We start from the raw sequence: 57671 nt of genomic DNA on the forward strand, positions 1-57671 counted from the left end.
GGAGCCCGCGCTTTGGTCCGCCCTGGAGGAGGGGCATAGTGAGCTGCTAGATCTCGTCGATGCTGTAGCGGCGGCCCAGGACCTGCCTGAGGTCAGCGAAGCGGTTGGGGAGGCACTGCGTTATCTCGCTCAAGGAGACAATGTATCGTCCGAAGAGGACGATTACGACTTGGCTGAGCTGGGCATCGACAGCACCGATATTCCCGTTGCCCAGGCAGAAGAAGAGGCCCCCGTCGCAAGTGTCGCAGCTAGTGACGACAGCGGCGACTGGGGGCTCGATGGACTGCTAGCGGCTGAAGCGGACCACATGCCCGCCACCGAAGATGAGCAACGGACAACGCCAGCGGCGGAAGAAAACGCTCTTGTACCGCCTGTTGCGGAAGCAGTCGAGCCTGCTGCGGTTATTACTACCGAAGAAGTGGGTGGTCTGGATACGGATGGCCGCGACGAGGCCGGCGTATTCGGTGACCTGAGCTTTGATGATTTGTTGATTGCCGATGGGCAGTCGTCTGCCCCCAGTGCAGTTGAAGGGAGTGAAACGCCCCTCGAGGAGCAGGTCACTCCGGCTGCGCCGATGGCGGAGGAACCGGCGAGTACTGTCGCCGAGGTGCGACAGCCAGTGGCAGATACGTCGCCGTCGGACGACGAACTGCAAAAGCTGCTCGCGGATATTGATCCCGACGTCGTCGAAGTGTTTTTGGAAGAAGCCGGCGACCTGGTCGATGAGCTGGAGGAACTGATCCAGGAGTGGGAGCAGGCGCCAGCTGACCAAAGCCAGGCCGAAGCGTTGAAGCGGGTACTGCACACCTTCAAGGGCGGTGCGCGTATGGCCGGTGTCATGGGACTGGGTGAAGTGGCGCACCGCTTCGAGACAGTTATTGAGGGCATGCAGGGCAAAGCAGAGCCTTCAATGGAATTCTTTGCCGATGCTCACGCCATCTATGACCGCATTGCAGCCGGTGTGGAAACCGTGCGTGCCTGGATGGGGGGTGAACAGTTGGACGCATTTGCCCAGTTGCTCAGCACTACCTGGGCCGATGCGCAAATGGCGGAGGACACGGCCCCGGCGGGTTATCAAGAGACACCCGAGGTGACCCCCGTATTGGATGAACCGAGGCAGGCCGCCGAAATAACGGATACAACCCCGGAACCGCCGGCTGAGCAGCCTCCGCAGGCCGTGCCGGCGCCCAGGGATGAACCACCGAGCAATGTGCTGCCGTTTATCCGCAAGAAAGCGGGTGTCAGCGAACGCGAATCCGGCGCTGGGGTGAGGAACCAGCCGCAAGAGATGGTGCGGGTGGCTGCGGAGCTCTTGGAGGAACTGGTTAACCTGGCGGGTGAAACCTCCATTTCGCGCAGCCGGCTGGAAGAGCAGATCAGCGAGTTTGGCCTGGCTCTGGATGAAATGGATTCCACCCTGCAACGCTTGAACGAACAGTTGCGGCGCCTGGATATGGAAACCGAGGCGCAAATCTTGTTCCGCCAGGAGCAGTTGGCTGAGCAGGACGATGATTTCGATCCGTTGGAGATGGACCGCTACTCATCCATTCAGCAACTGTCCCGCTCTCTTCTCGAATCCACATCGGACTTGATGGAGCTGCGCGCGACGCTTGGCAACAAAGCGCGAGATACCGAGACATTGTTGTTGCAGCAGTCCCGGGTGAATACGGAGCTGCAGGAGGGACTCATGCGCAGCCGCATGGTGCCCTTCTCTCGCCTGGTGCCGCGCCTGCGTCGCATTGTGCGACAAGTCAGTGCCGAGCTTGGTAAGCAGGTTGATCTGGTGTTCTCCAACGTCGAGGGTGAGCTGGACAGATCCATGCTCGAACGCATGGTGGCTCCGCTCGAGCATATGTTGCGCAACGCGGTGGATCACGGGATTGAAGCGCCGGAGGTACGCGCCGCAGCGGGCAAGCCGGAGCGCGGTCGTATCAGTGTGGCGCTGGAGCGTGAGGGCAGTGAGGTAGTGCTCTCTATCAGCGACGACGGCGCTGGTATCAATTTGATGAAAGTCCGGGAGAAGGCCATAGAGAGAGGTCTGATGCGCCCGGATGCGGAGTTGTCCAATAACGAGATCCTGCAGTTTATTCTTCAGGCGGGCTTTAGTACCGCGGACAAAGTTACGCAGATCTCCGGACGTGGCGTTGGTATGGACGTGGTGTCGGCGGAAATCAAACAGATCGGCGGCACCGTGCATATCAACTCCCAGGCGGGCCAGGGCACGGAGTTTATTGTCCGATTGCCGTTTACGGTGTCGGTGAACCGCGCCTTGATGGTCAAGATCGGCGAAGATCTTTTCGCTCTGCCGTTGAATACCATTGAAGGGATAGTGCGGCTCAGTCCCTTTGAGTTGGAACACTACTACCGCACTGAGGGTGCACACTTCGAATACGCTGGTGAGCCCTATGAGGTGAGCTATTTCGGTACTCTGCTGAAGTCAGGGGCCCGTCCGAAGCTCGACGGGCGGGACATGCAGCTGCCGGTGTTGTTGGTGCGCTCCGAGGGCCACGCCATGGCACTGCAGGTCGATGCCATCATGGGGAGTCGGGAAATCGTGGTGAAAAGCCTGGGCCCCCAATTTGCCGGTGTGCAAGGGGTTTCCGGTGCAACGGTAACCGGTGACGGTACCGTGGTGGTGATTCTCGATCCCCACGCCCTGCTTCGCCGCCAGGCGGCGCAGTTGGCGCGGCCCGATGTGGCGAAGCTGGAATCAAAACCCCAGGTGCTCCCGGAGCCGGAGGAGCGGCAGCTTAAGGTCATGGTAGTGGACGACTCCGTGACGGTGCGCAAAGTGACTTCCCGCTTCCTGGAGCGTGAAGGCTATCTGGTTACCACTGCCAAAGATGGTCAGGACGCGGTAATTCAGCTGCAGGATCAAATTCCCGACCTGATACTGCTCGATATTGAAATGCCGCGCATGGATGGCTTTGAGGTGGCGCGGCATATCCGTGGAAACCAGCGGCTGAGAGATATTCCGATCGTGATGATCACTTCCCGAACAGGCAGTAAACACCGCGACTACGCCTTGTCGTTAGGCGTAAATCATTATTTGGGTAAGCCCTATCAGGAAGAGGTCTTATTGGAAACGATCCGGGAATATACCGGCGAGGCGGCGGCCAGCGGCTGACAGCCCATCAGTAAACGGAAAAGAGATTGGCGATGAGTGAAGTGAAAGCGCTGTCGGTGGATGTGCCCCAGGAGCTGAGCAGTCTGTTGCTGCCGTTGGCGGATGGCCAGCTGCTGGTGCCTGTGGACACCTTGTCGGAAGTCATTGCCATGCAGACGCCAGTGGCAGCCTACGACGCTCCGGCTTGGTATCTGGGGGAGCTCAACTGGCGCGAGCAGCGGCTGCCACTGTTGTCCTTCGAAGTAATGCGGGGAGGGTCATTGGCGGCTGTCAGTGAAAGTGGGCGTATCGCTGTATTGAACAGCGGCAATCCCGGAGGTGACCTGCCGTTTCTTGCCCTGGTGCTCGCGGGTACGCCGCGTTTGGTGCGGGTAACTCCGGAAGAATTGGCGCGCCGCGATCAACCTTGTCACCAGGGAGAGCTGATGCATGTGGCTCTATCTGGAGAAGAAGCCGTGATTCCAGATCTGACTGGACTCGAACGGGCTTGTCTGCAGTATCGCAATAATCGTTGACCCCCCTTAACACCGTTCAATTTCGGTACCTGATTCGCGAATGCCCTCTCCACGCAGGGCACTGAGCCCGCAAAGAACTGCACGGGCGGGTCGGAGAGGTGGGTAGCTCTGCTCTCCGACTTAAAACAGCTCTTCCGGTAATGCTTTTTCCTGTTGCTCGTCGTTAGCTGCGTCCTTGTCATCACCGTTATAAATCGGCTGATAGGCGCTGTAGGTCTCGCGGCCCGGTATCCGGTCAGCGCGGAAGATCTCGAACATGCCACCGCGGGAAGTGCGCAGGCCGGTTTTCGGATTGATGCGAACAGTAACAATGTCGTCCGGCTGAGGTAGGTGCCGCTCCGGCAGCCCCTCCAGTGCGGCACTCATAAAGTCGATCCAGATGGGGAGAGCCGCCGAGCCGCCGTACTCATTTTTGCCCAGCTCGCCATTGGAGTCGAAGCCGACCCAGGTGCTAGTGACCAAGTAGGGGCTGTAGCCGGAGAACCAGGCATCGCGCGGGCCGTTGGTGGTGCCGGTTTTGCCGGCGATATCGCCCCGTTTCATCACCAATGCGCGACGACCGGTGCCCTTCTTAATGACGTCCTTCAGGATTGAATCCATGATGTAGGCCGTTTGTGGTGATATCGCTCGGGGCGCACGGGGGCGCGCCTGTTCCCTGGCTGGATCAAGTGGTGCCGTTGGCAGGGTACGCAATTCAATCGGTTCTTCGTCCGTTGACGAGACGTCGCGCTCGAGCTGTGCTTCCAACAGATCCACGGGTTCAAGCGGAAGCTGCTCGCTTCCGGGCTCGGGACAGTTGCGGCACACCGTCAGCGGCAATGCCTGGTAGGCCAGCTGCCCGTGGACGTCCAACACTTTGTCCACCAGATAGGGTTCGATACGGTAGCCGCCGTTGGCGAAGGTGGCGTAGCCTCGGGCCACCTCGAGTGGCGTCAGCGCAGAGCTACCCAGGGCGATAGTCAGATTGCGGGCCAGCTTGCTGCGTTCGAACCCAAAGCGCTCGACAAAGCCCAGTGCATAATCGATACCCAGGGCCTGTAACAGGCGGATGGATACCAAGTTGCGCGATCGGTACAGCGCTTCGCGCAAGCGGATGGGGCCAAGAAAGCGACCGCTGTCGTTTTCGGGGCGCCACACGTCTTGCAGATTGGTTTCTTCGAAGATAATGGGCGCGTCGTTGATAATGCTGGCGGCGGTATAGCCTTTCTCGATTGCAGAAGCGTAGATAAACGGCTTGAAGTTGGAGCCGGGCTGGCGCGCCGCCTGGGTAACGCGGTTGAAATGGCTTTGATGGAAATCGTAGCCTCCAACCAGGGCGCGGATGGCGCCGTCCTCAGGATCTAAAGAAACCAGCGCGCCCTGTGCTTCCGGCACTTGTGCCAAGAGCCATTCCTCGCGCGGCTGAGCGGTTTCCTGCTCTGCAGAGGCGGGCTCATCACCGACTTCAAAGGGGTCTTCTGCGCCCGCTTCATTCCCAGCTTTCGCCGTTTCGGAGTTCGGCTCGGGTTTTATCTCCACACGGCGCAGGCGCACTACATCTCCAGGGGCGAACATTTCCTCGGCTGAGCGCAGGCGTGGCCCTCGGGCGTTTTCGGAAAGGTAAGGGCGGATGCTGTCCAGGCCGTTTTCCCAGGGTATTTCAACGACACGGCGATCCCGCAGCTGCACCTGCAGCCGCTGTGGCTCAACAGCGGTAACCACTGCAGGTTCAAGTCCTCCAAGTACTGGGATTTCATTGAGCAGATCAACCAGGAGGTCACTATCTTCCAATAATGCCGCATCCAGGCGCTGTTCCGGGCCGCGGTAGCCGTGACGGGTGTCGTATGCTTCCAGACCGCGTTGCAGCGCCTTGCGAGCCGTGTCCTGCAGGCGGCTGTCGACGGTGGTGATTATTTGATAGCCATCGGTATAGGCGTTATCGCCGAAGAGTTCTACCGCTTTCTTGCGCGCCATTTCGGCAACGTAGGGGGCGTCGAGGTCGAGGTCGCGGCCGTGATAGCTAGCGGTAACAGGAGCTGTAATGGAATTCTTGTAGTCATCCTGATCGATGTATCCCAGCTCCAGCATCCGTTTCAGAATCCAGTTGCGGCGCACCAGGGCCCGGGTGGGGTTGGCAATGGGATTATAGGTGGACGGGGCTTTGGGCAGCCCCGCCATCATGGCCCACTGGGCGAGATTGAGTTCATTGATATCACGCCCGTAATACACATGGGCCGCAGCCTGAAAACCGTAGGCGCGGTTGCCGAGAAAAATTTTATTGATGTAGAGCTCGAGAATTTCGTCTTTACTGAGTTCCTGCTCAATCTGCAACGACAGTAGTATTTCATTGAACTTGCGCAGGAACCGCTGTTCGCGGCTGAGGAAGAAGTTTCTTGCCACCTGCATGGTCAGCGTGCTGCCGCCGGACTGGATGGAGCCCGTTTGCAATAATTGTGATGCAGCTCTCACTAAACCTTTAATAGAGACGCCGTTATGGGAGTAAAATCCTGAGTCCTCGGCGGCGAGTACGGCTTTGATAAACAATTCAGGTGTTTGCTCGATCGTGATCGGGTTGCGCCGTTTCTCGCCGAATTCCCCAATCAGCTTCATGTCCTGTGAGTAGATTCGCAACGGTGTCTGCAGGCGGATATCGCGCAGGCTCTCCACCGATGGCAATCCCGGCTTGAGGTAGAGATAGATACTGGCAAAGGCCATGGCTGTTGCTGCAGCGCCTGCCAAACAGAGCCAGAGTAGGGACAGCAGGCGATTGCGGGCTTTTTCGGTCATGGAAACGCTTCTGTTGTGGGATCTGCCCCGCGGGCGGCTGCACGGGCGGGGCTCTTCTGAACTTTTTCGGATAATACAATGTTGATTATACGAATATTGTGCGCTGTTACCTATGCAATTGATGGTTGCGGCGGTAATTTAAAGTGCTATAACATCAAATTCTCATAACCCACGGAAAAGATAAGAAAAATGGGGATGCTCCCTTTCCTCAACAAAGGCCCCAAGGCCATGCTGGGACTCGATATCAGCTCCACCGCGGTCAAGCTGCTGGAGCTCAGTCGCAACGGCGACCGGTATCGGGTCGAGTGTTATGCCGTGGAGCCTCTGCCGCCCAATGCGGTGGTGGACAAAAATATCAACGACGTGGGCGCGACCGCGGAGGCTATCCGCAAGGTAGTGCGCCGTTCCAAGACCCGTCTGCGCCAGGCGGCAGTGGCTGTATCCGGCTCCGCGGTGATTACCAAAACTCTGGAAATGCCAGCGGATCTCTCCGATGATGATCTGGAGGCCCGGATAGCGCTGGAAGCAGAACAATACATTCCTTTTTCGCTCGACGAAGTAAACCTGGATTTTGAGGTGCAGGGGCCATCGGCCAAAGGCGAGGACCAAGTGGAAGTTCTGCTGGCCGCTTGTCGCAGCGAGACGGTCGAGCAGCGGGTTTCCACTCTGACCGAAGCTGAACTCCAGGCGGGGGTGGTGGATGTGGAAGCCTACGCGATTGAACGGGCTTACACACTGATGGAGCGCCAGTTCCCGCCCCAGGAGCAACTGGTGGTTGCGGTGATTGATATTGGCGCGACGATGACCGCGCTTTCGGTGCTGGTGGACGGCAAGACCGTCTACACTCGCGAACAGTTGTTTGGCGGCCGCCAGCTAACCGATGAAATCCAGCGCCGTTACGGTCTGTCTTCGGAAGAGGCCGGTTTAGCCAAGCGCCAGGGCGGTAGCGGCTTGCCGGACGATTACTATCCGGAGGTGCTGGAGCCTTTCCTCGATGCCGTGGTGCAACAAGTCACGCGCTCTCTACAATTTTTCTACTCGTCCTCTTCCTACAGCGACGTCGACTACATACTGCTTGGCGGCGGTGTAGCGGCGATGGATGGACTGGCCGATATGGTCGGTCAGAAACTCAACAAGCCGACATTGGTGGCCAATCCTTTCCTCGATATGGCGGTGGCCTCTCGGGTCAACAGCCAGGCGCTGGCCAGCGAAGCTCCGTCGCTGATGATTGCCGCCGGCCTGGCGATGCGGGAGAAGGAGTACTGAGATGGCGAAGATCAACCTACTCCCCTGGCGTCAGGAATATCGGGCGCAAAAACAGAAAGAGTTCCAACAGGTAGCCGTGTTGGTGGTAATGGCAGCCGGCTTTTCCCTGTTTCTGTGGATGAAGACCGTCGACGGTCAAATTGCCAATCAAAATGAGCGCAATCAGATACTGCAAACGGAAATCAATACGCTGAACAAGCAGGTGCGCGAAATCAAGGAGTTGAAGAAGCGCCGGCAGGAGTTGATTGATCGCATGCGCGTGATCCAAGAGTTGCAGGGCAACCGGCCGCTGGCCGTGCGCTATTTCGATGAGATGGTCCGGGCGGCACCGGAAGGGCTTTGGCTGACCAGCCTGGCGCGCAAAGGTAATGCGGTGCAAATCGCCGGGGTGGCGGAATCCAACAACCGGGTTTCCTCCTTTATGCGCAATCTGGATCAGTCCGACTGGTATGAAAACCCCAACCTCACGGGAGTGACCGCCAGGCCTGAATTCGGCGAACAGGCCAGCGCTTTCCAGATGACTGTCAATGTCAGCGGGCGCAAAAAAGACGAAGAACAAGCTGACGCGGGAAATTAAAGGGGCCCGACCATGGCATTGGAGGATACGCTCAAAAAACTTAACGAGCTCGATATCAACGATATCGATTTCTCGCGCGTGGGAGTCTGGCCTCTGGCCGGGCGCGTGGCATTGCTGATCGTAATCGCTGCCGTATTGATTGCCGGAGGTTATTACGTCTTGATCAGCGATCGCTATCAACAGCTGGAGCTGGCCGCCAACAAGGAACAGGAACTGTTTACACAGTTCGAGCGCAAGTCGTTCGAGGCGGCCAACCTGGATGCCTATCGCGAACAGCTGGCGGAAATGGAAGATATCTTTGGCGCTCTGTTGAAACAGCTTCCCAAGGACACAGAGGTACCGGGGCTGCTGGAGGATATCGACGAGTATGGCCGCGGCAGTGGGCTCACTATTAAAAAGGTGCAGCTGGAGAATGAGCAGGTCGGCGAATTTTATGTTGAGCTGCCCATCCGCATCGAGGTGGAAGGCGGTTATCACGAATTTGGGGCTTTCGTCAGCGGTATCGCAGGTATGCCGCGCATCGTCACCCTGCATGATTTTGATATCAAGACAAGTAAAGACAGCGGTGCATTGCTGAGTATGGTCATCAATGCCAAGACCTATCGCTACAAGGATCAGGGGGAAGAGGGATGATGAAACGCATTGCCCTTGTCTCGGTCCTGCTGACTCTGGCCGGCTGCGCGCTCGACGGCGACCACAGTGACCTGCGGCAGAAAATGGCCGCGGTTAAACACAAGCCGAAGGGGCAGATAGAACCGATACCTACCTTCACGCCATACAGCCCCTATGTCTACAGTGCGGCCGCTCAGCGCAGTCCGTTCAGCCGTCCGGTGCTGGAGTCTGAACAGCGGTTGGTGGGGCGCAAGCTCGATGTGGCACCAGACTTAAACCGCCAGCGGGAACTGCTAGAACGCTTCAATTTTGATGCCTTGTCCATGGTGGGAACCCTGTCCAGGGGCGGCCAGCTCTGGGCGCTGATCGACGACGGCGAGGGTGGTATTCACCGAATCACCGTCGGCAATTATCTGGGCAAGAACCACGGGCGGGTGGTCAACGCCTCAGAAACCCAGATTGATGTTTTGGAAATCGTACCGGATGGCACCGGTGGCTGGATCGAAAGGCCGCGGGCGCTGACTTTGGAAGAGAAGGACAACTGATAATGATCAACACGCAACTCGCCAGGTTAATGGCTCTCTTTCGGGTTCTGTTGCTCAGTTTGGCGCTGATCCCAGCGGTTTCGTCGGCTCAGGTCAACCAGCTAAACGACATCCAGTTTTCCGAGCTGCCCGGAGGCCGTGTACAGTTGCGGCTCACGTTCAGTGATCTGCCGCCGGAACCCACCGGATACACTATTGAGCAGCCGGCCCGCATAGTGATGGATTTTGCCGGTGTGGAGAGCGCGCTGCCAGAGAAAAAGTATTCTTTGGGTATCGGCAGTGCGCGCAGCGCCGTGGTGGTCTCCAGTGAAGACCGCACTCGCCTGATCGTCAATCTGGATCAACTGCCGGTCTATACCAGCGAACGCAAAGGTAACCAAGTTATCATGGAGATAGGTGCGGACTCCGCGACAACGGCTTCCGTGGCCGCAGCTCCGGTAACGCCAAGCCATGATCAGGGCTTGAATCTCGGTGGACAGAAGCAGTTCCGGGCCGCGGGGGATGTGGCCATCCGCAATGTGGATTTCCGCCGCGGTGAAGCGGGTGAAGGCAAGCTGATAGTGAGTCTTACGGACCCGGCGGTGAATATCGATGTCGAGCGTACCCGCGGCAAGATTATGCTGACTTTTCTCGGCGCGGATTTGCCGGAGTCTCTGCGCCAGCGTCTGGATGTCACCGATTTTGCGACTCCGGTCAAAACCATCACCGTCGATTATGACGGCCGCAACTCTGTGATTTCGGTGGAGCCCTCAGGCAGCGATTACGATTACCTGGCCTATCAGGCGGACGGTGAGTATGTGCTGAGCGTCAAACCGCTCACGGTGGCGGAAATACGCGAGAAACAGAAAGAGTTCCAGTTCACTGGCGAGAAGCTGTCGCTGAACTTCCAAGATATTGAAGTGCGTTCCGTACTGCAGCTGATCGCGGACTTCACTGACCTCAACTTGGTGGCCAGCGATACAGTCAGTGGCCGAATCACCCTGCGTCTCGACGGTGTACCCTGGGATCAGGCGCTGGATCTGATCCTGAAAGCCAAGGGGCTGGACAAACGTCAGGAGGGCAATGTGATTATGGTGGCGCCGGCGGCGGAAATTGCTGAGCGCGAGCGCCAGGAGCTGGAAACTCGCAAGCAGCTTGAAGAGCTGGCTCCGCTGCATACCGAGTATATCCACGTGCGTTACGCCGACGCGCGCGAACTGTTTACGCTCTTCTCTGGTCAACAGCAGGGTGGTGGATTTAATCAGGGCAATTTTGCCGGTGGTCGGCAGGACGATGACCAGCGCAGCATCCTCTCGTCCCGTGGTAGTGCCATTGTCGACGAGCGCACCAACACAATTATTTTGACAGACACTGAAGAGAAGATTGCCCAGTTCCGCGAACTGATCGAAGCCATTGATATTCCCATCCGCCAAGTCATGATCGAGGCGCGCATCGTCAACGCCAACTCGGATTTCCAGCGGGACTTTGGAGTGCAGTGGAACTACGTCGAAAGCCACAATATTGATGACGACAAGATAGGTATTGGTTCTGGAACCCAGGATTCTGGCACTGTTACTGGTAATGGTTCGGGGCCAAGCGTCTCTTCGCCAGTCAGTACGCACGGCGCGCCCTTGGTGGACTTAGGATTGACGGAGTCGGCTGGCAGCATTGCCTATGCGATCTTGAAAGACAACTTCTATCTGGGCCTGGAATTGTCGGCGTTGGAGGATGTGGGTAAGGCGGAGATTGTCTCCCAGCCCAAGGTGATGACTGGCGACAAGCAAGAGGCCACTATCCAGTCTGGTGTGGAAATCCCCTATCTGGAGGCCACCTCCTCCGGGGCTGCATCGGTGACTTTCCGCGAGGCGGTGCTGCAGCTGAGTGTGACGCCGCAGATTACGCCGGACAACAACATCATCATGGACCTGCAGATCGACCAGAATAGCGTCGGCGAACTGTATACCGACTTGGCAACCGGTAGCGAGATCCCGGCTATTAACGTCAATACCCTCTCGACCAAGGTGCTGGTCAGCAACGGGGAGACGTTGGTACTCGGTGGTATTTTTGAAAGCCAGGTAATCGAAGGTGAGACCAAGGTGCCGCTACTGGGGGACATCCCCTATTTGGGCCACTTGTTTAAGAGGAGCACCCGCCAGAATGACAAGCGCGAGCTGCTGATCTTTATCACGCCGCGGATAATGGAAGACGAGTTCTTCTTCTCCAAGTAGTGATTGCCACGACGGTAGGGATACCAGGTCGTCAGGCACAAGGATGTGCAGCCCCTTCACCTATTACACTCAAAATAGGTGCAATGCCGAGAAGACCCGCCGGCTGAGAGCGGGAACCGAGCTAGTCCCACACGAGCTTTCCCAAACACTTAGAGTCAAGCATGCCCAACAGCGAGGCTGCTTATTCTTGCCGCCTAGTGTATCGTAGAAAAAACGCTCCAAATTAAGACACTACGTGATCGAACACTCTATCTTTCTCGTCGGCCCCATGGGGGCTGGCAAGTCCACTATCGGAAAACTGCTGGCGCTTCAGTTGGGTCTGCCTTTCGCGGATACCGACAAGGTGCTGGAAGATCGCACCGGTGCCGATATCCCCTGGATTTTCGATGTCGAGGGTGAGGCGGGCTTCCGGCGCCGTGAGAGCGAAGTGCTCGAGGATCTATGCCGGGGGCCCGTGCAGGTGATCGCTACCGGCGGAGGTATAGTGCTCGCAGAGCAAAACCGCCGGCAGCTGAAAAAACACGGATTGGTCGTCTATCTGCAGGCGAGCGCGGACCAATTGCTCGAGCGTACCGCCAAGAATTCCAATCGCCCTTTGCTGCGGGTGGCCGATCCCCGCGCGCGTATTATCGAATTGCTGGAGCAGAGGGATCCGCTTTACCGGGAAGTGGCGGACCTTATTTGCGATACCGACGATTGCACACCGAAACAAGCCGCCCTTATGGTGGCTGAGCGGCTGGTAAGTGATTAGCCCGGTTCCACGCCTGTGCTAAAGTGCCCTCCTGCCCGCGGTGCGGCCGCCCGTGGGTTTGCACCGGAAATGTTGGAATGTCATTAGGAGGGCGCAGTGCACAGTCTGAATGTGGAACTGGGAGATCGCAGCTATCCCATCGTGATCGGATCGCAGTTGTTGGGTGATCCGCAATATCTCCTCCCCTATATCCGCGGCAGGCAGGTCTGCGTGGTGACCAATGAGACTGTTGCGCCCCTGTACCTGGAGCGGCTGCTCGAGGGCTTGTCGGATTTCGACAAGGTGGACACCATCGAATTGCCTGACGGTGAGACCTTCAAAACCCTGGATACGCTCAACCGGATCTTCGACCTGCTACTCGAGCGGCGCCACAACCGCACGACCACTCTGATCGCACTCGGTGGCGGCGTAATCGGCGATATGACCGGTTTTGCCGCCGCCTGCTACCAGCGGGGTGTTGATTTTGTGCAAGTGCCGACAACGCTGTTGGCGCAGGTGGATTCCTCCGTTGGCGGCAAGACTGGAGTCAACCACCCCCTGGGCAAGAACATGATCGGCGCTTTCTACCAGCCCCGCATGGTGCTGGCCGATATGGATACATTGAGCACCCTGCCAAAAAGGGAGCTGGCGGCAGGGATCGCTGAAGTCATCAAATACGGCCTTATCTGTGACGCCCCTTTCTTTGAATGGCTGGAAGGCAATATGCCGCGTCTTCTGGCGTGTGAACCCGAGGCACTGGCCTATGCGGTGGATCGCTGTTGCCGAGACAAGGCCGCAGTGGTGGCGGAGGATGAGCGGGAGTCCGGGCGCCGCGCCATACTGAATTTTGGGCACACCTTCGGTCATGCGATCGAAGCGGTACAAGGGTATGGCAGTTGGCTGCACGGCGAGGCGGTGGCTGCCGGCATGGTGATGGCGGCGGAGTTGTCCAGTCTGCGCGGCGATATCGATGCCGGCTTGGTAGGGCGTATCCGCGCTCTGCTGGCTGCCGCGGAACTTCCCCTGGCAGCCCCGGAAGGTATGGCAGTGCAACAGTTCCTCGACGCCATGGCGGTGGACAAGAAAGTCTTGGACGGTCGCCTTCGTTTGGTACTGCTGCGCGCGTTGGGAACGGCGCAAATCGTCGACGACACCCCGCGGGAGTTGCTGGTAGAAGCGCTTCGGAATTGCGGTGCCGTATGACAAATAGCCTGCAAACTTTGCAATGCTGAGGATTTTTTGACGGATTTTTATAGAGAAAGAAGATAAATCTGTTTTTTATGTAGCAGGCAGGAGAAAAATCTGGCAATTCTTGCAATTGCAGTTGCCCGCCAGTAATATTGCGCGCCCCCTCCGAAAAACCGGGGGCAGCAAAATGCCAACAAGAAACAAGGAAAAGCCCCGCTAGTGGGCTTTTTTTGTCTGGGGTGACAGCAACCGCGGCACGCGGACCTGGGGCTCCGGAGATCCCGCAACGATAAAGATGAGGAATTCTATGGGTAGCGGTCTGTATCGGTTGGATGAGTTCAAGGACAACTGCGGTTTTGGTCTGATCGCACACTTGAAGGGCGAGGCCAGTCACAAGCTGGTGCAGACCGCCATCGAGTCCCTGACCTGCATGACACACCGCGGCGGTATTGCCGCCGATGGGAAGACCGGTGACGGCTGTGGCCTCCTGCTGCAGAAACCCGATGCGTTTCTGCGCGCCGAGGCGCGCGATGTCTGTGGCGCGGAGCTGACCGATACCTACGCCGTCGGCGCCATTATGCTGCCCCTGGATGAGGCCGCTGCGCAGAGCGCGCGGGAAACCCTCGCGCGTGAACTGGAAGCCCAGGGCCTGCGTGTGGCTGGATGGCGCCCCGTACCCACCAACCCGGACTGCCTGGGCCCCATAGCGCGGGAGTCTCTGCCGCGTTTTGAACACCTGTTGGTCAACGACGCCGAAGAACCGCTGGGTGAGCAAAAATTCACCGCGCGACTCTATGTCGCCCGGCGCAAAGCGGAGCAGCAGCTCGGTGAAGGCGTTTATATCGCCAGTTTGTCTACCGGGGTTTTGTCTTATAAAGGCTTGATGATCCCGGCGGATTTGCCGAAATTCTTTCCCGAACTGGCGGACCCGCGGCTGGAAAGCGCCATCTGTGTATTCCATCAGCGCTTTTCCACCAACACCATGCCGCGCTGGCCGCTGGCACAGCCGTTCCGCCTGCTGGCGCACAACGGTGAGATCAACACTATCACTGGCAACCGGAACTGGTCAGTGGCGCGTACGCCCAAGTTCTGTACGCCTCTCATCCCGGAGCTCACGGAACTGGCGCCGCTGGTTAACCGCGAGGGCTCCGACTCCTCCAGTCTCGACAATATGCTGGAGATGCTGCTCGCCGGGGGTATAGAGCTGCACCGGGCGGTGCGTATGCTGGTGCCGCCGGCCTGGCAGAATGTCGAGGACATGGACCCGGATCTGCGCGCCTTCTACGAATACAACTCCATGCACATGGAACCCTGGGACGGCCCTGCCGGCCTGGTGATGACCGATGGCCGCTATGCCGTTTGCACCCTGGACCGCAATGGTTTGCGCCCCTCCCGCTGGGTGATCACCAAGGATGACCTGATTACCGTTGCGAGTGAAATCGGTGTCTACGACTATGCGCCGGAAGACGTTGTCGCTAAGGGGCGGCTGGGCCCGGGACAGATGCTGTCGGTGGATACCCGCGAGGGCAAGTTGTTGCACACTGCCGATATCGACAACATGCTCAAGCGTTCCCAGCCCTATAAACGCTGGTTGAAGGAGAAGGCCAAGCGCATCCGCTCCACGCTGGTCACTGCGCCAGTGGACAACAACTTTTCCTTTGCGCAGTTTAAGGTCTACCAGAAATTGTTCAGCTCCTCCCTGGAAGAGCGCAACAATGTGGTCCGCCCCATGGCCGAGGCCGGTCAGGAAGCGGTGGGTTCCATGGGGGACGATACGCCCATGGCGGTACTGTCGCGCCACAACCGCTCCCTGTACGACTATTTCCGTCAGCAGTTCGCTCAGGTTACCAACCCGCCGATAGATCCGCTGCGGGAAACCATAGTGATGTCCCTGGAGACCTGCCTGGGGCGGGAGAAGTCTGTCTTCGAGGAAACGCCGGAACACGCCGACCGGGTTATTCTGGCCTCGCCGGTGTTGTCGCACATCAAATTCACCGCGCTGTTGAATCTGGATCGGCCCGGCTTTGAGGCCAAGATCTTTGACCTGAATTACGACCCGCAGCAGCTGGACCTAAAGGGGGCCATTCAAAAGCTTTGCTCTGATGTGGAGGCTGCAGTGCGCGCCGGCACCGTGATTGTGGTGCTGTCCGACCGGGAAATCCGCGAGGACCGGCTGCCGATTGATGCCCTGTTGGCCACCGGTGCCGTGCACCACCACTTGGTGCACGCCGGTCTGCGTTGCGACTCCAATGTCGTGTTGGATACCGCCAGTGCCCGCGATGCCCACCAGGTTGCATGCCTGATTGGTGTCGGCGCCACAGCGGTGCACCCCTATTTCTCCTACAGCATCATCAATCACCTGATTGAAACCGGTGAATTGTTGCTGGACGCGGCCGAGGCGCAGAAGAACTACCGTAAAGGCATCGTCAAAGGACTGCTGAAGATACTGTCCAAGATGGGGATATCCACCGTGGCCTCCTATAGGGGCGCCCTGTTGTTCGAGTTGGTGGGACTCGACAGGGAAGTGGTGGATCTTTGCTTCCCGGGCGCGCCCAGCCGTATCCAGGGGGCGGGTTTTGCCGAGCTGCAGGCGGATATGGCCGCGCGCGCGAAGCTGGCATGGAAGGCCCGCAAGCCGGTTTCTCCGGGCGGATTGCACAAATTTGTCTGGGGCCAGGAGTATCACACCTTCAACCCGGATGTGGTCAGCACGCTGCGGCGCGCCGCGCGCACAGGCGACTATGCCGCCTACCGCGAATACGCTGAACTGGTCAACAAGCGCCCGGTGGCGACCTTGCGCGATCTTCTGGCGTTTAAAGAGGAGGTAGAGCCGCTTCCCCTGGACCAGGTGGAGCCGGTGGAGAATATTCTGCGCCGCTTCGATTCCGCCGCCATGTCCCTCGGAGCCCTGTCGCCGGAGGCCCACGAATCCCTCGCGCAGGCGATGAACCGGCTCGGCGGCCGCTCCAACAGCGGTGAGGGCGGTGAGGACCCGGCGCGTTTTGGTACCGATAAGGTTTCCAAGATCAAGCAGGTAGCATCCGGCCGTTTCGGCGTCACCCCACACTATCTGGTCAACGCAGAGGTGCTGCAGATCAAGATCGCCCAGGGCGCCAAGCCCGGCGAGGGCGGCCAGCTGCCCGGCGGCAAAGTGAATGAATTGATCGCGCGGCTGCGCTATTCCGTGCCCGGCGTGACACTTATCTCGCCGCCGCCGCACCACGACATCTATTCAATCGAAGACCTGGCCCAGCTGATCTTTGACCTCAAGCAGGTCAATCCGGATGCACTGGTGTCCGTGAAATTGGTGTCGCGCCCCGGTGTCGGCACTATCGCCGCGGGGGTGGCCAAGGCCTACGCCGACCTGATCACCATCTCCGGCTACGACGGCGGCACTGCCGCCAGCCCCATTACCTCTATTCGCTACGCCGGCTCGCCCTGGGAGCTGGGCCTGGCGGAAACTCACCAGACGCTGCGCGCCAACGACCTGCGCGACAAGGTGCGGTTGCAGACCGATGGCGGCCTCAAAACAGGTTTGGATGTGGTCAAGGCGGCGATACTCGGCGCTGAAAGTTTCGGCTTTGGGACCGCGCCCATGGTGGCGCTGGGTTGTAAATACCTGCGCATCTGTCACCTGAACAACTGTGCTACCGGTGTCGCCACCCAGAACAAGGACCTGCGCGATGAGCACTACATCGGCACCGCGGAAATGGCTATGAACTTCTTCCGCTTTGTGGCCGAGGAGACCCGCGAGTGGATGGCGCGCCTGGGTGTTCGCACGATCGATGAGCTGGTCGGCCGTGTCGACCTTCTGCGTGTGCTCGATGGTGAGACGGACAAGCAGCGGAAACTGGATTTGTCGCCGCTGTTGCACTCCGACCCACTGCTCGACAGCAAGCCACAAATCTGCCGCCTGCCGAAAAACGCGCCGTGGGACAAGGGCGAGCTGGCGGAGCGAATGGTGGCGGAGATACTGCCGGCGATCGAGGGCCTGTCTGGTGGCGAGTACAGCTACAAAATCACTAATTGCGACCGGTCAATAGGAGCGCGCCTATCCGGTGAGATCGCCAAGCGCCATGGCAACCAGGGAATGGTAGACGCACCGATCAAAGTGCATCTGCAAGGGGTTGCCGGTCAATCCTTTGGTGTCTGGAATGCCGGTGGTCTGGAGATGTATCTGGAAGGGGATGCCAACGACTATGTGGGCAAAGGTATGGCCGGCGGCAAGCTGGTGATCCGCCCGCCGGCGGGCAGCGCCTTTGCCAGCCGTGAAACCAGCATTGTCGGCAATACCTGCCTCTACGGCGCCACCGGCGGCAAACTGTTCGCCGCCGGGCGTGCTGGCGAGCGTTTCGGCGTGCGCAATTCCGGCGCCTTCGCGGTGGTGGAAGGTGCCGGCGACCACTGCTGTGAATATATGACTGGCGGTATGGTCGCTGTGTTGGGAGACACCGGGGTGAACTTCGGTGCCGGGATGACCGGAGGCTTTGCTTACGTACTGGATCTGAAGCGCAATTTCTTCGACAAGTGCAACCACGAGTTGATTGAACTGCGGCGTATCAGCAGCGAAACACTGGAGCCCTATCAGAGCCACTTGCGCGAAGTGATCGAGGAGTATGCCGCGGAGACCGGCAGTGAATGGGGCGCGGAGTTGCTGGATAACTTCGACGATTACCTGAGCAAGTTCTGGCTGGTTAAACCCAAGGCCGCGAGCCTCGCCGGCCTGTTGGCCGATGTGCAAAAACGCGGTGAATAAGGGGGGTGATGGATCTATGAAAGAAAGACTGAGTAACGATTTCCAGTTTGTCGATGTGAGTCGTGCCGACCCACCGAAAAAAGACATCATCACCCGTACTAACGAGTTCGTTGAAATTTATCAGCCGTTCAGTGAACGGCAGGTAGCCAATCAGGCACACCGCTGTCTGGATTGCGGTAACCCCTACTGTGAAACCGGCTGTCCGGTGCACAATTACATCCCCAACTGGCTGAAACTCGTCACGGAGGGGAATGTGATGGAGGCGGCCGAACTCAGCCACCAGACCAACTCCCTGCCCGAGGTGTGTGGCCGGGTCTGCCCCCAGGACCGCCTGTGTGAAGGGGCCTGTACCCTGGGTGACGGATTCGGTGCCGTCACTATCGGTTCCGCGGAAAAGTACATTACCGATACCGCCTTTGCTCTCGGCTGGCGCCCGGACCTTTCCCATGTGCAGAAGACCGGCAAGCGCGTCGCCGTGATCGGCGCTGGCCCTGCCGGGCTCGCCTGTGCCGACGTATTGGTGCGCAACGGCGTGCAGCCGGTGGTATTCGACCGATATCCCGAGATCGGCGGCCTGATTACCTTTGGCATTCCGGAATTCAAGCTGGAAAAGTCCGTTATGCAACGGCGCCGCCAGGTTTTCACCGACATGGGCATCGAGTTTTGCCTCAACACTGAGGTCGGCAAGGATATCGCTTTCGATGCATTGCTGCGGGATTACGATGCCGTGTTTATGGGGATGGGCACATACAATTACATGAAGGGCGGTTTTCCCGGCGAGGACCTGCCGGGCGTCTATGACGCTCTGCCGTTCTTGATCGGCAACGTAAACCGCAACATGGGCTGGGAGAAAAATCCCGAAGAGTTTATTTCCGTCGAAGGCAAGCGGGTTGTTGTACTCGGCGGCGGGGACACCGCCATGGATTGCAACCGCAGCTCCATCCGCCAGGGGGCCAAGAGCGTGACCTGCGCCTACCGCCGGGACGAAGAGAATATGCCGGGTTCCCGCCGCGAAGTGGCCAATGCCAAAGAGGAAGGGGTGCGCTTCCTGTTTAACCGGCAGCCGGTGGAAATTGTTGGAGGTGGCACCGGCGGCGGCGTCACTGGTGTCAAAGTAGTGACCACCGAGCTGGGCGAAGCGGATGAAAATGGCCGCCGCCGCCCGCAGGTGGTGCCGGGCTCGGAGGAGATTATTCCGGCGGATGTTGTTCTGGTTGCCTTCGGCTTCCGTCCCAGCCCGCCGGACTGGCTGGCGGAGCACGGAATCCAGGTGGCCGAGTGGGGCGGCGTGCTGGCGCCCGCAGAGCAGCGTTTCAAGTACCAGACCAGTAACGAAAAAGTCTTTGCCGGTGGCGATATGGTGCGCGGCTCGGACTTGGTGGTTACCGCCATTTGGGAGGGCCGCCAGGCCGCAGAGGGTATTCTCGACTATCTGGACGTTTAAACCGGCCGATGTTGCAGGGCGCTGAGCCCCGGCTCCGCGCCCTGCAAACGCCATACGTGTTTTTCCCTGTCGCCGTCAGCCCACCGGTGTGCTGCCCCCCCCTGTTTCCGCCCCTCGCACCTCTGTACAATAGCCGTCCTTTTTAACCCGCCCTCGCCGAGAATATGGTGCAGTCCATGTCTGATTCCCCCTTCTCCACACTGAAAAACGACCGCTTTCTGCGCGCTTTGCTGCGCCAGCCGGTGGACCGCACGCCGGTTTGGATGATGCGTCAGGCGGGTCGCTATCTGCCCGAGTACCGCGCTAGCCGTGCCCGTGCGGGGAGCTTTATGGACTTGTGCCGCAATGCGGACTTGGCTTGCGAAGTGACCCTCCAGCCATTGGAACGCTATCCGCTGGATGCTGCCATTCTCTTTTCGGATATCCTCACGGTGCCCGATGCGATGGGCCTGGGGCTTTACTTTGAAGAAGGCGAGGGGCCGAAATTCCGCAAACCGCTGCGCTCCGCTGCTGATATAGAGGCACTGGAGGTCGTCGACAGCGAGCGGGACCTCGACTATGTGATGCGTGCGGTCTCCACCATTCGCCGGGAGCTGAACGGGCGTGTGCCGCTGATCGGATTTTCCGGCAGCCCCTGGACCCTGGCCACTTATATGATCGAGGGGGGCTCCAGCCGCGATTTCGCCCGCAGTAAGGAGATGCTCTACAACCGACCCGAACTGATGCATCAGTTACTCTCCGTACTTGCGGACTCGGTGACGGATTATCTCAACGCACAGATCCGCGCCGGCGCCCAGGCTGTACAGATTTTCGATACTTGGGGCGGGGTTCTGGGACACGCGGCTTACCGGGAATTTTCCCTGCAATATATGGCCCGTATCATCCGAGGTTTGACCAAGGAGGCGGAAGGCCGCCCAGTGCCGACGATTCTGTTTACCAAGGGCGGTGGCCAGTGGCTGGAAGCCATGGCGGAAAGTGGTGCGAGTGCCTTAGGGCTGGATTGGACCACGGATCTGCGCCAGGCCCGTGCCAGCGTCGGAGACCGGGTAGCCTTGCAGGGGAACCTGGATCCGGCGGTACTCTATGCCAGCCCCAAGCGGATTCGTGCGGAGGTGGCGGCGCTACTGGAATCCTACGGCCCCGGTCCGGGCCATGTTTTCAACCTGGGCCACGGTATTACCCCGAAGGTGGACCCTGAGCACGCAGGGGCGATGATAAAAGCGGTGCAGGAGCTGTCGCCCGCCTACCACGGTTAATCATCGCCGGGCGCCTGTCCCGAGATAAGAAAAGAAATCTCTGTGACTGCTGTCACAGGGGCGGGGCTGCGGGCTGCCGCAATGCCGTGGTATAAAGATCTCCGTCTATGTGGCTTGCCCGCTCACGGGGCTGGGGAACCTCTGATTAATTCGGGTGAGCACCGTAGTTGGCTTCGGTACGCTGAAGTAAGTGGGGGATTGTTCGACAACACTTGAGTACTTCTCTGTAGCTCCCGTCCTGAATCCGAGGGCTTCGGAATAGCCATTCCGTCACCTGAGCTTTTCACCTGGCATCGAAGTCTCTTTTCTGCCAGGCAGTGAATTAGTCAGCGGTTCCTAAGAACTCAAAACCCGGCGACAGTACATCCAGTGGCGATTGAACAGGTAAAAATTTCTGTAGAAGACCTGCAGCGCGGCATGTTTGTGTCTAGGTTAGACCGGCCCTGGACACAAACGCCTTTTGCGCTGCAGGGGTTCTATATTCGCGACCTGGAAGAAATTCGCCAGCTCAAAAAATATTGCCGTTACGTCTATGTAGACGTAACCAGGAGTGTTGGTGACGCCGGCATCAGACTGCGCCACATGGCCAGTGCCGCCACCCGCAATGCACCCTCCGCGGCCCGCCGTCGCAATGGCCGCGTGCCACTGGCCATCCCCTGCCGCCCGGTACAGGTCCACCACAAGGCTTATCCACCCCCCGCGCCAGCGCGCGGTGAAGCGGGCAGGGCGCGCAAACTGCAGCGGCGCCTGATGGCCAGCATGCGCGAGGTAATGGTGCAGATCCACACGGACCGCCCTCTGCCAGTCCAGCAGCTCAACAAGGTGGTCGAAGATTTAGTCGACAGCGTCTTGTGTAGCCCCGATGCCCTCAGCTGGTTGGCCCGCGTGCGAGACAAGGACGAACACACATACAGCCACTCCATTCGCGCCAGCATTTGGGCGGCGGTTTTCGGCCGTCATATCGGCCTGCGCCGCCATGAATTGGTACAGCTGGGTACAGCCGCGCTGCTCAAGGACGTGGGCAAGCTGATGATTGCCGATGAAGTACTGCAGATGTGCAATAGAGACCCGCGCAGCGAACTGGAATACCGCAAGTTTGTCGAACACAGCGTAAAGCTGTTGTCCGCGGAAGCGGCGCTCGATCCGCAAGTGATCAATATTATCCGCTGTCACCGCGAGCGCCACGACGGCAGCGGCTACCCCCAGGGATTGCGTGGAGACAAAATTCCAGTGCTGGCGCGCATGTGCGGTATTGTGACCTTCTATGACGAGGCCACCAATCCCCGCGATGTCAGTGTGCCGGTAGCACCCTCCCAGGCGGTGACACAACTCTACGACCTGCGCGATATTGCGTTCCAGGAGCAGCTGGTGGTCGAGTTTATCCAGTCCATTGGCCTGTACCCGACCGGAACCCAAGTGGAACTGTCCACCGGCGAAGTGGGGGTGGTAGTGGAGCAGACCTATCGGCAGCGCTTGAATCCCAAAGTAATGGTGGTGCTGGATAGCAGCAAGCGGCCACTGGAAAAGATGCGCCTGTTCGATATGGCTGCGGAGAACGGACGCAAGCAAAAATTAATCGAGCGGGGTAAACTCAGCGTTTGCGACAAGGTCACCATCGTCAAGGATGTGGAGCCGGGCACCTATCCACAGGTGGATGTCAACGCAGTGTGTGAGTCTTACTTGTTCAGCCGGCAGAAGCTGCCGGCATTTCTGTCCCGTCTTGTTAAGCGTTAGGCACGCATCCCTGTCGTTTCCGGCCTGTACCCGGCCAGCGCGCAATTTCCATTCCATTGTTTGAGTGCCCCTGACCATACGCAGCGTTTGGGTGAATTAGTCAGCGTTCTCCCGGTGCTCTGCGGGCTGAATATCGCCAAAATGCTGTCCCATTTTCACCGGGCTTTCGGCATCGAGGGATTCCAGCCAGCGCACCCTGTCTGCGCCGAAGAGCATGATCACCGTGGAGCCCAGTTTGAAGCGGCCCATCTCCGCGCCTTTTTCCAATTGGATGGGCGTGTTATCGCCGTAACTAGTACTGCGCACCCGGCGTTTGTGCGGTGTTACCAGGCCGGCCCATACCGTTTCAATACTGGCGACGATCATGGCCCCAACCAGGATCATTGCCATGGGGCCAGCGGCGGTATCGAAGACGCAGACAACCCGTTCGTTGCGGGCGAAGAGCCGCGGCACTGTTTCGGTGGTGACATCATTGACCGAAAACAGTTGTCCCGGCACGTGGATCATGCGGCGCAGCGTACCGCTCACTGGCATGTGCACTCTGTGGTAGTCCCGCGGTGACAGATAAATCGTGGCGAAGCTGCCGCCAGTGAACTGTGCCGCCAGCCCTGGATCCCCGCCCACCAGCTCCAGCAGACTGTAGTCGTGCCCCTTGGCCTGAAAAATACGGCCGTTGTGGATTTCCCCCTGCTGGCTGACGGCGCCATCGGCGGGACAGGCGAGGGTGGAATCCCCCTCTACCAGCGGGCGCACACCGGGTTTCAGCGCGCGGGTAAAGAAATCGTTGAAGGTGTCGTAGGCGGTGCAATCGCTCTGCTCGGCCTCACTCATATCCACATCGTATTTATCCACGAACCAGCGGGTGAAGGGGTCTTTGACCCATTTGATACGTGTTTCCGCGAGCCAGCCGGCGGCTCGGGACAGTGCGTGTTGGGGCGTCAGATATTGCAGAGCAGCGAATAGTTTGGGATGCATAATGTGATTTTTAATACCTGCAAAAAGAGTGTTGCCGGATCTATCCGGCGGGAGAGGCAGCAATTTTTCCGAGTGGTGGCTAGCTTTCCACCGGTGTGTCCGGCAGGTTACCCCACTCACTCCAGGAGCCGGGATAGGCGCGGATATCGAAGCCCAGGGACTTGCCCACCAGCCAAGTGAATCCAGAGCGGTGGTGGCTCTGGCAGTGGGTGACGATTTGTTTGTTGCCGTCGATGCCGAGCCCGGCGAGAAAATCCCGCGCGTCCGCGCGGATACGCAGGTCCCGCTGAGGATCCATCAGCTGTGTCCACTCGCAGTTGACGGCGCCGGGAATGTGCCCGGCTTTCATCGCCAGGGCCCGCGCGCCACTGTACTCTTCGGGCGAGCGGGCGTCCCAGATAATGAAGTTTTCCTCGCCCAGGCGGCGTTGAATTTCCTCCGCATCCATTGTGGGGGCGGGATCAATGCTGATTTCGATGTTGCTGGCAGTAGGCGCTACCGGCTCTGTGGACAGGGGCAGCCCGGCAGTGCGCCAGGCGTGCATGCCGCCGTTTAGGTAGCTGTAGGTTTTGTGGCCAATCACCTCTAGGGTCCACAGGAAACGCCCGGCCCAGCCGCCCCCTTCGTCGTCGCAGGCCACCACCTGTAACCCGGGACGGAGGCCAATTGCGCGAAATACCTGGGTTAATCGCTCGGCGCTGGGCAGTTTGCCGGGGGCCGGAGGGGTGCCGGCCATCAGCGTCTGGAAGGGCAGGTGCAGGGCGCCGGGAATATGGCCGCTTTGATAATTTTGTGCGGAACTCAGGTCCACAACCAATAAGTCTTCTTTTGCGAGCTGGTCTGCCAGTTCTTGCGGTTCAATAATCAGGTTCAACGTTCAGACTCCAGGCTGGTGCGGAGGTGCAGAAAACTGTTCATGCGCCTTTCGCTGATATCGCCGCGCGCCTTGGCCTCCAGAATGGCGCAGCCGGGCTCGCCCTGGTGGCGGCAGTCGCGGAAGCGGCAGTGGCCGATAAACGGGCGAAATTCCACAAAACCCTCCAGCAGCGATTGTTCATCCATATGCCAGAGGCCGAATTCGCGAATGCCGGGAGAGTCTATCAGATCACCGCCGCCGGGCAGGTGAAAGAGTTCTGCTGCAGTGGTGGTGTGGGTACCTTTCATGGTGGCTTCAGACAGAGCCCCGGTGCGCGCTCCGGCGCCGGGGAGCAGGGCATTGACCAGCGAGGACTTGCCCACGCCGGACTGGCCGACGAAGACACTGGTGCCTTTGGCCAGGGTTTGCAGAAGTTCCGGCAATCCTTCCCCGCTTTTGGTGGACAGGCGCAGTACCTGGTAGCCGAGGTCGGGATAGGGGGCCAGCAGCTCCTCCAGTGGTTCGCGGTTACCGTCGTCGATCAGGTCAATCTTGTTCAGCAATAGAATCGGCTGGATACCGGTGGCTTCCGCGGCCACCAGATAACGGTCAATCGCATTGGCAAAGGGCTCTGGGTAAGGTGCTATGACGACGACAATTCGGTCTATATTGGCGGCGATGGTTTTCAGTTCGCCGTAGCGGTCCGGCCGCTGCAGCTCGGAGCGCCGCGGCAGGCGCGCACCGACCACGCCGCAGTCGGCGCTGTGTTCGCCGTGGGCGGGACACCAAGCCACGCGGTCACCGGTAACCAGGGTGTCGATATTGGCGCGCAGGTGGCAGCGCTGGCGCAGCTTGGGCTCCGCCTCACTCTCCACCAGCACCTGGGTGCCGTAGTTGGCGATGACCAGCCCTGTTTGTTCCGGCCCCAGGTGGCCCTCTTTGAGCGCCTGCTCGGCGCTGTCCGCGCGCCGACGCGCACGCTCCTCGCGCTCCTTCTGGATTTTGGCGATGCGCCACTGCTGGCGCCGGCTCAGTTTGCGTTTGCTCATTCGGGGTTTGCCTGGAAACTCGCGGCGGATTATAGCTTGCAACGCCCGCCCAATGCGGTAACTTGCCTCCAAAGCTAAAGGAGACCCGCAGTGGACAAGAACAATCTGATCTGGATTGACTTGGAAATGACCGGCCTGGACCCGGAAAAAGAACGCATTATCGAAATCGCCACCATCGTAACCGACGCGCAACTAAATATTCTCGCGGAAGGGCCCAATCTGGCAGTGCACCAGAGCGATGCCCTGTTGGATGCGATGGATGAATGGAACACCACGCAGCACGGCGGATCGGGGCTGGTGAAGCGGGTGCGGGAGTCGACCATCTCCGAAGGGGATGCGGAGCGGGAGACCATCGCTTTCCTGCGCCAGTGGGTGCCCGAGGGTGCCTCGCCCATGTGCGGAAACTCCATCGGCCAGGATCGTCGCTTTCTGGTCAAATACATGCCGCAACTGGAAGCCTATTTCCATTATCGGAATCTGGATGTCAGCTCTATTAAGGAACTGGCGCGGCGCTGGCGCCCCGATGTTCTGGAGGGGGTAAAAAAACAGAGCAATCACCTGGCCCTGGACGATATCCGCGATTCTATCGAGGAGCTGAAGCACTACCGCGAGCACTTCTTCCGTCTGTGAGCGGTCACAGCGCCCCGAAAGCTGCGGCAGGGCTCATACGAATTTATCAGCGCTCCCTCAGGCCGGTGATTTGGGGCGCTTGATCTTGCGCTTGCGCCTGTGGCCACTGCGCAGGCGAGCCAGTGCCCAGTCGATGTGCTCTGCCACCAGGGGCGTTGCGTCGGGCCGCGCCGCCTCCAGCGCGGCGACAATTTCCCCACATGCCTCTGCGTTGCCCAGCGCCACCGCGAGATTTCGCCGCCAGCGTTCGTAGCCGATGCGCCGGATCGCGGACCCCTCGGTATTGCGCAGAAACTCCTCCTCACCCCACTTAAACAGTGTCAGCAAATCGCCATCGTCCAGGCCGTGGCGCGGGTGAAAGTCCCTCTCCCCGGTGGGTTTGGCAAATTTGTTCCAGGGGCAGATGATCTGGCAGTCATCACAGCCGAACACCCGGTTGCCCATCGGTTCGCGGAACACCTCCGGGATAGGGCCCTTGTTCTCGATGGTCAGGTACGAGATACAGCGGCGCGCGTCCAACTGATAAGGGGCGATAAATGCGTCCGTGGGGCAAACCTTGAGACAGGCGGAACACTCCCCGCACTGATTGGGCTGCGTACTTTTATCCACTGGTAGCGCCAGGTTGGTGTATATCTCGCCGAGAAAAAACCAGGAGCCCGCGCTGGAATTGATCGCCATGCAGTTCTTGCCGATCCAGCCGAGTCCCGCTTTCTCCGCCAGTGCCCGCTCCATCACCGGCGCACTGTCGGTAAAGGCGCGGCCGGCGGAATCAAAGCCCCGTTCTGCGCACCAGGCGTCTATCTTTTGTGCCAGATGCGCCAGTCGCTTGCGGATCAGTTTGTGGTAGTCGCGCCCGGTCGCATAGCGGGAGATGTACGCTTTGCGGGCATCTTTCAGTACCCGCACTGGCTGCGTATCCGGCGGCAGATAGTCCAGGCGCGCGCTGATTACCCGCACTGTGCCCGGCTGCAGCAGCTCCGGGCGCCAGCGTTTTTCCCCGTGAGCGCCCATCCATTCCATATCGCCGTGGTAGCCGGCCTCCAGCCAGGCGCGCAGCCTTTCGCCATGTGCTTCGAGGTGGCAGTCGGCGATGCCCAATTGTTGGAAGCCCAGCTCGCGGCCCCAGGTTTTGATCAGAGCCGCCAGTTCGACAAGTAAAGGTTCATTCATAGTATTGAACGCAACGGGCGCCAACAGGGCGTCCGGTAGGTATAATTCCTGCTATTTTGCCACAGTTTAAATTTTGATCTCAGGAGCCCCATGGACAGGCCCCAACCCCTTTACGGTGCAGAGGCGCTGCGCGCGCTCGATCGCCGCACCATAGACGCGCTGAAGATCCCCTCAATCGCGCTGATGAAACGCGCCGGACGCGCCGCTTTCGCGCGGTTGCTGGAACGCTGGCCGGACGCTGGCAGTGTCCAGGTATTCTGCGGCGGCGGCAACAACGGTGGCGATGGCTATGTAATTGCCGCTCTGGCGGCACAAAAACAGATTCCCGTGACCGTCTATGCCTGCGTGGCCCCGGAAGCCCTCAAGGGCGATGCCCTGAGGGCCTGCGACTACGCCCGCAGCGAAGGTGTTCGTATCGTGACTTCCCTGGAGGATCTCGATAACACGGGCGAAGACACGGTGATCGTGGATGCGTTGCTCGGTACCGGTTTCAGCGGCGAGCTGCGGGGGGCGGTGGCCCCGGCCGTGGAACATATTAACGCCAGTCCCGGGCCGGTACTGGCGGTGGATATTCCATCCGGCTTGAGTGCCGATACCGGAAGTGCCGGTCAAGCGGTGTGTGCGGACGTCACGGTGACTTTTATCGGCCGTAAATTGGGGCTCTATTGCGGTCGCGGCCCGGCTCTGAGCGGCGAGATTCTTTTCGAAAGTCTCGGCGCGCCGGAGCAGGTGTACACAGAAGTCGCGCCCTTGGCACAGCGCTTCGATGGCGCCAGTATCCAACGTCTGCCCGCGCGCGCCGCAGATGCTTATAAAAACCAGTTCGGCCATGTGTTGGTGGTCGGCGGTGACAGCGGCACTGGTGGTGCCGCTCTCATGGCTGCCGAGTCCGCGGCCCGCGCCGGTGCGGGTCTGGTGTCGCTGGCCACGCATCCCCAGCACCTGGTGGCTTCTCTGACTCGCCGCCCGGAAGTAATGGCACACCCGGTGATTTCAGGTCAGGAGTTGGAACCGCTGCTGGAGATGCCGGATGTGATCGCCGTGGGGCCTGGCTTGGGCCGCGCTCCCTGGGGCGAGCAACTGCTGGCCCGCGCCGGTCGCGCCGACGTGCCGCTGGTACTGGATGCGGATGCTCTGAATATCCTCGCCGGCGGTCGCGTGCTGGCTGGTGTCCGGCGGCATGATTGGGTGCTGACACCGCATGTCGGTGAGGCGGCGCGGCTGCTCGGTTGCGGTACGGGGGATGTGCTTGCCGATCCGCGCGCGGCGGCCATCGCGATTCAGAAAAAATTCAGTGGTGTGGTGGTATTAAAGGGGGCGGGTACGCTGATTGCCCATCCGAGCGGTGTGGATCTGATCAAGGGCGGCAACCCGGGCATGGCCTCCGGCGGCATGGGCGATCTGCTCACCGGCGTGATCGCAGCCCTGATCGGCCAGCATATGACGCCGCTGGAAGCCGCGCGGCTAGCGGTATGGCTGCACGGGGAGGCGGGCGACCGAGCCGCTGCCGACGGGCAGCGCGGCCTGTTGGCCACAGACCTGTTGCCACATATCCGCAAGCTGGTGGACTGATGGTATTGCAACTGACACTGGCCGATGAAACTGCCACTGTCGCCGCGGGCGAAGCGCTCGGCCGCGCCTGCCGGGCCGAGGGGCTGCATGAGGGGCTGACACTATTCCTGCACGGCCAGCTCGGTGCCGGCAAGACTACGTTATGCCGAGGTGTGCTTTCCGCTTTTGGCCACCAGGGCTCGGTAAAGAGCCCCACCTACACTCTGGTGGAACCCTATGAGTTGGGTTCGCAGCGGGTCTTCCACTTCGATCTGTACCGGCTGGGGAACCCGGAAGAGCTGGAATTTATGGGGGTGAGGGATTATTTCACTCCCGGTAGTTTGAGCCTGGTGGAGTGGCCTGAGCGGGGTGCTGGTGTGCTGCCAGCCCCGGATCTGGAGGTGGAATTGGTTCTGCCGGACAGCGGTCGCAAGTTGCGTCTGAGCGGGCGCTCACCGCGGGGCGAGGCCGTGCTGAAAAGATTGCAGGAGCTGCTGGGCAACCTCTGAGACAGCGTTCATACGTGTTGGGCGGAGGTTCCCTGTAAAAAAAATCCGTGCAGGTCGCGGGGACGGAGGGCAGGGAATTATCGACAGGGCAGAAAAATGAAAACAGTTTGGCAGCGATTACTCGTCCTGGTGATCTTGGGGAAGCTGATTTTGCCTGCGCAGGCGGCGGAAGTGGAGGGTGTGCGCCTGTGGCGCGCGCCGGATCACACGCGGCTGGTGTTTGATCTCAGCGGCCCGGCGGAACACAAGTTGTTTACCCTGACTGGCCCTCACCGGGTGGTGGTCGATGTGACCGACACACGCCTGGCGGCGCAGCTCGACCACCTGGAACTGGGTAATACCCCCATAGAACGCCTGCGTCACGGTCGCCACGACAAGAAAAATCTGCGCGTAGTACTGGACCTGAAACAGCAGGTAAAGCCCAAAAGTTTCGCCTTGAAGCGCCATGGCGGACTGCCGGACCGCCTGGTGATCGACCTGTACGACAGGGTGGAAAACGAAGAGAAGACTCTGCAGCAGGTCAGCCGTGAACGAGATATCCTTGTCGCGATCGACGCTGGCCACGGCGGCGAAGATCCAGGTGCGCTGGGGCCCGGAGGCTTGCGCGAAAAAGACGTGGTGCTGGCCATCGCCAAGAAGTTACACAGTGTTATCAATGCAAAGCCCGGGTTTTCCGCTCGTCTGGTGCGCAGTGGCGACTACTATATTCCGCTGCGCGAACGGGTGAAGAAAGGCCGCGGTATGCGCGCCGACCTGTTTGTGTCAATCCACGCCGATGCATTTACTCGCAAGGATGCCCGCGGTGCCGGGGTGTATGCCGTATCCTCCCGTGGCGCCACCAGTGAGACGGCGCGCTTTCTGGCCCAGCGGGAAAACGAATCCGACCTGATCGGCGGTGCCGGAAGCCTGAGCCTGGATGACAAGGACGATACCTTGGCGGGCGTGTTGTTGGATCTGTCCATGACCGCAACCATGAATGCCAGCCTGGATGTTGGGGCCAGTGTGTTGAATTCCCTCGGCAGTGTGACCCACTTGCACAAGAAGAAGGTGGAACAGGCCAACTTCGCTGTGTTGCGGTCACCGGATGTGCCATCGATTCTCGTGGAGACCGGCTTTATCACCAATCCACAAGAGGCGCGGCGTCTGCGAGACCCGTCCTTTCAACGCAAACTGGCGGAAAAGCTCAGCGAAGGTATAGTGGCGCACTTTACCAGCCGCCCGCCAGCGGGCACCTGGCTGGCCGCCAACCGAGACAGGGTCGATCGGCGTCACACTATCGCCCGCGGCGATACCTTGTCCAGTATCGCGGCGCGTTACAATGTGTCCGTTTCTGAACTGAAGAAAGTCAATGGTATCGACAGCTCAGTGATTCGGGTCGGCCAGACGCTGACCATTCCCTCCGGTTGATCAGATGCGCAGCCGCCGCGTGGTAGGTCGCGCCCAAAACGAAGAAACTGACAGGTGCCTGTCCGCAGGCGAGATTCAATATGTCCGACAGAATCCAGCTGTTGTCCCCCCGCCTCGCGAACCAGATCGCCGCCGGCGAAGTGGTGGAGCGCCCGGCTTCAGTGATCAAAGAGCTGCTGGAAAACAGTCTCGACGCCGGTGCGACCCGCCTGGAGGTGGAAATCGACAACGGAGGTATCAAGCGCATCAAGGTGCGTGACAATGGTGGCGGCATCGATAAAGACGATCTGCCACTGGCGCTGGCCCGCCACGCCACTTCCAAGATCCATGCACTGGAAGACCTGGAAGCGGTGGCCACCCTCGGGTTTCGCGGTGAGGCCCTTGCCAGTATCTCATCGGTGGCACGCCTGACTTTGACCAGCAGCCGCGACGACAGCGGCCAGGGCTGGCAGGTCGCAGTATCCGGCCGCGACATGCAGGCGGCGCTGGCCCCGGCGGCGCATCCGCGGGGCACCACCGTGGACGTGCGCGACCTCTTCTTCAACACCCCGGCGCGGCGCAAGTTTCTGCGCACGGAGAAGACTGAGTTCAACCGGGTTGACGAGACCATCAAGCGTCTGGCCCTTTCTCGCTTCGATGTCTCCATCAGCCTGCGCCATAACGGCAAGGGTGTGCACAATCTCCGCGCCGGGCTCGGCCGGGTAGAGATGGAGCGGCGCGTGGCGCAGGTCTGCGGGCCGGCGTTTATGCAAAATGCGCTGCATATCGATGTGGAACGCAGCGGCCTGCGCCTCTGGGGGTGGGTGGCCGAGCCTGCCTTTTCCCGCTCCCAGGCGGACCTGCAGTTTTTCTACGTCAACGGTCGCGCTATCCGCGACAAGGTTGTGAGCCACGCGGTGCGCCGCGCCTTTGCCGATGTCCTCTATCACGGCCGCCATCCGGCCTTTGTACTCTACTTGGAACTGGATCCCGCCGCGGTGGATGTAAACGTGCACCCCACCAAGCACGAAGTGCGCTTCCGGGACAGCCGCCTTGTGCACGATTTTCTGTTCGGTAGCCTGCACCGGGCACTGGCGGATGTCAGGCCGGGGCAGAGAGAGGAGCGGGAACAGGTGCCGGAGGAAACCGTCAGTGGTATCCGCGCCGGCGAGTTCGCCGGCCAGCAAAAGATGCCTCTCAGCACGCGGCCATCGCCGGTGGATTTGCAGCAGCAAATGCAGAATTACGCCGCGCTGCACCAGCCATATCAATCGGAATCCAGTGTGGCCGAAGCGACGCCCCCAGTAGCGCCTGCTCGGCCGGCGCCCGCCTTGCAGGTTTCCGAAAGTGATACAACCGAAGCGCCGCCACTGGGCTACGCGCTGGCGCAGTTGCACGGCATCTATATCCTGGCTCAGAACGAGCAGGGCTTGATTGTCGTCGATATGCACGCGGCGCACGAGCGCATTGTCTACGAACAAATGAAAGCCGCCTACGCCGCCGGCGGGATACAGGCGCAGCCACTGCTGGTGCCGGTGAGTCTGGCGGTCAGTCAGCGGGAGGCGGACTGTTATGAGGAACGCAGCGAGGTCTTCACCGCGCTCGGCTTCGCATTGCAGCGGGCCGGCCCCGAGACGCTGCTGGTGCGCCAGGTGCCGGCGATGTTGCACGGTGCCGAGGTGGAACAGTTAGTGCGCGACGTACTGGCGGACCTGTTGGCACAGGGGGGCAGTAGTCGTATCGGGGAGCGCATCAACGAGATACTTGCCACCATGGCCTGCCACGGTTCGGTGCGCGCCAACCGCAAGCTCACCGTGCCGGAAATGAACGCCCTGCTCAGGGATATGGAGCGCACTGAGCGCAGCGGCCAGTGCAATCACGGCCGTCCAACCTGGACACAAGTGAAATTGGCGGATATGGACAAGTGGTTTTTGCGTGGCCAGTGAACTGAAAGGGCAAACCGGCGCTGCACAAGCGGGAGAAAAGCCCCGGGCGATTTTCCTGATGGGGCCGACGGCATCGGGCAAGACAGACTTGGCGATGGCGCTGTCCGATCGCTTGCCCGTTGAGCTGGTCAGCGTCGATTCGGCACTGGTTTATCGCGGTCTGGATATCGGTTCTGCAAAACCCAGCCCCGAGGAGCTGGCCCGCTATCCCCACCGCTTGATCGATATCTGTGATGCCGCTGAGTCTTATTCCGCTGGCCGTTTTCGCGAGGAGGCCCTGCTGGCGATGGCTGAAATCACCGCTGCCGGCAAAATTCCGCTGTTAGTTGGCGGAACCATGTTGTATTTTCGCGCTCTACTGGAGGGCATGGCGCAGTTACCCGAGGCGGACCCGGCCCTCCGGGCGGAACTGGAGGCGCGCGCCGCGCGGGAGGGGTGGCCGTCGCTGCACGCGGAATTGAGCAGGGTGGACCCGGAGCTGGCTTCCCAGTTGCACCCCAACCACTCGGTGCGCATTGAGCGGGGGCTGGAGGTTTATTACCTGACCGGCCGCCCCCTGTCAGCGCTCCGCCGCGAGCGGGCGCAGGACTCGCTTACCGAGCGGTACGAGCTGCGGCAGATGGCGTTGTTGCCGCGAGACAGGGCACTGCTGCACGAGCGCATCGCCATTCGTTTTCAGCGAATGCTGGACGCGGGTTTTGTCGACGAGGTGCGGCAATTGCGTGCGCGGGGAGACCTGCACGAGGATCTGCCGGCGATTCGCGCGGTGGGATACCGCCAGGTATGGCAATACCTGGAGGGGCGCTTAAATTACGACGAAATGGTGGCTGCGGGTATCGCCGCCACCCGTCAACTGGCCAAACGTCAGCTTACCTGGCTGCGGCGCTGGCCGGACCTCACGCCGGTCTACGCACAGGATGCCGATGGTCGGGTGCGCAAAAATGACGAAATATTGGCGGAGGTCTTGAAATTTCTTGGCTGAGCATCCATAACGTGACTTCAGTCAGTTTGTTCATTGAGTCTGGCTGCTTCCGGCTCTTTTTATTTACACGCGTTTCAACCTCAGTCGTCTCTTAGTCCACGGCTTTCGTGGGCGCGATTGCGGCCTGCATTCGCATCCAGCTTTTGACAAGGAGAAAAAAGATGTCAAAAGGGCATAGCTTACAAGACCCTTACCTCAACGTATTGCGCAAAGAGCGTATCCCGGTTTCCATCTATTTGGTTAACGGCATCAAACTTCAGGGGCAAATAGAATCTTTCGATCAGTTTGTGGTACTGCTGAAAAACACTGTCAGCCAGATGGTGTACAAGCACGCTATCTCCACTGTGGTTCCGTCCCGTGCGGTGCGCGTGCCACTGCTGAACCCCCAGGCTCAGCAGGGCGGCGAGGGTGCCGGTGGCGAGGGCGGCGGAGAAACTTTCGGCTGACTCTGACCATCCCCCGGATTGAACTGCGCCTCGGCTTGCCGGGGCGCCTGTGGTTTGGCGCCATGACTTTTGGGCTTGCGGCCCCCCACAAGAGACTTCCCATTGTTTTTTGAACGACCGGAATCCGGTGAGCTGGCGGTACTGGTTCACCTGGAGCTCTCCGCCATCGACAGCCCCGACGACCCGCGTGAATTCGAAGAGCTGGCGCTCTCCGCCGGCGCGGACCCTGTGGCTTTTATCTTTGGTCAGCGCGCCGCGCCGGACCCCAAAACCTTTGTCGGACGCGGCAAATTAGAGGATATACGCCAGGCGGTAGTGGATCACGGCGCGGAATTGGTGATCTTTGACCACGCCCTGTCTCCCAGTCAGGAACGCAATATCGAGCGCGAACTCAAGTGTCGGGTGCTGGACCGCACCGGATTGATTCTGGATATTTTTGCCCAGCGGGCCCGCACCCATGAAGGCAAGTTGCAGGTGGAATTGGCGCAGCTGCGACACATGGCGACACGCCTGGTACGCGGCTGGACACACCTTGAGCGGCAGAAAGGCGGTATCGGTCTGCGCGGCCCGGGCGAGACACAGCTGGAAACGGACCGCCGCCTGTTGCGGGCGCGCATCGATTCGATCGAGAAAAAGCTGGAAAAGGTGCGCCGCCAGCGGGAGCAGGGGCGCCGCGCTCGCTCGCGCGCTGAAGTCGCCACTGTATCCCTGGTGGGTTATACAAATGCCGGCAAATCGACCCTGTTCAACCGCCTGACCGATGCCGGTGTCTATGTGCGCGATCAGTTGTTCGCGACTCTGGACCCGACCATGCGCCGGGTAGAGTTGCCCAGTGTTGGCGCCATGATACTGGCGGACACGGTCGGCTTCGTATCCCACCTGCCGCACAAACTGGTAGAAGCTTTCCGCGCCACCCTGGAGGAGGCGGGCAATGCGACCCTGTTGCTGCATGTGGTGGATGCCGCGGCGGAGGATCGGCTGCACTTGATGGAAGAGGTGCAGAATGTGCTGGAAGAGATAGGCGCGGCCGAGCTTCCACAGTTGTTTGTCTTCAACAAGATAGATCTGCTCGCTGACAGTGAACCCAGAATTGAGCGGGATGACCAGGGTCAGCCGCGCGCCGTGTGGCTATCTGCCGCCAGCGGTGCCGGCTGCGACATGCTGGTGGATGCCATTGCCGAGCGGCTCGGCGAGCAGATGGTCTCCGGCCTGCTGTTGATCCCGCCGCAGCACTCGCGCCTGCGCGCACAGTTGTATGCCATCAATGCAGTGCAGAGCGAACGCTATCGCGACAATGGTGACTGTGAATTGCAGTTACTGTTGCCGAGGGGCGAATTGCAGCGGCTGCTGGCCCCCTATAGAGACGGTGACCAGGCGCCCCAATGGCAGCCGCGGGAAGCAGTTGGCGACCACTGTTGAAGGCCGTCCGAAAATGCCGCCGCCGGCACCGGGCCTGGCTGCAGATAAGGCGCCGCGGTGGCAGAGCGCAATAATTCACTGGCGAAGAATGCTAGAATCCGCCGATGCGTAACGTTAAATGATCAGAGTTGGAGTGTTTTGATGGCCTGGAACGAACCGGGTGGTAACAACAAGGATCCCTGGGGTGGTGGAAACCGCAACGATGGCCCGCCGGATCTCGATGAGCTGCTGCGTAAACTGCAGCAGAAGTTAAACAACCTTTTTGGTGGCGGCTCCGCTTCCGGTACCGGCGGACAGGCCAAATTCCCCTGGGCGCTGGTGCTCATCGTATTGGCGGTGCTTTATGGTGTGTGGGGCTTTTATCAGGTCAACGCCAACGAGGCCGCCGTGGTTTTGCGGCTGGGTAAATACCACTCCACACAGTCGGCGGGTCTGCACTGGAATCCGCCGCTGATCGACACCGTTACCAAGGTGAATATGACTGAGGTGCGTACAGAGCGCACCACCGGGCAGATGCTGACCAAGGACGCCAGCATCGTCGATGTGGTGCTGCAGGTACAGTGGCATATCGACGACGCCGAAGCCTATGTACTGCGCGTGCGCGACCCGCTCAAGAGTCTGCAGGAAGCCACCGACAGCGCGCTGCGCCATGTGGTTGGTTCCTCCAGTCTCAACGGCGTAATCTCACAAAACCGCACCAAAGTGTCCGCGGAGACACAGAAGCGTCTGCAGCGTTATTTGGACCTCTACCAGACCGGCATCCGTGTCGACGTGGTCAACCTTACTGACGCCAAGGCGCCTCGGGAAGTGCAGGATGCCTTCGACGACGTGGTCCGTGCCCGCGAAGACGAGGTGCGGCTGCAGAACGAGGCCCAGGCCTACGCCAACCAGGTGATTCCGGTCGCGCGCGGTCAGGCCCAGCGCATGATTGAGGAAGCGGAAGCCTACAAGGCGCGGGTGGTGGAAAATGCGCGTGGTGAGGCTGTGCGTTTCGAGAAGCTGTTGGCCGAGTACGAGCGGGCTCCGGAAGTCACCCGCGAGCGCCTCTACCTAGACGCCGTGCAGGAAGTGATGGCCAGTGCCTCCAAAGTGATGGTGGATATAGAGGGCGGCAATAACATGATGTATCTGCCCCTGGATAAACTGGCGGAGCAGAGCGGTACCCAGGCACTGCAGCGCAGAGACGTTTCTCCACAGGTGGTGGACGAGATCTATCAGCGCATCGTCGACCGCCTGCGCACCGAGGCTGCCAACAGCCGCCGCAGCCAGAATGTACGATAAGGGGGTGACGCAATGAACAACAGAACACTGCTTATCATCGCTGCCCTGGCGATTGGCCTGCTCGTGGTTTCTTCCAGCGCCTTTGTGGTCAAGGAAACGGAAAAGGCTGTGTTGCTGCGCTTCGGAGAAGTGATCCGCACGGATTACGAGCCGGGGCTCTACTTCAAGGTTCCGCTGATGCACGAAGTGCGCAAGTTCGATGCCCGCATCCAGACGGTAGACTCCAGTCCGGTGCGTATGCTGAACGCGGAAAACAAATTTATGATGGTGGACTCCTACGCCAAATACCGCATCTTTGACGTGGGCCGCTTCTATATCGCCACTCGCGGCGATGAACGCAACGCGGTGCGCCTGCTGGCGGAGCAGATCAACGACCGTCTGCGCAACCAGTTTGGCGTGCGCGACTTGCACGAAGTGGTGAGCGGCCAGCGGGATGAGCTGATGGCGGAAATCACCAAAAACCTCAATCAAAAGGCGCGCGGGGATCTGGGGGTGGAAATCGTCGATGTGCGGGTAAAACGCATCGATTTGCCGCCGGAAGTATCGGAATCGGTGTTCCAGCGCATGCGCGCCGGCCGTGAACTGGAGGCCCGCGACCACCGCGCCAAGGGCCAGGAGGCCAGTGAGCGCATCCGCGCCAACGCCGACCGCCAGAAGGTGGTAATTGAGGCCGAGGCCTACCGCAAGGCCGAGGAGCTGCGCGGTGCTGGCGATGCAGAGGCCGCCGCGATTTACGCTGCCGCATACAGCAAGAACCCCGAGTTCTATCGCTTTACCCGCAGTCTGCAGGCCTACAAGGAGTCCTTCAAAAGCCGCTCAGACCTGCTGCTGGTGGATCCTGACAGCGATTTCTTCCGCTATTTGAAGGATGCGGACGGCAAGCAGTAACTGTGCCGGACAATGGCCGATAAAGCCCCTACCTTCCCGCAGGGACTTGATGGTAAAATCACACAAACCGGGCAGTGCCCGGTTTTTTTGTGGGGGTGCAAGCGCCCCGCCATACCGCTGACAAAGCTTTTTCACCATGACCCAAGCCGATCGCTGGATGCTGCCGGACGGTATCGCGGAAATCCTGCCCGCGGACGCCCTGCAGATTGAAACGCTGCGCCGCCGTCTGCTGGACCTCTACCACAGCTGGGGCTACGAGCTGGTAATGCCGCCTATGCTCGAGTTTACCGAATCCCTACTGGTCGGTATGGGGCGCGACCTGGAACTTAGTACCTTTAAGGTGACCGACCAGCTCTCGGGGCGCACCCTGGGCATACGCGCGGATATCACGCCGCAGACGGCGCGTATAGATGCCCACAGCTTCCCCCGCGCAGGCGTCAACCGCCTCTGCTACGCCGGCCATGTGCTGCACACCCGCCCGCGCACTGCCATGGGGTCGCGCGCACCCATTCAGATCGGTGCCGAGCTGTACGGTGTCGAAAGCCTGCACGCGGATATCGAAGTCATCTCGTTGATGCTCGAAAGCCTGCAGACAGCAGGGATAGAGCAGATTCACCTGGACCTCGGGCACGTGGCGATCTATCGCAGTCTGGCCAGAGCCGCGGGCCTGGACGAAGAGGCGCAGCGCGAGCTGTTTGCCCTGTTGCAGAGCAAGGCCAGCGCGGATGTGCAGCAGTGGGTCGAAACCAATGTCTCCGAATCCCGGGCCGCCGGGTGGCTGCGGGCTCTGCCGGGTCTCGCCGGCGGCAGTGATTGTCTGGCGAAGGCGAGAGATCTGTTTGCCGGGGCGCCAGCGGAACTGGCCGCGGCGCTGGCCGACCTGCAGACAGTGGCCGACTCCCTCGCCCAACGTTACCCATCGGTGGAGCTCTTTTTCGATCTTTCTGAGGTGCGCGGCTACGACTACGAGACCGGACTGGTTTTTGCCGCCTATACGCCGGGTTACGGCCAGGCGCTGGCCAACGGCGGTCGCTACAACGGTATCGGCAAGGTTTTCGGCCGCGACAGACCCGCCACCGGATTCAGCAGCGACCTAGTTTCACTTAATACCCTGGGCCGCACCCCGGCATCGTCCGGCACCGCTATACTGGCGCCGCTGGCCGAGGGCGCCGAAGGCGAGACCCTGTGGCGCGCGGTGGAGTGTCTGCGCAGTGAAGGCGAGGTCGTTATATTCGCGCTGCCGGACGGAGCCGAGGACGAAGTCCTGTCCCGCTGCGACCGTACATTGTGCCTGGAGCAGGGCAGTTGGGTGGTGAAACCACGCGACTGATTTTGGCCGAATGCATTGATTTGGCCCGGTATCCGGGCATGCTCGCGGGATGGGCTGCGCCCATCGGAGCCGGTTGATGGGCACGGTTCCCGCATCCCATGGCCCATCCCACAGATGAACTGACGATTTGAGATTTACGCAAATGGGCAAAAACGTAGTAGTGCTGGGCACCCAGTGGGGCGATGAAGGCAAAGGCAAGATCGTCGACCTGCTGACGGAAAAGGTTTCGCTTGTGGTGCGTTTCCAGGGCGGTCACAACGCGGGCCACACACTGGTTATCGACGGCGAGAAGACGGTTCTGCACCTAATTCCCTCCGGCATTCTGCGCGACGGTGTCACCTGCCTGATCGGCAACGGCGTGGTGTTGTCGCCGGATGCGCTGTTAAAGGAAATGGCGGATCTGGAGGCAAAAAATGTCCCTGTGCGCGATCGCCTGCGTTTGTCACCGGCCTGTCCGCTGATATTGCCGGTACACGTGGCTCTGGACCAGGCGCGGGAAAGAGCGCGCGGTGATAAGGCTATCGGTACCACCGGCCGCGGTATCGGTCCGGCCTATGAGGACAAAGTCGCGCGCCGCGGTCTGCGCCTCGGCGACCTGTGCAATTGGGACAGTTTCTGCGCCCAACTGAAGGGGTTGCTGGATTACCACAATTTTGCGCTCACCCAGTACTACAAAACTGAGCCGGTCAATTACGAAGATATCCTGGAGCGGGCGAAAGTCTGGCGCGACCAACTGGTGCCGATGATTACCGATGTCGCCGACCGGCTGCATTGTGCCCGCGAAGGCGGCGAGCACATCCTCTTTGAAGGCGCCCAGGGTTCGCTGCTGGATATCGATCACGGCACCTATCCTTACGTGACTTCCTCCAATACGACCGCTGGCGGCACCGCCACCGGTTCCGGCTTCGGGCCTCTTTACCTGGACTATGTATTGGGCATTACCAAAGCTTATACGACCCGTGTCGGCGGCGGACCCTTCCCTACGGAGCTGGAATGCGATGTAGGACGCCATCTGGGCGAGAAGGGCCATGAGTTCGGCGCCACCACCGGGCGGGCCCGGCGCACCGGCTGGTTTGACGCCGTGGCAGTGCGTCACGCCATCCGTATCAACAGTATCTCTGGTCTGTGTCTCACCAAGTTGGATGTGCTCGACGGCCTGAAGGAAGTGAAGATCTGCGTTGGCTACCGCGACAGCGAAGGGCGGGACGTGCCAGTGCCTTTCGATGCCGCGGGCTGGGAAGGCGTGGAGCCTGTCTACGAAACCTTGCCCGGCTGGGATGAGACTACCTTCGGAATCCGGCGCGAAGCGGAGCTGCCGGCCAATGCGCGCGCTTACATTGCGCGAATCGAAGAGTTGGTCGGCGCACCCATTGACATTATCTCCACTGGCCCCGATCGCAGTGAAACGATTGTGCGCGCCTCTTCGGCGCTGTGTGAAATGGGTATTCACAACCCGAGTGTCTGATTGACTTGTCTTATTCTGCGGCGTTGATCGTTGGGCTACATCTGGTCATAAATTTCTGCCAGACTCAGAGTCGAAGACTTCGACAGGGAGTGTGATATGTCCTCAACCATCGCCAAGCGCTACAGTCTTGCGGAAGAAATCGCGAACAGTGTCACCCACGGTTTGGGGGCGCTGTTGGCGATTGCCGGCCTCGGTGTACTTTGCGCTTTTGCCGCCCTGCGCGGCGATGCTTGGCATATTGTCAGCTGTGCCGTATATGCCGCTACCTTGATTCTCTGTTTTGGCGCGTCCACTCTCTATCATGCGATCAGTCACGAGCGCGCCAAAGCAGTGCTGCGCACCCTGGACCACTCGGCCATTTTCCTGTTGATAGCAGGCACTTACACACCTTTCACCCTGGTGACTCTGCGGGGACCCTGGGGTTGGTGGTTGTTTGGCATTATCTGGGGCCTGGCATTGGCAGGGCTGGTGATTCAGCTTACGCCACTGAAAAAGATTCGGGCCCTGTCGATCACGCTGAGCGCGCTGATGGGTTGGGTGGTAATTGCGGCCGTTGAGCCGCTGGTGGAGCGTCTGGCGCCGGGCGGTCTTTGGCTGCTGGTACTGGGTGGCCTCTGCTACACCGGCGGCATCGTCTTCTACCTGTGGCGCAGCCTGCGTTTCCACCACGCCATCTGGCACCTCTTTGTGCTGGCTGGCGGTGTTTTGCACTTTTTTGCCGTGCTTTTCTATGTGATTCCCTAAGCCAACTTGACTTGTGTCACGGCGGAGGAAATCCGCCTTTCGGCGCGGCTTCTCCCGTTCTACCCTTGAGCGAGCAACCTGTTGGCAGAAGGAATCGCTATGGCCCCCAGTCGTCCGCTGTATCAATTTCCACTGTATGCCGCACTGATTGTCGCCTGGCTGTGGGCATTGCCCTTGGCCGCCATGGAAAGCGCGGATCCGGCATTTCAGAAGTGGGTAAAGGATTTTCGCAAGACCGCGATCGCGAACGGGATTTCCGGCCCGGTGTACGACCGCGCATTTGCGGGTGTCAACGCACCGGATCAATGGGTGCTGGACAAAGCCGCCTACCAGCCGGAATTCAAGGCACCCGTGTGGCAGTATTTTGACAACCGGGTACAGAAGCGCGCGGTGGCACGGGGGCGAGCGGAAAAGGAGAAGCTGCAGCCCTGGCTCGACAAAATCGAACAGCGGTATGGCGTTGATCCGAATATCCTTTTGGCGATTTGGTCGGTAGAGTCCAGCTTTGGCGCGATTCTCGATAATCAGACGGTCATGCGCAATGTGATCCGCTCTCTGGCCACTCTGGCTTACGCCGACCCACAGCGTAAGAAGTTTGGGCGCCAACAGCTGCTGGCGGCACTAAAAATTTTGCAAAGTGGCGACATCGACGAGGGCCATCTAACCGGCTCCTGGGCCGGCGCCATGGGGCATACCCAGTTTATCCCCACCAGTTACCAGGCCTATGCGGTGGATTTGGATGGCGATGGCAAGCGCGATATCTGGAACTCTGTGCCCGATGCCCTGGCTACCGCTGCTAATCTGCTCTCGAGTAACGGCTGGCGCCGCGGCGAAACCTGGGGCTATGAAGTGACAATCCCCAAGCGCAAACTGCCCGCAGGTAAGCTGACGATCGCCGAGTGGGAAAAGCTGGGTGTCAGGCGTGCGAATGGCGAACCCTTTCCCCGTAAACAGGACAAAGCGGAACTCAAATTGCTAGATGGCCGCCAGGGTCCGGCATTCTTGATGCTGAAGAACTTCTTTGTGATCAAGCGTTATAACAATTCCGATCGCTACGCGACAGCCGTAGGCCTGCTCGCTGACCAGATAGGCGGGGCTCCCGGGCTGGTGCGCGATTGGAACAGGCCGTTCACGCCGATTGACAGCAACCAGGTGGAGGAGTTGCAGCGGTTGCTGAAACAGCGCGGGTTCTACAAGGGAGAAATTGACGGCAAGGCGGGTGCCGGTACGCGTGCGGCGATCCGCAACTTTGAGAAGAGCGCGGGTGTGGAGGTGCTGGGCTATCCCAGCCGGGAAGTGCTGGAGCTACTACGGGAGTAATGCGTGGCTGCGGTTAATACAATGCCCCGGTGAATCAGTCACAGACAACTCACGGCTTTTCAGTAAAGGCTTCACCCGCAAGGGTATCCTGCAATTCATCCAGGCGTTTCACCACCTCGTGGGGTTTGCGGAAGCTGGCTATGTGATACATGGCATCGCCTTCGTGAACCAGTGGCAGGTTGGTGCGGCCTATCACTATGCCGTCGTCATTGCTTGACACTATGTCCAGCTCATGGCCGTAAGGGTCGAGAATGGTGGCCAGCAGCTCTCCTTTTTGCACCCACTCGCCGAGCTTGCGCTCGAAGCGCACGATTCCGCTGCCACCAGCGCGTACCCAGCTGCTTTCATAGGAAATAAACGGACGCATAACCTTGCGTCCCCTGCGCAGTGGCAGCATTTTCAATTGGCGCATCACATTGAGGATGCCTCGGACACCGGAGCGGATGCATAGGTCGTCGAAGCGCAGTGCTTCACCGGCCTCGTAGAGCAGGGTTTTTACGTGTAAGTCGGTGGCTGCCTCGCGCAGGGAGCCGTCGCGCAGGTTGGCGTGTAACATTACCGGCGCTCCAAAGGCGCGGCCCAGTTCGCGGATTTCCGGGTCATCTAGATTGCCACGGATCTGTGGCAGATTACTGCGGTGTAGGGCGCCGGTGTGCAGATCTATCCCGTACTGGCATTTGGCGACTACCTCTTGCATGAATACATAGGCCATGCGCGAGGCGAGCGACCCTTTGCTGGTGCCGGGAAAGCAGCGGTTGAGATCACGCCCGTCCGGCAGGTAGCGGGATCTGTGTAGCATGCCGTAGACATTCACCACAGGTACTGCGATGAGGGTACCGCGCAGCGACTTGAGCGCGCGGCTGTTGATCAGACGGCTGATGACTTTGACACCATTCAGTTCATCGCCATGAATGGCCGCGCATACGAACAAACTGGGGCCGGAACGCTTTCCACGCTGCACGTAGACGGGGATTGCCATTTCCGTATCCGTATACAGGCGTACCACCGGCAGGTCGATACGCTTGGTTTCCCCTTGTCGCACGGGGATACCGCCAATCACGAATTCCTCTGCCATATCCGGCTCCCTGGCCGCCGTCGTCTTTTTTGTAGGGCGTTCCTACGGGCTAGTGCACCTCAATCGTGGATTGTGTTGATCCAGATTTTCAGCAGCGGATGCCAATATCCCCGCAAGGTGTAGTAGAGGCCGGTTTCGCTATCGCCAATCCTGCCGCGGCCGCGCCATGGCCCGGGGCTGGTGTTATGTTCGGTGTGCTCCCCTTTCACCCAAAGTCTTTTGCCTTCGTGATCGAACAGGGCCAATGGTTGTCCCTCGGGGCTGGTTAGGTAGTGCTCTATGGCGTCCTCCCGCCAACGGCAGAGGAGGGTCTGGTCCAACGGGTGGTGAATATAGTGGATCGCTGGTTCTGCCCGGTTATTCAGTACATGGATTTCACTCCAAAGCCCCATGCTGTACCAGCGGGTATCGACACGGCGTTGACGGGTGGATTTGCGATGGGTACTGAGTTTACTGAGGCGCCGTCCGAAGGGGTCATACCGAAACCAGGTTTTGAAATCGCCGCACTCGGCACTGGCGAGCAGACCCCAGCCATCGTACTGGTACAAGTACTCGCGCTGATTATCGGCGCGGAGCTCGCGGATAACGCTTCCGCGTTTGTCGCGGAGAATCGCTGTTTCTTTGGTTTCCGGCACAGCTTGTTCCGGGGCCGACAGGTGAAGGGGCTCTTCCGTGGGGAATTGCCAGCTAAGACCCGGCCCTGCCGACAGTTCCGTCATTTGCCCATACTCGTAACTGCGGCGGCTGCGCAATTCTCCCTGCACCCAAGCGATAGCTGACGCTTCCGTTTCACAGCGCAGAATTACTTCGCCGTTGGCGTCCACACCGTAAAGGTCACTGCTCGGCGCCAGAGTGTAGGTCAGTGCCAGGCAATCGGAACTGGTACTCTTCAGCCAGCCGCGTGTGTCGTAATCGTGTCTGAGGGTCAGGCTGTCCGCGTCCTTGCTGTCGTGGTGCTCGGCAATTAGCCGGTCTCGATGGTCGTATTGGAATCGCACGAAGGCGTGGGTGTTGTCCGCCTGTATTATCCTGCCGTGTCGGTCGCTGCGAAAATCGCAGTGCTGTCCGCTGTTATTGCGAATCTGCGCCAGTGTGCCGTCGTCGGCGTAGCGGAAATACCAGCGCAAGTCGCTGTCGCGGTATTCGCGCAGTCTGCCATCGGGGTAGTAGTGCCACTGGCGGAGGCGGCCGTTCGCATCTTCTCTGGCAGTGACGCGTCCGAAGCCGTCGTAGTTCCAAATCGTGTTACCCGCTGGGGTTTCCAGCTGGTGTAATTGTCCGTGGGTGTCGTAGTGTAATTGCCAAATTTGCCCGCCGGGGAATTGGATTTTTCGGCACCGGCCGGCGGCGTCGGACTGCCAGCACAGGATTTGATCCCTATTGTCCCGAAGGGCGTTGGGCTGGCCGTCTTCGGTGTATTCCAGCTGGAAACTTCGGTCGCCGATCGTCGCTTCGAGCAGTTGTCCGGCTTGCCCATAGCGCCAGCTGCGCAGGGTATTTCCATCCTCGATGAGCGCGGTCAGTCGGTGCCAGTGATCGTATTCAAATCCCCAGTTGCGGTCACTGCGCTGAACCGTCTGCAGTTGCGCCTGGCTGTCCCAGTTGAAGTGCACCGAGCCACCTTCCGGGTCTTTGAGCTGTATCAGTTGCCCCCGATCACTGTATTGGCATTGCCAGACATGGTTTTCAGGGTCGGTGATTTTGTCTGGACAACCGCGCTCATTGTACTGGAAGCGCCACAGTTGCTCGTCACGGCGAAGGATGGCGGTAAGAAAACCCCGCTGGTCATACAGATAGCGGTCGCTGACTTGATTGCGGGTGCGGCGCGTCAACCGTCCAAGTTCATCGTAGCGGTAAATGCACCGCTGGTCGTCCGCTGTTATTTCCTCGCAGAGATTGCCGTAGTGATCGTAAAGCCAGCGCCGGTGCATGTTGTGCTGCCGCTCGTCGACCAAATGTCCGGAGTGGTTGAATTTCCATTCGATCGGGTGGCATTCGTTGATGCGCAGGGTGCAGCGCCGCTCAGACCTGCGCCAGCTGAGTTTGTGCAGACGTTCATTGTGCTGTAGTTCACAGCAGCGCCCGTGATTGTCGTAATTAAACAGCAGTTGGCCTCTCCGGTTGCACTCTATGGTGGCAAGCTGTTGATCCCGGTAGGCGTAGTTCTCCCGTGCTTGCCCAGTGGTGGCGTCTGTGAGTATCTGAGATTCATATTCGTAGCGGCACAGCTCGCTCTGATTGTCGGGCGCCTGAGTATTTATCAGTTTTTCAATGCGCCCTTCGCGGCTGTGGATTTCCACTACCCGCCCCCAGGAGCTGACAATCTTGGATGGCAGCCCGTTGCGGTAATCGATGGAGAGGGCATTGCCGAATTGATCTCGAATTTCCACCAGCGGCAGTGCGCTGTTGACCCCGTCTGCGCGGAAAATACGCAGGGGCTGATCGAAGCCGATGATGCGGTAACTGTGCAGGCTTTGGCGGTGCAGCAGCAAGCGCTCGTAGCGGTTGTAGCAACCGTGTCCTATAGCTGGAATTTTAAAATGAATCCGCCGCCCCTCGGCGGTGTGAAGTTCCGCCCCGTCTTCCCGTATATGGAGCTGCTCGCTCAGGCTGTGCCGCCAGCCAGGTCCCAGCCCTGAGTCCTCACGATTACTCTGCCGGTAGAATCGCCGCCAATGAAACTCAAACGGCCCGGGAATAGTTGCATCGATGCGCTCAAATGCCACTTCGCCGTTGGAAGCAATGATGTGACCGCAGACACTCTTACTCAGTCCCAGTGCCGGCAGTTGTTGGCCGTCGGCGTTGACGCCCGGGATATTGATCAGTTGAACCGGTCCGCTGTCGAATACTGGCAATAGGGCGGGGAGCTTTGCTGTTGCCAAGCTGTAGCTGTTCGGAATTATCTGCGGCAGCCGGGGCCAAAGAGTGCCGAGAGGAGAGGCCGGGGTGCGGCTTTCGATCCCGTTACTGAGACTGTCGAGCAGGCGACAGGCCGCTATCGGATCTCCCGGTGCAAGATCGATAGAAACAGGACTGAGTGTCTTAAGCAGCCGAGGAATAAAAAAAACCGGATCTTCCGCTGCGTCCATGGCTGATTTCATCAGTGAAATCTCCCAATTAGCGCTGCTCCTTGCGCACGGTAACGTCTTCCTTTGCGGGTCGCATTGTGATGCTGTTCGCACTTTCCACAGCGACTACTTCGGGCTGAATGGAAAACTCAAGGATGCCTGCACTGATGTTGTCGCGGCCGCCCATTCGATTGGCATCGTCGATGAATTTGTACACGCATTCCAGTGCCGGCCGGTGTGTCGCCAGAATCCGTTCTATTGCGTGATCGTCAAGATATTCGGTGACTCCGTCACTGCACAGCATCAACAGCGCATTCTCGGTCAATTTCCAGCTGCTGATATTGGGGGCTGCGCGGCTGGAAACCCCCAGTGCCCTGGTAATGTGATTGCGGATATTGGACTCCTGGGCCTGCTCGGGGGTGAGCTGGCCGCTGTCGATCATTTCCTGGACCAAACTGTGGTCCCGGGTGAGGCGCTGCAGTCCGTAATGATTCCAGAGATACGCGCGGGAATCGCCCAGGTGTGCGACGACCAGAAAACTCTGCCAGACAACAGCGACCACCAGGGTTGTTCCCATTTGTGAAAATTGGGGGTGGGTGCTCTTGGTGAGCAATATTTGCTCGTTGGCGGCATCAATGGCTTCTATCAGTGCCGCGCGCAGTATCAGCTGCTGTTGCTCCGGACTGCACGATAGAAAGGTGTGCTCCAACAGGTTGTCGAGGCGATTTTGCAGTGTCTCGGTGGCGATTCTGCTGGCCGTGGCTCCCCCGCTATATCCCCCCATGCCATCGGCAATAATTACATAGGCAAAGGGGTGCTCGGGGTCTGCGTGCCAGTGGATACTGTCTTCATTCTCTTCTCGTACCTGTCCAATGTCCGTGCGTCCGTTGACCGCAATCCTGATGGACTCCATGCCTGTAAAGACTCCTTTCAGTGGCAACATGTTGCCAATAGTAAAATTTTTTTCATTATTTATTTTGTTAACGCCGTTCCATAATTTTAACTTGATGGGGCTGGGTGTTTGAAATTTTTTTCTTTGTTTTGCGATAATGCCAAACTGTGAACTACGGAAAGGCTAGGAGCCGTTATATCTGGCAAAGCGCGGCAGACTGGCCCTCATTGCCGGGCACTGGAGTGTACTAGTGGTACATGAAGATGCCGAGCGCCGCCAGGACTCGCGCAATAATGATGAACAGCTTCTAGGTAGTACGCCTGTGCAGCAAAGGAATTGTTGGCAAAATGCCCCGTCTTCCCAGACTCAACCTGATTGATATACCCCAGCACATCGTTCAGGTGGGCCACAACAACCTGCCGTGTTTTTTCGATGACGAGGATTACCAGTTTTATCTGATCTGCCTGAAAAACGCGGCGGACCAGTATCGTGTCGATGTGCATGCTTATGTGCTGCTGCCAAATATGGTGCAGATTATCGCCATGCCCAGGGTGCCGGACGGTGTGCCCTCGATGATGCAGTCCCTGGGGCGCCGTTATGTGCAGTATGTGAATCATCGCTATAAGCGGTCGGGAACTTTGTGGCGAGGGCGTTACAAATCCAGTTTGATAGATTCTGATGCCTATCTTCTCACTTGTTATCGCTATGTGGAATTGCGGCCGCTGTATCTAGGCCTGGCGGACTCGCTGAGTGACTACCGGTGGTCCAGTTTCCATCACCATGTCAACACCGAAGAGAACGAGGTGATTACGGATCATCGTCTCTACATGGCACTGGGTGAAACGCCAAGGGCAAGGGCGCAGGAATACAGGAAACTGTTCCGCTACAGTTTCGACCGCCACCTACTCGAATATATTGCCGAAACGATCAAGCTCGGTCATGTACTGGGTGGCGATGCCTTCAAAGACAAAATTGAGCAGATCGCCAACCAGAGGGTGAGGCCGTTAAAGCGCGGCAGACCGAGAAAGTCGAAAAAAGTCGACCAGAAGTCAGGCGAGACTTCATCAAATAAAGCTGAAAAAGCCCCTGACAAAACGCTGCGGGTCAATAATAACAGCGCCAATCTGGCGACAATGGAAAGCTGATTGTGAACAGAACCACGATAAATTCCGGTGAAATTGTATTCGGTGATGGGCGGGCTAAGGGTATCCGGGGCAGCGGTGATGAACTTCTCAAGGTAGTGATACTGGGGGACTTCAGCGGGCGTGCCAGTCGCCGTCAATGCGACCCGGAAACCCTTGCCCAGCGCGAGGCGCACCGCTTGGATAAAGATAGCTTTGAGAGTTTGTTTGAACGGCTCAGCGTGCGCCTGCAACTGCCGACAATGGAGCAGCCTCTATCGCTGTTGGAATTTGATGATCTGCATCCGGATTATCTGTACAGCCGTTTACCGTTGTTTCGGCGCTTTATTGATCTTGAGAGGCGCTTGCTGAATCCCCGTGAGTTTGAGAGTGCCGCCGCCGAACTACGCCAGTGGCAACCGCAGCTGCAAGTGCCCGAGCCGCAGGAGAAAACGCAATCTTTCTGGGATGCACTGTTGTCGGGGGCGGAGCGCCGGAACGCAGAAGGGGAAAGCGGTACGCTCCAAGTCGACCGCTTGATCAAGGAAATTGTTGCCCCCTATGTGCAGGCGAAGCCGGATCAGCGCCAGGAAAGTTATTTGCAGGCTCTGAGAGAGGCGGTTTCCGGGGCGATGCGCAACATCATGCACCACAGCGATTTCCGCCAACTGGAAGCCAGCTGGCGGAGTCTGCACTTGCTCTTGCGGCGTATCGACGGGCATCCTGGCCTGAGTCTGCATCTGATCGATGTCAGCAAGGAAGAGCTCTTGGCGGACTTTGCCAAGGCGGAAAATGATCTGGAAAAGTCCCAGATTTTTAAGTGTCTGGTTGAACGTGAGACGGCAGCAGGGAGCCGCCCTTACAACCTGATTGTCGGAGATTTCTATATCGCCGACGACGAGCGCGATCTGCACATGCTGATTGACCTTGCCACCATCGCAGAGGCTGCAGGCAGTGCGCTGTTGTTGGGGGGCGATATCCGCCTCGCGGGCTGTCCCGGACTTGCGGGTGCCTCTGACCCCGATGACTGGCAGTATCCACTGTCGCAGACTTTTTTACAGAACTGGCAAGCGATACGTGAGTATTCTGCCAGCGCGCATGTGGCGTTGGCCGGACCCAGATTTATGCTGAGGCTTCCCTACGGTGCGGATTCTGCGACCACGGAGTGTTTTGATTTCGAAGAATTGACGGCCGGTCACGGCCATAACTATTACCTGTGGGGGAACAGCGTCTATCTATTGGCGCTCGCTATCTGCCAGCAGTTTTCGCAAAGCGGAAAGCTGGCCTCGCCTCGCCCGGCAGAGTTTGACAACTTGCCATTACATGTGCGGCGGCTGCCACAAGGGCAGTGGTTGACCCCCTGCGCTGAAGCTTTGCTGAGCGATAGGGCGGCGGCGCGGTTTGAAACCGCTGGGATAAGCACACTGCGCTCGGTTCAGGGGCGAGATCAGATTCTCCTGCCGAAAGTACAGTCGCTCTCCGGGGGGGAGCTTCGGGGGCCCTGGTGCCGATAGGGGGATGCCTTGCGGGTATAAGTACTATGCCGGTTTGGCGGTTTTTTTCTGTTAATTGCAAAGTGCGGGTCGGAGCGAAATGGACTTGATTCTTTCCGTGTTGGCGGACCCTAGCGGGACCAACATGCTCAAGCACACCAAACTTTTTACTCCCGCGGGTGGAAGCCTCGGCCGCGCGGACAGCAATGATTGGGTACTGCCGGATCCCGAGCGGGTGGTTTCCTCGCGGCACGCACTGATCACCTTCAGTGACAATCAATATTATCTGGTGGACGAGAGCACCAACGGAACCTACCACAATCAAGCGGAAAACCCGGTTGGCAAAGGCAACCGGGTCCCGTTGAATGATGGCGACATACTGGGAATCGGTGACTATCAGTTAAAGGTCACCCTGCGCAAGCCAAAAGTCGACAGCGGTTTGCCGAAAGGGCTCGGCGAAGCGGACTTTCTCGACAGCGCCGACCGTACTACTTTTAGTCCCGCAGCTGCCGCCAAGATGCAGAAGCAGGCCAAAGCTCAGCAGCTGGACAGCTGGCTGGAGCCCGGCGCGAGCAGTGCTCAGTCCGGGGAGTGGGGATATGTCAGTAGCTCCTCTCCGCTATCCAACGAAGGGCTGGCGGATCCGGGGTCGGAAGTGGTGGATCCCCTGGCCGCACTGGGCCAAACTTCCGGAGCGACAGGTGGGGAGCCATTGAGTGGTTTTGGTGGTACTAGCGGCTGGGAAGATGACGACTGGTGGAAGGAGGGTAGTGAGCAGGATCACGCCCCAGCGGACCGTCACGCAATGCACTTCACCACACAACAGGCACCGGCACCGGAAGTGCCTCCGCTAACGGAAACGCCTCCGGCGCCGTTCGCACAGTCCGCGCCCCCGGCGACGAATTTCGCTCAACCTCCGCAGCAGGTTCAGCCGCCTCCAGCACCACCGCAGCAGCCTGCAGTTGAAGCGGATAATCCGTTTGCAGAATCATTTGCGGTCATGCAGGGGCAGCAGGTCGATGGAGCACCGGGTTTCGACAGCAGTCCGGCGGGCGGCTTTTCCGCTGCGTCACAGCCCTTTTCCCAGTTACAACAGCCTTCGGCCGCGGAGCCACCACTGCAGCAAGTGCCTGCGCAGAATTCTGTCCAGACAGAACAGGCGCCCATGCAACAGGTGCCTCCTCAAGCACCCGCTCAGCCGGTGCCACCTCCTCAGCAGGTACCCGTTCAACAAGAGGTTGCGCATACAAGCGGGCGTTCCGGTGCCAGCGCTCTAGCCCAAGCACTCGGATTGAATCTGCGCCCCGAGCAACAGCCGCAATTGGAGCAACAGGCTGCGGAGATAGTGCAGGAAACTGTCACCCGTTTGATCGATCTGCTGCGGGCGAGGAGCAGTATCAAAAATGAATTGCGGGTACAGCGCACTGTCATTCAGACAGAGGCGAACAACCCTTTGAAGTTCAGTGCCACCGCGACAGACGCTTTATCGGCCATGTTCGCGGGTAACGGCGCATTCATGGACCCGCGCACAGCGGTGGCCGACAGCTTCGATGATCTCTCTGATCACCAGGTAGCAGTGCTGGCGGGAATGCGCGCGGGCTACGAGGCGATGTTGAAATTTTTCAACCCTGAAAATATCGAGCGCCGCCTCAACAGCTCGGGCAGCGTATTTGCGAGCAAGAATGCGAAAAATTGGGAAGGTTTTGTGCAGATGTACAGGGAGCTGGCCGGAGATCCGGAAAGTTGTTACCGGCGCCTGTTTGGGGATGAGTTTGCCAGTACCTATGAACATCAGTTGTCTGAGCTAAAAAACGCCAGAAATCTTAAGCGTTAACTGAGAATCACCGTACATAAAAGGAGTTCTCCGTGTCCATTTCATCACTTCCGCGGCTTTTAGTGGTCTGCCTTCTGGTACTGACTGTTGCGGCTTGTCAGGCGACCCGCCGTACTCTGAATTTTGATACCAGTCTGGAACTGACTGTCCGGGCTGACAGGGATGTTAATCCGGATAACGACGGCCGCGCATCACCTGTCGTGGTGCGCGTATTTATGCTCGCTGACGATCGGCAGTTCGCGCGCGAGGATTTTCTGAATCTCTATGAGAATGCGGAATCAAGGCTGGGTCGGGACTTGATTGGAACTGTGGTGCTCAAGGAGTTTGCTCCCGGCGAAGAGAGAGTCGAGAAGCTCGAATTGACCCCAGATGTCAGGTACATCGGCCTGCTTGCTGAATTTGTGCAGTATCAGCGGGCGGACGCTCTGATGCTGCTACCGATAACCGATCACAGCAACAATGAATATCAGGTGGCTTTGGCGGATACCCGTATCGATTTTCCAGAGGCGATTGCCAAGGGGCGTCGCACAAAAACGTCCACACTCTCGAGAAGAGAAGCTTCCAGGAAGCGGGGTGACACGGTAACTATTTCCAGTGAGGAGTATGAGCGCATGCAGCAGCGGCTCCAACAGATGGAAAAGGTAGAAAAATCCACCAACGTCATCGATAAATAATCCAAACAGCTGACTTCAGCAGGGAATTCACATGTCGGCAAATAACAAGGTGATCTGGAGTGAGGGCATGTTTTTGCGCCCTCAACACTTTCAGCAGCAAGACCGCTATCTGGAAAATTTGCTGGAAGCGCGCACCGAGTCTCTCGGTCCCTATACCTGGGGTATTATCGAGCTGGCCATTGATAGCGAGCCGCTGTCCCTGGGCAAAATTTCTCTATCCAGGGTGAAAGCTATTTTTCCCGATGGCACACCGATGCTCGCTCCGGAAAATGAACTTTTGCCGGATGTGCTGGATGTTCCAGTGAACACACGGGACGAAATCGTTTTCCTGTGCATTCCCTTGAAAAGACCGGGCAGCCAGGAATCTGTGCGGGATCAGGAGGACTTCCCCCAGGCCCGTTATCAGGCCAGCAACTTTGATGCGCGCAACAGCGCTTCATCCTCTGGAGAGTCCGCGCGTATTCAGGTCGGCAAACTGCGCGTTTGTCTGAAACTCGAAAGTGATGACAGAAGCGGCTACGCATCTATCGGCATAGCCCGCATTCGAGAGCGGCAGCCGGAAAAGCCGGTCGAACTGGACTCCGACTATATACCGCCGTTGCTGAATGCCGAGGCGTCAGCGGTGATTAAAGCCTATATTGAGGAAATTAAAGGCCTGCTGGATCACCGCGGGTCTGCGTTGGGGCACCGTCTGAGTGACAGCGGTAGAAGCGGCTCGGCGGAAATCGCCGATTATCTGCTGCTGCAGGTGATCAACCGATTTGAGCCATTATTGCGGCAATTGACCGCACAGCCCAGGCTTCATCCCCACAGCCTGTTTCTGGAGCTTCTGCAGCTGGCCGGAGAACTTGCCACTTTCACATCACCTAACAAGCGGCCACCGGAGATTCCGGCCTATATCCACGAAAACCTGCAGCAGAGTTATGCGGGCCTTTTTTCCGCGCTGCGCCAATCGTTGTCCACCGTGCTAGAGCAGACCGCAATTGCCCTGGAGTTGGTGCAGAGGAAATTCGGTATCTACGTGGCTCCAGTCACCGATCCGTCGCTGCTTTCAACGGCGAGTTTTGTAATGGCCGCAAAAGCCGATATGCCCGGCGACTTGTTGCGCAGCCGCTTCCCCGGACAGGCAAAGGTTGCGCCTGTAGAGGCCATACGCGAACTTATTTCAGCACAACTGCCCGGCCTGTCGCTGCGCCCGTTGCCGGTGGCACCGCGACAGATACCCTACCACGCCGGCTTTGCTTATTTTGAGCTGGAACGTACCGGTGATCTGTGGCGGGCAATGCAGAAATCTGGTGGCTTTGCGGTGCATCTGGGTGCGGAGTTCCCCGGTTTGGTCATGGAGCTCTGGGCAATAAGGAATAACTAAAGATGAGCAACGATCCCTTTACACCACCGCGCGGGCCCAGTGCGGGCGATCGCACAGTCATTGTGCCGACGCCGGGAGGGGGCGCCAGCGCTGCGCCACAAGCCCGCAGTCAGGCAATCTCGGACGGCGAACCACTGCAAGATATCCGGGTGCGGAACAGTTTAAACCCGCTTGTAGCCGCCGCATCAAAACTACTCGGTGCGGTCATCAAGCTGCGCGCAACGGCAAATCACGACAATGTACCGGATCTGCACAAGCGTCTGACCCGGGAAATTCAGAATTTTGAACGTGAAGCCAGGCAATTGTCCCTCTCCCCGGAGACGGTCCTGACTGCGCGCTATCTGATCTGCACTGTCGTGGATGAAGTGGTGTTGAGTACGCCATGGGGCAGTGCCAGTGGCTGGAGCCAGCACTCCCTGCTAAGCCTCTTTCACAAAGAGACCTTCGGCGGTGAGAAGTGTTTTGCGATATTGCAGCGGATGCTTGAAGTTCCGGGCAATCATCTGGAGTTGCTGGAGCTTTTCTACCTTTGCCTGAGCCTGGGTTTTCAGGGTAAGTACCGCTTGGTTCAGCGCGGCCACGAGCAGCTGGAACAGATCCGGGACACGCTCTATCAAACGATAGAGCGACACCGGCCGCCGATGGAACGGGATCTGTCCCCGCATTGGCGCGGCTGTGTCGAGCGCAAGACACGATTGATTCATTACATTCCCCTGTGGGTGATCGCCAGCGTGGCGTTTGGAATGATGTTGCTCACCTACAGTGGTTACCGCTGGTGGCTCTATGAGAGCGCCACACCAGTGGCGGAACGCATCGCCGCCGCGGCTGCGGAAAACAACGAAAACACAACGGAAACCCGGTAAGCCCCGGACTGTGATTGCCCTGCACTTTGGTGTGGGAGATGGAGCTTTGCATGAAACGCCTGCGCGATTTTTTTGCCAATAAATGGGTGTTGGGATTGATCGGCCTTGTGGCTTTATCACTCCTGATCTGGTTTGGTGCCGACTACATCAAATTTGGCAGTGATAACACCACCCTGAGCCGCGGTGTCCGTCTGACGATCATTCTGTTTATCGCCGCAATCTGGCTAGTGTGGAATCTGAGCCAGTGGCTGGTGGAACGGCGTCAGAATCAGGCGCTGATCAAGGAGATCGAAGAGTCCCAGGAAGAGGAGGTGGACCCGGATGAGGAGCGCAGCCGCGAGGAATTAAATGCTCTTTCCACTCGCTTCCGCGAGGCCATGGAAGTGCTGCGCAAGGCCAGGTTCAAGTCAGACAGAGGCAGTGTCTCCCTTTACCAGTTGCCCTGGTACATCATCATCGGTCCTCCCGGCTCCGGCAAGACGACGGCGCTGGTCAACTCTGGTCTTGAATTTCCGCTGGCCAAGAGCCATGGTCGGGAAGCGCTTGGCGGCGTTGGCGGCACCCGGAATTGCGATTGGTGGTTTACCAACGACGCGGTTCTGATCGACACCGCCGGTCGATACACCACACAAGACAGCCACCGCGTCTACGATAACAACGCATGGCGGGCGTTTCTTGGCCTGTTAAAACGCTACCGCCGGCGCCGGCCGATCAACGGTGCCCTGGTTGCTGTCAGCCTTCAGGACCTGATGGTGCAAACAGCGGAACAGCGAGTGCACCAGGCAAAAACCATCCGCCAGCGTATCAGCGAGCTGCAAGAGCAGCTCGGTGTTCGCTTCCCGATCTATCTGACCTTTACCAAATGCGATCTGGTGGCGGGTTTTAGTGAATTCTTTGACAACTTGTCCCAAGCGGAGCGGGAGCAGGTTTGGGGCATTAGCTTCCCTGCCGAGAGCGGCCCGGTACTGGGTGCGCCGCTGGATACCTTCTCCGCGGAGTTCCGGGGGTTGATAGAACGCCTCAATCAGCGCGTGCTGTGGAGAGTGCACCAGGAGCGGCATATTGAAAAGCGCGCGATGCTGCAAGGGTTCCCGGCGCGGATGGAGAGCCTCACTGAAATCCTCGACGACTTCGTCAAACAGACTTTCAGTCCGAACCGCTATGAAACCGTACCGATGGTCAGGGGCGTGTACTTCACCAGTGGCACCCAGGAAGGCAGCCCCATCGACCGTATGATGGCGTCGGTGAGTGCCGATTTTGGACTCGAGCGAGATGTCGCGCATAAATTTCAGGGCGCTGGCAAGAGCTACTTCCTGCACCGCCTTTTGAAGGACGTGATCTTTCCAGAAGCGGAACTGGTAGGGGTCAACCGCAGAATAGAAGCTGCCACACAATGGCTGCGTCGGGGCGTTTATGTCGCCCTGGCAGGTATTTTTGTCGGAGCGCTGTTCCTCTGGAGTGGCAGCTTGGCCCAAAACAAGATTTATATGGGAGAGGTACGGGATCTTGTTGCGGAATACGAACATGAAAAACAAGAACTGAGCCAGGCGCGCTTGACTCCGGTTACCAGCCTTCGGCTGTTGGAACCGCTGCGCAGTGCAGCTGGCGTCTACCAGCGCGAGGATCACCCCTGGCTGGCCAATATGGGCCTCTACGATGACAGAGTCGACAGGGCGGCAGATCAACTGTACCGCAATCAGCTACAAAACCTCTTTTTGCCTGCATTGATCCGCGATATTGAGAGTGATCTCAACCGCATGGGCAGCGATGACCCTGCGCTAGCGGATACCTTGAAAACCTACTTGATGTTTTTTAACGCCGACAAGCGTGACCCTCAAGTATTGCAAGACTACTACCGGGCCCGCTGGGAGCGGCAACTGTCCGGTGAGGCGCAGAAGCAGGAACAACTGGCCACTCACCTGGAACAGTTGTTTGAGCAGCCCCTGTCGGAAAATCTGCAAGCCAACGAGCGGGTGGTTGCGCGGGCGCGTCAGCAGCTGCGCCGTATACCTGTTCCGCAGCGTCTATATGCCCAATTGCGCAACAGCGAGCTGGGCTTGACGCCGGTAGACCTTTACGGAGATATCGGTGGTGACACGGAGCAGCTGTTTGGTGTGTCGGCCACAGACTCCCGGTTCAGTATGCCTTACCTGTACACCAAGGCGGGATATAAAGAGCTGAATTTCGGCGCGGATTCACCATTGATGAGCCGGCTGGCGGATGAGCGCTGGATTTACGGTGGCGACATCAGCGGTGAAGATTTTAGCGAGGCGGATAGAGAAAGGCTTGGTGAAGAAGTCAAGCGGATATACCTCGGGGAATACCAACAGCGTTGGCAGCAATTTATCGGCGGCTTCTCCATCCAGCGTTTTCGCACGACCACTCAGGCACTGGATGCGCTGTCGAAGTTTTCCGACCCCGTTTACTCACCGCTACTGGCCATTGCTGAAATTACGGCCGATAACACACGGCTGACAATACGCCCGGAACTACCCACGGACGCTTCTGGTGTCGCACTGCCGGTATCGAGCCGGGAGCGCAAGCTCGGAGCAGCGGCGGTCGGCGGTGTGGCAGGTGCTCTTCAGGATAAATTCAAACCTACGATCGTGGAT

The 57671-nt window shown here is 59.0% G+C and carries 42 protein-coding genes (2 of these 42 running past the window's edge); 34 read left to right on the forward strand and 8 right to left on the reverse strand.

Going from position 1 to position 57671, the window contains the following annotated elements:
• Together BM155_RS07575 and BM155_RS07580 are read left to right on the forward strand one after the other, a co-directional pair.
• On the forward strand, nt 1-3127 hold the 3' portion of the coding sequence (locus BM155_RS07575) for a hybrid sensor histidine kinase/response regulator (RefSeq protein ID WP_074902178.1). 3125 nt of this gene lie to the left of the window's left edge; 3127 of the gene's 6252 nt are visible here — the last part of the coding sequence; its start codon lies beyond the left edge, outside the window; its stop codon occupies nt 3125-3127.
• A 32-nt stretch (nt 3128-3159) separates the two neighbouring features.
• Nucleotides 3160-3642, forward strand: coding sequence for a chemotaxis protein CheW (locus BM155_RS07580; RefSeq protein WP_074902180.1), 483 nt, complete (start codon nt 3160-3162; stop codon nt 3640-3642).
• Nucleotides 3643-3762: 120 nt separating this feature from the next.
• Here the strand turns inward: BM155_RS07580 and BM155_RS07585 are convergent, their stop codons facing one another.
• A complete protein-coding gene (locus BM155_RS07585) occupies nt 3763-6408 on the reverse strand; it encodes a penicillin-binding protein 1A (RefSeq protein WP_074902183.1) in 2646 nt (881 codons plus the stop codon).
• 189 nt (nt 6409-6597) lie between these two features.
• On the opposite strand from BM155_RS07585, the gene BM155_RS07590 reads away from it, so the two are divergent.
• From BM155_RS07590 to BM155_RS07640, 11 genes are all read left to right on the forward strand, one after another.
• Nucleotides 6598-7674 (forward strand): pilus assembly protein PilM, encoded by a 1077-nt coding sequence (locus BM155_RS07590; RefSeq protein ID WP_074902186.1) that lies wholly within the window; start codon nt 6598-6600, stop codon nt 7672-7674.
• Between the two features lies 1 nt (nt 7675).
• Nucleotides 7676-8251 (forward strand): PilN domain-containing protein, encoded by a 576-nt coding sequence (locus tag BM155_RS07595; RefSeq protein ID WP_067150330.1) that lies wholly within the window; start codon nt 7676-7678, stop codon nt 8249-8251.
• A gap of 12 nt (nt 8252-8263) precedes the next feature.
• Nucleotides 8264-8884 carry a type IV pilus inner membrane component PilO gene (locus BM155_RS07600; protein ID WP_067150333.1) on the forward strand — a complete coding sequence of 207 codons (621 nt, stop codon included), beginning with the start codon at nt 8264-8266 and terminating at the stop codon, nt 8882-8884.
• Nucleotides 8881-9408 carry a pilus assembly protein PilP gene (locus BM155_RS07605; RefSeq protein WP_082817342.1) on the forward strand — a complete coding sequence of 176 codons (528 nt, stop codon included), beginning with the start codon at nt 8881-8883 and terminating at the stop codon, nt 9406-9408. Before BM155_RS07600 ends, BM155_RS07605 begins: the two co-directional genes overlap by 4 nt.
• A gap of 2 nt (nt 9409-9410) precedes the next feature.
• Nucleotides 9411-11615, forward strand: a complete 2205-nt coding sequence (locus tag BM155_RS07610; protein ID WP_067150340.1) for a type IV pilus secretin PilQ — start codon at nt 9411-9413, stop codon at nt 11613-11615.
• A gap of 235 nt (nt 11616-11850) precedes the next feature.
• Complete coding sequence (locus BM155_RS07615) at nt 11851-12366, forward strand: shikimate kinase (protein WP_074902189.1); 516 nt, start codon at nt 11851-11853, stop codon at nt 12364-12366.
• Nucleotides 12367-12462: 96 nt separating this feature from the next.
• A complete protein-coding gene (gene aroB / locus BM155_RS07620) occupies nt 12463-13548 on the forward strand; it encodes a 3-dehydroquinate synthase (RefSeq protein WP_067150343.1) in 1086 nt (361 codons plus the stop codon).
• 292 nt (nt 13549-13840) lie between these two features.
• Nucleotides 13841-18289 (forward strand): glutamate synthase large subunit, encoded by a 4449-nt coding sequence (gene gltB, locus BM155_RS07625; RefSeq protein WP_067150346.1) that lies wholly within the window; start codon nt 13841-13843, stop codon nt 18287-18289.
• Nucleotides 18290-18305: 16 nt separating this feature from the next.
• Nucleotides 18306-19733, forward strand: coding sequence for an FAD-dependent oxidoreductase (locus BM155_RS07630; protein ID WP_067150349.1), 1428 nt, complete (start codon nt 18306-18308; stop codon nt 19731-19733).
• Nucleotides 19734-19909: 176 nt separating this feature from the next.
• Nucleotides 19910-20989, forward strand: a complete 1080-nt coding sequence (gene hemE, locus BM155_RS07635) for a uroporphyrinogen decarboxylase (RefSeq protein ID WP_067157245.1) — start codon at nt 19910-19912, stop codon at nt 20987-20989.
• A gap of 369 nt (nt 20990-21358) precedes the next feature.
• Entirely contained in the window at nt 21359-22723 is a 1365-nt protein-coding gene (locus BM155_RS07640; RefSeq protein ID WP_074902191.1) for a cyclic di-GMP phosphodiesterase, read from the forward strand.
• 96 nt (nt 22724-22819) lie between these two features.
• Here BM155_RS07640 and asd read toward each other — a convergent pair whose 3' ends face one another.
• From asd to rsgA, 3 genes are all read right to left on the reverse strand, one after another.
• On the reverse strand, nt 22820-23698 hold the full coding sequence (gene asd, locus BM155_RS07645) for an archaetidylserine decarboxylase (RefSeq protein ID WP_074902201.1): 879 nt from the start codon (nt 23696-23698) through the stop codon (nt 22820-22822).
• A gap of 79 nt (nt 23699-23777) precedes the next feature.
• The gene (locus BM155_RS07650; RefSeq protein WP_074902203.1) at nt 23778-24572 is read right to left on the reverse strand and encodes a sulfurtransferase; all 795 of its coding nucleotides are present in this window, start codon (nt 24570-24572) and stop codon (nt 23778-23780) included.
• A complete protein-coding gene (gene rsgA / locus BM155_RS07655; RefSeq protein ID WP_074902205.1) occupies nt 24569-25603 on the reverse strand; it encodes a small ribosomal subunit biogenesis GTPase RsgA in 1035 nt (344 codons plus the stop codon). The genes BM155_RS07650 and rsgA overlap by 4 nt, the downstream gene beginning before the upstream one ends.
• Nucleotides 25604-25693: 90 nt before the next feature.
• Here rsgA and orn point away from each other — a divergent pair, with 90 nt between their 5' ends.
• Nucleotides 25694-26233 carry an oligoribonuclease gene (gene orn / locus BM155_RS07660; protein WP_074902208.1) on the forward strand — a complete coding sequence of 180 codons (540 nt, stop codon included), beginning with the start codon at nt 25694-25696 and terminating at the stop codon, nt 26231-26233.
• 57 nt (nt 26234-26290) lie between these two features.
• On the opposite strand, the gene queG is transcribed toward orn, so the two are convergent.
• Nucleotides 26291-27403, reverse strand: a complete 1113-nt coding sequence (queG, locus tag BM155_RS07665) for a tRNA epoxyqueuosine(34) reductase QueG (RefSeq protein ID WP_074902533.1) — start codon at nt 27401-27403, stop codon at nt 26291-26293.
• Nucleotides 27404-27493: 90 nt separating this feature from the next.
• On the opposite strand from queG, the gene BM155_RS07670 reads away from it, so the two are divergent.
• The 13 genes from BM155_RS07670 to BM155_RS07730 all read left to right on the forward strand — a co-directional run bounded on the left by BM155_RS07670 (nt 27494) and on the right by BM155_RS07730 (nt 42670).
• A complete protein-coding gene (locus BM155_RS07670) occupies nt 27494-28975 on the forward strand; it encodes a bifunctional ADP-dependent NAD(P)H-hydrate dehydratase/NAD(P)H-hydrate epimerase (RefSeq protein WP_067150364.1) in 1482 nt (493 codons plus the stop codon).
• On the forward strand, nt 28975-29463 hold the full coding sequence (gene tsaE, locus BM155_RS07675; protein WP_067150367.1) for a tRNA (adenosine(37)-N6)-threonylcarbamoyltransferase complex ATPase subunit type 1 TsaE: 489 nt from the start codon (nt 28975-28977) through the stop codon (nt 29461-29463). The genes BM155_RS07670 and tsaE overlap by 1 nt, the downstream gene beginning before the upstream one ends.
• A 96-nt stretch (nt 29464-29559) precedes the next feature.
• Nucleotides 29560-30870: an N-acetylmuramoyl-L-alanine amidase gene (locus BM155_RS07680; protein ID WP_074902211.1), complete on the forward strand. Its 1311-nt coding sequence runs from the start codon at nt 29560-29562 to the stop codon at nt 30868-30870.
• Between the two features lie 80 nt (nt 30871-30950).
• Nucleotides 30951-32795 carry a DNA mismatch repair endonuclease MutL gene (gene mutL / locus BM155_RS07685; RefSeq protein ID WP_074902213.1) on the forward strand — a complete coding sequence of 615 codons (1845 nt, stop codon included), beginning with the start codon at nt 30951-30953 and terminating at the stop codon, nt 32793-32795.
• Nucleotides 32796-32853: 58 nt separating this feature from the next.
• Entirely contained in the window at nt 32854-33777 is a 924-nt protein-coding gene (gene miaA / locus BM155_RS07690) for a tRNA (adenosine(37)-N6)-dimethylallyltransferase MiaA (RefSeq protein ID WP_074902538.1), read from the forward strand.
• Between the two features lie 161 nt (nt 33778-33938).
• Nucleotides 33939-34223, forward strand: coding sequence for an RNA chaperone Hfq (hfq, locus tag BM155_RS07695; RefSeq protein ID WP_067150375.1), 285 nt, complete (start codon nt 33939-33941; stop codon nt 34221-34223).
• A gap of 102 nt (nt 34224-34325) precedes the next feature.
• Entirely contained in the window at nt 34326-35642 is a 1317-nt protein-coding gene (hflX, locus tag BM155_RS07700) for a ribosome rescue GTPase HflX (RefSeq protein ID WP_067150378.1), read from the forward strand.
• A gap of 141 nt (nt 35643-35783) precedes the next feature.
• The gene (gene hflK, locus BM155_RS07705; RefSeq protein ID WP_067150381.1) at nt 35784-36923 is read left to right on the forward strand and encodes an FtsH protease activity modulator HflK; all 1140 of its coding nucleotides are present in this window, start codon (nt 35784-35786) and stop codon (nt 36921-36923) included.
• 12 nt (nt 36924-36935) lie between these two features.
• A complete protein-coding gene (gene hflC / locus BM155_RS07710) occupies nt 36936-37811 on the forward strand; it encodes a protease modulator HflC (protein ID WP_067150384.1) in 876 nt (291 codons plus the stop codon).
• 136 nt (nt 37812-37947) lie between these two features.
• The gene (locus BM155_RS07715; RefSeq protein WP_067150387.1) at nt 37948-39141 is read left to right on the forward strand and encodes an ATP phosphoribosyltransferase regulatory subunit; all 1194 of its coding nucleotides are present in this window, start codon (nt 37948-37950) and stop codon (nt 39139-39141) included.
• Nucleotides 39142-39283: 142 nt separating this feature from the next.
• Nucleotides 39284-40606, forward strand: coding sequence for an adenylosuccinate synthase (locus tag BM155_RS07720; RefSeq protein ID WP_067150390.1), 1323 nt, complete (start codon nt 39284-39286; stop codon nt 40604-40606).
• Nucleotides 40607-40702: 96 nt separating this feature from the next.
• A complete protein-coding gene (gene trhA, locus BM155_RS07725) occupies nt 40703-41350 on the forward strand; it encodes a PAQR family membrane homeostasis protein TrhA (RefSeq protein WP_067150393.1) in 648 nt (215 codons plus the stop codon).
• A 99-nt stretch (nt 41351-41449) separates the two neighbouring features.
• Nucleotides 41450-42670 carry a lytic murein transglycosylase gene (locus BM155_RS07730; protein WP_074902215.1) on the forward strand — a complete coding sequence of 407 codons (1221 nt, stop codon included), beginning with the start codon at nt 41450-41452 and terminating at the stop codon, nt 42668-42670.
• Nucleotides 42671-42719: 49 nt separating this feature from the next.
• On the opposite strand, the gene BM155_RS07735 is transcribed toward BM155_RS07730, so the two are convergent.
• The 3 genes from BM155_RS07735 to BM155_RS07745 are packed head-to-tail and all read right to left on the reverse strand — an operon-like array spanning nt 42720 to nt 47726.
• Nucleotides 42720-43745: a succinylglutamate desuccinylase/aspartoacylase family protein gene (locus tag BM155_RS07735; RefSeq protein ID WP_074902217.1), complete on the reverse strand. Its 1026-nt coding sequence runs from the start codon at nt 43743-43745 to the stop codon at nt 42720-42722.
• A 59-nt stretch (nt 43746-43804) separates the two neighbouring features.
• On the reverse strand, nt 43805-46846 hold the full coding sequence (locus BM155_RS07740; protein ID WP_074902220.1) for a DUF6531 domain-containing protein: 3042 nt from the start codon (nt 46844-46846) through the stop codon (nt 43805-43807).
• Between the two features lie 16 nt (nt 46847-46862).
• On the reverse strand, nt 46863-47726 hold the full coding sequence (locus BM155_RS07745) for a Stp1/IreP family PP2C-type Ser/Thr phosphatase (RefSeq protein WP_074902223.1): 864 nt from the start codon (nt 47724-47726) through the stop codon (nt 46863-46865).
• 326 nt (nt 47727-48052) lie between these two features.
• Between BM155_RS07745 and BM155_RS07750 the strand changes: the two genes are divergently transcribed.
• The 7 genes from BM155_RS07750 to tssM form a co-directional block, all read left to right on the forward strand.
• Entirely contained in the window at nt 48053-48850 is a 798-nt protein-coding gene (locus BM155_RS07750) for a transposase (RefSeq protein ID WP_254773150.1), read from the forward strand.
• A gap of 2 nt (nt 48851-48852) precedes the next feature.
• Nucleotides 48853-50340 (forward strand): type VI secretion system contractile sheath domain-containing protein, encoded by a 1488-nt coding sequence (locus tag BM155_RS07755; RefSeq protein ID WP_074902225.1) that lies wholly within the window; start codon nt 48853-48855, stop codon nt 50338-50340.
• Nucleotides 50341-50419: 79 nt separating this feature from the next.
• Nucleotides 50420-52153 carry a type VI secretion system-associated FHA domain protein TagH gene (tagH, locus tag BM155_RS07760; RefSeq protein ID WP_074902227.1) on the forward strand — a complete coding sequence of 578 codons (1734 nt, stop codon included), beginning with the start codon at nt 50420-50422 and terminating at the stop codon, nt 52151-52153.
• A gap of 32 nt (nt 52154-52185) precedes the next feature.
• Nucleotides 52186-52827, forward strand: coding sequence for a type VI secretion system lipoprotein TssJ (gene tssJ / locus BM155_RS07765; protein ID WP_139223177.1), 642 nt, complete (start codon nt 52186-52188; stop codon nt 52825-52827).
• 31 nt (nt 52828-52858) lie between these two features.
• Complete coding sequence (gene tssK, locus BM155_RS07770) at nt 52859-54196, forward strand: type VI secretion system baseplate subunit TssK (RefSeq protein ID WP_067150414.1); 1338 nt, start codon at nt 52859-52861, stop codon at nt 54194-54196.
• Nucleotides 54197-54198: 2 nt separating this feature from the next.
• Entirely contained in the window at nt 54199-55059 is an 861-nt protein-coding gene (gene icmH / locus BM155_RS07775; protein ID WP_082817345.1) for a type IVB secretion system protein IcmH/DotU, read from the forward strand.
• Between the two features lie 50 nt (nt 55060-55109).
• Nucleotides 55110-57671, forward strand: the 5' portion of a protein-coding gene (gene tssM / locus BM155_RS07780; protein WP_067150416.1) for a type VI secretion system membrane subunit TssM. Its footprint extends 981 nt past the window's final position; 2562 of the gene's 3543 nt are visible here — the first part of the coding sequence; it begins with the start codon at nt 55110-55112; its stop codon lies beyond the right edge, outside the window.

This window comes from Microbulbifer thermotolerans, assembly GCF_900112305.1.
In the GTDB taxonomy this organism is placed as follows: domain Bacteria; phylum Pseudomonadota; class Gammaproteobacteria; order Pseudomonadales; family Cellvibrionaceae; genus Microbulbifer; species Microbulbifer thermotolerans.

Excerpts from the sequence above, each read along its gene's own strand:
- hfq (WP_067150375.1), top strand. The coding sequence starts at position 33,939 with ATGTCAAAAGGGCATAGCTTACAAGACCCTTACCTCAACGTATTGCGC.
- BM155_RS07610 (WP_067150340.1), top strand. The coding sequence starts at position 9,411 with ATGATCAACACGCAACTCGCCAGGTTAATGGCTCTCTTTCGGGTTCTG.
- hflK (WP_067150381.1), top strand. The coding sequence starts at position 35,784 with ATGGCCTGGAACGAACCGGGTGGTAACAACAAGGATCCCTGGGGTGGT.
- BM155_RS07735 (WP_074902217.1), bottom strand. The coding sequence starts at position 43,745 with ATGGCAGAGGAATTCGTGATTGGCGGTATCCCCGTGCGACAAGGGGAA.
- BM155_RS07630 (WP_067150349.1), top strand. The coding sequence starts at position 18,306 with ATGAAAGAAAGACTGAGTAACGATTTCCAGTTTGTCGATGTGAGTCGT.
- hemE (WP_067157245.1), top strand. The coding sequence starts at position 19,910 with ATGTCTGATTCCCCCTTCTCCACACTGAAAAACGACCGCTTTCTGCGC.
- BM155_RS07670 (WP_067150364.1), top strand. The coding sequence starts at position 27,494 with ATGGACAGGCCCCAACCCCTTTACGGTGCAGAGGCGCTGCGCGCGCTC.
- BM155_RS07720 (WP_067150390.1), top strand. The coding sequence starts at position 39,284 with ATGGGCAAAAACGTAGTAGTGCTGGGCACCCAGTGGGGCGATGAAGGC.
- gltB (WP_067150346.1), top strand. The coding sequence starts at position 13,841 with ATGGGTAGCGGTCTGTATCGGTTGGATGAGTTCAAGGACAACTGCGGT.
- BM155_RS07715 (WP_067150387.1), top strand. The coding sequence starts at position 37,948 with ATGACCCAAGCCGATCGCTGGATGCTGCCGGACGGTATCGCGGAAATC.
- tagH (WP_074902227.1), top strand. The coding sequence starts at position 50,420 with ATGGACTTGATTCTTTCCGTGTTGGCGGACCCTAGCGGGACCAACATG.
- BM155_RS07750 (WP_254773150.1), top strand. The coding sequence starts at position 48,053 with ATGCCCCGTCTTCCCAGACTCAACCTGATTGATATACCCCAGCACATC.
- tssK (WP_067150414.1), top strand. The coding sequence starts at position 52,859 with ATGTCGGCAAATAACAAGGTGATCTGGAGTGAGGGCATGTTTTTGCGC.
- BM155_RS07745 (WP_074902223.1), bottom strand. The coding sequence starts at position 47,726 with ATGGAGTCCATCAGGATTGCGGTCAACGGACGCACGGACATTGGACAG.
- mutL (WP_074902213.1), top strand. The coding sequence starts at position 30,951 with ATGTCCGACAGAATCCAGCTGTTGTCCCCCCGCCTCGCGAACCAGATC.
- rsgA (WP_074902205.1), bottom strand. The coding sequence starts at position 25,603 with ATGAGCAAACGCAAACTGAGCCGGCGCCAGCAGTGGCGCATCGCCAAA.
- BM155_RS07730 (WP_074902215.1), top strand. The coding sequence starts at position 41,450 with ATGGCCCCCAGTCGTCCGCTGTATCAATTTCCACTGTATGCCGCACTG.
- BM155_RS07585 (WP_074902183.1), bottom strand. The coding sequence starts at position 6,408 with ATGACCGAAAAAGCCCGCAATCGCCTGCTGTCCCTACTCTGGCTCTGT.
- BM155_RS07595 (WP_067150330.1), top strand. The coding sequence starts at position 7,676 with ATGGCGAAGATCAACCTACTCCCCTGGCGTCAGGAATATCGGGCGCAA.
- tsaE (WP_067150367.1), top strand. The coding sequence starts at position 28,975 with ATGGTATTGCAACTGACACTGGCCGATGAAACTGCCACTGTCGCCGCG.
- trhA (WP_067150393.1), top strand. The coding sequence starts at position 40,703 with ATGTCCTCAACCATCGCCAAGCGCTACAGTCTTGCGGAAGAAATCGCG.
- BM155_RS07605 (WP_082817342.1), top strand. The coding sequence starts at position 8,881 with ATGATGAAACGCATTGCCCTTGTCTCGGTCCTGCTGACTCTGGCCGGC.
- BM155_RS07600 (WP_067150333.1), top strand. The coding sequence starts at position 8,264 with ATGGCATTGGAGGATACGCTCAAAAAACTTAACGAGCTCGATATCAAC.
- BM155_RS07590 (WP_074902186.1), top strand. The coding sequence starts at position 6,598 with ATGGGGATGCTCCCTTTCCTCAACAAAGGCCCCAAGGCCATGCTGGGA.
- BM155_RS07580 (WP_074902180.1), top strand. The coding sequence starts at position 3,160 with ATGAGTGAAGTGAAAGCGCTGTCGGTGGATGTGCCCCAGGAGCTGAGC.
- BM155_RS07740 (WP_074902220.1), bottom strand. The coding sequence starts at position 46,846 with ATGAAATCAGCCATGGACGCAGCGGAAGATCCGGTTTTTTTTATTCCT.
- asd (WP_074902201.1), bottom strand. The coding sequence starts at position 23,698 with ATGCATCCCAAACTATTCGCTGCTCTGCAATATCTGACGCCCCAACAC.
- queG (WP_074902533.1), bottom strand. The coding sequence starts at position 27,403 with ATGAATGAACCTTTACTTGTCGAACTGGCGGCTCTGATCAAAACCTGG.
- hflC (WP_067150384.1), top strand. The coding sequence starts at position 36,936 with ATGAACAACAGAACACTGCTTATCATCGCTGCCCTGGCGATTGGCCTG.
- icmH (WP_082817345.1), top strand. The coding sequence starts at position 54,199 with ATGAGCAACGATCCCTTTACACCACCGCGCGGGCCCAGTGCGGGCGAT.
- BM155_RS07680 (WP_074902211.1), top strand. The coding sequence starts at position 29,560 with ATGAAAACAGTTTGGCAGCGATTACTCGTCCTGGTGATCTTGGGGAAG.
- miaA (WP_074902538.1), top strand. The coding sequence starts at position 32,854 with ATGGGGCCGACGGCATCGGGCAAGACAGACTTGGCGATGGCGCTGTCC.